Annotated in this window: 42 protein-coding genes and 2 pseudogenes (1 of these 44 running past the window's edge); 29 read left to right on the top strand and 15 right to left on the bottom strand. The window is 68.5% G+C overall.

Annotated features, from left to right (window positions below):
- From ACWFR1_RS21890 to ACWFR1_RS21825, 14 genes are all read left to right on the top strand, one after another.
- On the top strand, positions 1-299 hold the 3' portion of the coding sequence (locus ACWFR1_RS21890; RefSeq protein WP_453553604.1) for a hypothetical protein. Its footprint begins 223 nt before the window's first position; only the last 299 of its 522 coding nucleotides appear in the window; the start codon falls outside the window, past its left edge; the stop codon is at positions 297-299.
- Positions 296-1,048 carry a DUF317 domain-containing protein gene (locus ACWFR1_RS21885; RefSeq protein WP_453553602.1) on the top strand — a complete coding sequence of 251 codons (753 nt, stop codon included), beginning with the start codon at positions 296-298 and terminating at the stop codon, positions 1,046-1,048. The genes ACWFR1_RS21890 and ACWFR1_RS21885 overlap by 4 nt, the downstream gene beginning before the upstream one ends.
- A gap of 45 nt (positions 1,049-1,093) precedes the next feature.
- Positions 1,094-2,887: a type IV secretory system conjugative DNA transfer family protein gene (locus tag ACWFR1_RS21880; RefSeq protein WP_453553600.1), complete on the top strand. Its 1,794-nt coding sequence runs from the start codon at positions 1,094-1,096 to the stop codon at positions 2,885-2,887.
- A gap of 40 nt (positions 2,888-2,927) precedes the next feature.
- The gene (locus tag ACWFR1_RS21875) at positions 2,928-3,434 is read left to right on the top strand and encodes a hypothetical protein (protein WP_453553598.1); all 507 of its coding nucleotides are present in this window, start codon (positions 2,928-2,930) and stop codon (positions 3,432-3,434) included.
- 29 nt (positions 3,435-3,463) lie between these two features.
- Positions 3,464-4,024, top strand: coding sequence for a hypothetical protein (locus ACWFR1_RS21870; RefSeq protein WP_453553678.1), 561 nt, complete (start codon positions 3,464-3,466; stop codon positions 4,022-4,024).
- Between the two features lie 51 nt (positions 4,025-4,075).
- A complete protein-coding gene (locus tag ACWFR1_RS21865) occupies positions 4,076-4,867 on the top strand; it encodes a hypothetical protein (RefSeq protein ID WP_453553596.1) in 792 nt (263 codons plus the stop codon).
- 82 nt (positions 4,868-4,949) lie between these two features.
- Complete coding sequence (locus tag ACWFR1_RS21860) at positions 4,950-5,762, top strand: hypothetical protein (protein WP_453553594.1); 813 nt, start codon at positions 4,950-4,952, stop codon at positions 5,760-5,762.
- Positions 5,763-6,038: 276 nt separating this feature from the next.
- Complete coding sequence (locus tag ACWFR1_RS21855) at positions 6,039-6,380, top strand: SH3 domain-containing protein (protein ID WP_453553592.1); 342 nt, start codon at positions 6,039-6,041, stop codon at positions 6,378-6,380.
- A 305-nt stretch (positions 6,381-6,685) separates the two neighbouring features.
- On the top strand, positions 6,686-7,546 hold the full coding sequence (locus ACWFR1_RS21850) for a hypothetical protein (RefSeq protein WP_453553676.1): 861 nt from the start codon (positions 6,686-6,688) through the stop codon (positions 7,544-7,546).
- A gap of 5 nt (positions 7,547-7,551) precedes the next feature.
- Positions 7,552-8,823, top strand: a complete 1,272-nt coding sequence (locus ACWFR1_RS21845; protein WP_453553674.1) for a DNA cytosine methyltransferase — start codon at positions 7,552-7,554, stop codon at positions 8,821-8,823.
- The gene (locus ACWFR1_RS21840) at positions 8,823-9,980 is read left to right on the top strand and encodes a DnaB-like helicase N-terminal domain-containing protein (RefSeq protein WP_453553591.1); all 1,158 of its coding nucleotides are present in this window, start codon (positions 8,823-8,825) and stop codon (positions 9,978-9,980) included. The genes ACWFR1_RS21845 and ACWFR1_RS21840 overlap by 1 nt, the downstream gene beginning before the upstream one ends.
- 16 nt (positions 9,981-9,996) lie before the next feature.
- Positions 9,997-11,283 carry a DUF317 domain-containing protein gene (locus tag ACWFR1_RS21835; RefSeq protein WP_453553589.1) on the top strand — a complete coding sequence of 429 codons (1,287 nt, stop codon included), beginning with the start codon at positions 9,997-9,999 and terminating at the stop codon, positions 11,281-11,283.
- An 841-nt stretch (positions 11,284-12,124) separates the two neighbouring features.
- Positions 12,125-12,949 (top strand): SDR family oxidoreductase, encoded by an 825-nt coding sequence (locus ACWFR1_RS21830; RefSeq protein ID WP_453553587.1) that lies wholly within the window; start codon positions 12,125-12,127, stop codon positions 12,947-12,949.
- Positions 12,950-13,249: 300 nt separating this feature from the next.
- Entirely contained in the window at positions 13,250-14,272 is a 1,023-nt protein-coding gene (locus ACWFR1_RS21825) for a hypothetical protein (protein WP_453553585.1), read from the top strand.
- A 94-nt stretch (positions 14,273-14,366) separates the two neighbouring features.
- Here the strand turns inward: ACWFR1_RS21825 and ACWFR1_RS21820 are convergent, their stop codons facing one another.
- Complete coding sequence (locus ACWFR1_RS21820; protein ID WP_453553583.1) at positions 14,367-14,591, bottom strand: hypothetical protein; 225 nt, start codon at positions 14,589-14,591, stop codon at positions 14,367-14,369.
- A gap of 226 nt (positions 14,592-14,817) precedes the next feature.
- Here ACWFR1_RS21820 and ACWFR1_RS21815 point away from each other — a divergent pair, with 226 nt between their 5' ends.
- The 4 genes from ACWFR1_RS21815 (at position 14,818) to ACWFR1_RS21800 (ending at position 17,795) form a co-directional block, all read left to right on the top strand.
- Positions 14,818-15,864, top strand: a complete 1,047-nt coding sequence (locus tag ACWFR1_RS21815) for a hypothetical protein (protein WP_453553581.1) — start codon at positions 14,818-14,820, stop codon at positions 15,862-15,864.
- A gap of 257 nt (positions 15,865-16,121) precedes the next feature.
- Positions 16,122-16,739: a hypothetical protein gene (locus ACWFR1_RS21810; RefSeq protein ID WP_453553579.1), complete on the top strand. Its 618-nt coding sequence runs from the start codon at positions 16,122-16,124 to the stop codon at positions 16,737-16,739.
- Entirely contained in the window at positions 16,736-17,164 is a 429-nt protein-coding gene (locus ACWFR1_RS21805) for a hypothetical protein (RefSeq protein WP_453553577.1), read from the top strand. The genes ACWFR1_RS21810 and ACWFR1_RS21805 overlap by 4 nt, the downstream gene beginning before the upstream one ends.
- A gap of 148 nt (positions 17,165-17,312) precedes the next feature.
- On the top strand, positions 17,313-17,795 hold the full coding sequence (locus ACWFR1_RS21800) for a hypothetical protein (RefSeq protein WP_453553575.1): 483 nt from the start codon (positions 17,313-17,315) through the stop codon (positions 17,793-17,795).
- A gap of 646 nt (positions 17,796-18,441) precedes the next feature.
- Here ACWFR1_RS21800 and ACWFR1_RS21795 read toward each other — a convergent pair.
- Positions 18,442-18,981 carry an NUDIX domain-containing protein gene (locus ACWFR1_RS21795; protein WP_453553573.1) on the bottom strand — a complete coding sequence of 180 codons (540 nt, stop codon included), beginning with the start codon at positions 18,979-18,981 and terminating at the stop codon, positions 18,442-18,444.
- Between the two features lie 868 nt (positions 18,982-19,849).
- On the opposite strand from ACWFR1_RS21795, the gene ACWFR1_RS21790 reads away from it, so the two are divergent.
- On the top strand, positions 19,850-20,173 hold the full coding sequence (locus tag ACWFR1_RS21790; protein WP_453553571.1) for a DUF6087 family protein: 324 nt from the start codon (positions 19,850-19,852) through the stop codon (positions 20,171-20,173).
- Positions 20,174-20,247: 74 nt separating this feature from the next.
- On the opposite strand, the gene ACWFR1_RS21785 is transcribed toward ACWFR1_RS21790, so the two are convergent.
- Positions 20,248-20,706 carry an NUDIX hydrolase gene (locus ACWFR1_RS21785; RefSeq protein WP_453553569.1) on the bottom strand — a complete coding sequence of 153 codons (459 nt, stop codon included), beginning with the start codon at positions 20,704-20,706 and terminating at the stop codon, positions 20,248-20,250.
- Between the two features lie 264 nt (positions 20,707-20,970).
- Between ACWFR1_RS21785 and ACWFR1_RS21780 the strand changes: the two genes are divergently transcribed.
- From ACWFR1_RS21780 to ACWFR1_RS21770, 3 genes are read left to right on the top strand one after another with little or no spacing between them, the layout of a single operon-like run.
- Positions 20,971-21,147, top strand: coding sequence for a hypothetical protein (locus ACWFR1_RS21780; protein ID WP_198540367.1), 177 nt, complete (start codon positions 20,971-20,973; stop codon positions 21,145-21,147).
- A gap of 9 nt (positions 21,148-21,156) precedes the next feature.
- On the top strand, positions 21,157-22,368 hold the full coding sequence (locus tag ACWFR1_RS21775; protein ID WP_453553567.1) for a JmjC domain-containing protein: 1,212 nt from the start codon (positions 21,157-21,159) through the stop codon (positions 22,366-22,368).
- A complete protein-coding gene (locus tag ACWFR1_RS21770; RefSeq protein ID WP_453553565.1) occupies positions 22,278-23,087 on the top strand; it encodes an aldo/keto reductase in 810 nt (269 codons plus the stop codon). The genes ACWFR1_RS21775 and ACWFR1_RS21770 overlap by 91 nt, the downstream gene beginning before the upstream one ends.
- Here the strand turns inward: ACWFR1_RS21770 and ACWFR1_RS21765 are convergent.
- The 4 genes from ACWFR1_RS21765 to ACWFR1_RS21750 form a co-directional block, all read right to left on the bottom strand.
- The gene (locus tag ACWFR1_RS21765; RefSeq protein WP_453553563.1) at positions 23,075-23,914 is read right to left on the bottom strand and encodes a hypothetical protein; all 840 of its coding nucleotides are present in this window, start codon (positions 23,912-23,914) and stop codon (positions 23,075-23,077) included. The two genes, ACWFR1_RS21770 and ACWFR1_RS21765, sit on opposite strands and share 13 nt — an antisense overlap.
- 117 nt (positions 23,915-24,031) lie before the next feature.
- On the bottom strand, positions 24,032-25,000 hold the full coding sequence (locus ACWFR1_RS21760) for an FAD-dependent oxidoreductase (protein WP_453553561.1): 969 nt from the start codon (positions 24,998-25,000) through the stop codon (positions 24,032-24,034).
- Between the two features lie 20 nt (positions 25,001-25,020).
- Complete coding sequence (locus tag ACWFR1_RS21755) at positions 25,021-25,425, bottom strand: NUDIX hydrolase (RefSeq protein ID WP_453553559.1); 405 nt, start codon at positions 25,423-25,425, stop codon at positions 25,021-25,023.
- Positions 25,426-25,436: 11 nt separating this feature from the next.
- Entirely contained in the window at positions 25,437-26,849 is a 1,413-nt protein-coding gene (locus tag ACWFR1_RS21750; protein WP_453553557.1) for a damage-control phosphatase ARMT1 family protein, read from the bottom strand.
- A 56-nt stretch (positions 26,850-26,905) separates the two neighbouring features.
- Between ACWFR1_RS21750 and ACWFR1_RS21745 the strand changes: the two genes are divergently transcribed.
- From ACWFR1_RS21745 to ACWFR1_RS21730, 4 genes are all read left to right on the top strand, one after another.
- Positions 26,906-27,373 carry an NUDIX hydrolase gene (locus tag ACWFR1_RS21745; protein WP_453553555.1) on the top strand — a complete coding sequence of 156 codons (468 nt, stop codon included), beginning with the start codon at positions 26,906-26,908 and terminating at the stop codon, positions 27,371-27,373.
- 645 nt (positions 27,374-28,018) lie between these two features.
- Positions 28,019-28,897: a restriction endonuclease-related protein gene (locus tag ACWFR1_RS21740; RefSeq protein ID WP_453553553.1), complete on the top strand. Its 879-nt coding sequence runs from the start codon at positions 28,019-28,021 to the stop codon at positions 28,895-28,897.
- A complete protein-coding gene (locus ACWFR1_RS21735) occupies positions 28,894-32,325 on the top strand; it encodes a hypothetical protein (protein ID WP_453553551.1) in 3,432 nt (1,143 codons plus the stop codon). Before ACWFR1_RS21740 ends, ACWFR1_RS21735 begins: the two co-directional genes overlap by 4 nt.
- Before the next feature lie 76 nt (positions 32,326-32,401).
- Positions 32,402-35,083, top strand: coding sequence for an RNaseH domain-containing protein (locus ACWFR1_RS21730; protein WP_453553549.1), 2,682 nt, complete (start codon positions 32,402-32,404; stop codon positions 35,081-35,083).
- A 25-nt stretch (positions 35,084-35,108) separates the two neighbouring features.
- On the opposite strand, the gene ACWFR1_RS21725 is transcribed toward ACWFR1_RS21730, so the two are convergent.
- The 6 genes from ACWFR1_RS21725 to pglW form a co-directional block, all read right to left on the bottom strand.
- Positions 35,109-37,271, bottom strand: coding sequence for a DEAD/DEAH box helicase (locus ACWFR1_RS21725; protein ID WP_453553547.1), 2,163 nt, complete (start codon positions 37,269-37,271; stop codon positions 35,109-35,111).
- A 54-nt stretch (positions 37,272-37,325) separates the two neighbouring features.
- Positions 37,326-38,678: a BREX system ATP-binding protein BrxD gene (gene brxD / locus ACWFR1_RS21720; protein ID WP_453553545.1), complete on the bottom strand. Its 1,353-nt coding sequence runs from the start codon at positions 38,676-38,678 to the stop codon at positions 37,326-37,328.
- Between the two features lie 121 nt (positions 38,679-38,799).
- The gene (gene pglZ / locus ACWFR1_RS21715) at positions 38,800-41,721 is read right to left on the bottom strand and encodes a BREX-2 system phosphatase PglZ (protein ID WP_453553543.1); all 2,922 of its coding nucleotides are present in this window, start codon (positions 41,719-41,721) and stop codon (positions 38,800-38,802) included.
- A complete protein-coding gene (gene pglY / locus ACWFR1_RS21710) occupies positions 41,721-45,620 on the bottom strand; it encodes a BREX-2 system ATPase PglY (protein ID WP_453553541.1) in 3,900 nt (1,299 codons plus the stop codon). The genes pglZ and pglY overlap by 1 nt, the downstream gene beginning before the upstream one ends.
- A gap of 23 nt (positions 45,621-45,643) precedes the next feature.
- The gene (gene pglX / locus ACWFR1_RS21705; RefSeq protein ID WP_453553539.1) at positions 45,644-49,381 is read right to left on the bottom strand and encodes a BREX-2 system adenine-specific DNA-methyltransferase PglX; all 3,738 of its coding nucleotides are present in this window, start codon (positions 49,379-49,381) and stop codon (positions 45,644-45,646) included.
- A gap of 59 nt (positions 49,382-49,440) precedes the next feature.
- Positions 49,441-54,108 carry a BREX system serine/threonine kinase PglW gene (gene pglW / locus ACWFR1_RS21700; protein ID WP_453553537.1) on the bottom strand — a complete coding sequence of 1,556 codons (4,668 nt, stop codon included), beginning with the start codon at positions 54,106-54,108 and terminating at the stop codon, positions 49,441-49,443.
- Positions 54,109-54,563: 455 nt separating this feature from the next.
- On the opposite strand from pglW, the gene ACWFR1_RS21695 reads away from it, so the two are divergent.
- The gene (locus tag ACWFR1_RS21695; protein ID WP_453553535.1) at positions 54,564-54,983 is read left to right on the top strand and encodes a pyridoxamine 5'-phosphate oxidase family protein; all 420 of its coding nucleotides are present in this window, start codon (positions 54,564-54,566) and stop codon (positions 54,981-54,983) included.
- A gap of 181 nt (positions 54,984-55,164) precedes the next feature.
- Here ACWFR1_RS21695 and ACWFR1_RS21690 read toward each other — a convergent pair whose 3' ends face one another.
- Together ACWFR1_RS21690 and ACWFR1_RS21685 are read right to left on the bottom strand one after the other, a co-directional pair.
- Complete coding sequence (locus tag ACWFR1_RS21690; RefSeq protein ID WP_453553672.1) at positions 55,165-56,043, bottom strand: DUF5655 domain-containing protein; 879 nt, start codon at positions 56,041-56,043, stop codon at positions 55,165-55,167.
- Positions 56,044-56,285: 242 nt separating this feature from the next.
- Positions 56,286-56,840 carry a flavoprotein gene (locus ACWFR1_RS21685; protein WP_453553533.1) on the bottom strand — a complete coding sequence of 185 codons (555 nt, stop codon included), beginning with the start codon at positions 56,838-56,840 and terminating at the stop codon, positions 56,286-56,288.
- A 554-nt stretch (positions 56,841-57,394) separates the two neighbouring features.
- Between ACWFR1_RS21685 and ACWFR1_RS21680 the strand changes: the two are divergent.
- Positions 57,395-57,580: pseudogene (locus ACWFR1_RS21680) on the top strand (CorA family divalent cation transporter); the annotation flags it as partial.
- Positions 57,581-57,604: 24 nt separating this feature from the next.
- Positions 57,605-57,671: pseudogene (locus ACWFR1_RS21675) on the top strand (hypothetical protein); the annotation flags it as partial.

Below are 57,671 nucleotides of genomic sequence, written 5' to 3'. Positions count from 1 at the left end.
GGGCATGGCAACTGAGCGAACTCAGAGGTGCCTTGGAGCAGTTGGAAACGCTCCAGATCGAACGTGCCGAGGTCCGTGAAGCCCGGCGCACCTCACCGCCGGTGTCGCAGGAGGAGTTCGTCGACTCCGTGGCCGAGCGCAACGAGGAGGCGTGGAGCTACCTGGACACCTGGGCCACACAGGGCCGAGCCCTCCTAGACATCCACGCCGTCGCCCTCAAGGCGCCGCCGCGGATCCTGAGCGCCGCGGCGGCCCCGGCAGCAGTAGCGGCCCGCCGTCAGGTGGGGAGGCGCGGATGAGTATCAAGGTCGAGCAGGCGTTCATCTCGCCCCGGTACCTCGCCGGTCCCGGGGACCCGGCCTACGTCACCGCCGCTCTGCACGTCGGCGCCGGCTGGAGTCACGGCCATGACCCGCTCATGCCCCGAGTCGTCCTGACCAGCCCGGACCAGAAGTCGATGCTCCGTCTCGAGCCCGCGCTGAACGAGCCGTGGTGGCACCTCTCCCATCGCGACGGCCGCACCGGGTCCGTCTGGAACGCGTCCTTCGACGGCTCGACGCCCGTCGAGCTGATCGCCGCGGTCACCGACGCTCTCACCGACCCCGACTACAACGCGCGCGAGGTGGTTGCCCCGTACCAGCCGCTATGGCGGGCCGGTTGGGACTCCGTTCACAACGGGGAGTTCCGCTCGCCGGACGGACGAGTGAGGGGCGAACGCTTCAACTTCTCCGGCAGCCACAACTGGCACATCACGGCCAGCCTCGACGAGGACGACCCCGTGTGGAAAGCCCGGTTCGCCAGCGCCACACCCCGCGTCCTCGTGGCCGCGTTCATGCAGGCGCTCGCCGATCCGGAGCCGGTGCGCCGCTCCCACGAGCAGACCATCGGTCTCTCCCGCCACCGGATCACCCTGCACTGGCAGGAGCAGTCGGCCGAGAGCGTGGCCCACGCACTGCCGGAGCGGATCGAGCGTCTCGCCTCCCGCCGCTCCAGCACTCCACCCGCGGCGCCGCCGGCACTACCGCCGGCACCCCGCCGCGCCCGCTGACGATCCCCCGCCCACCGAAGCTCGCACCGTCCAAGGAACCGCCGCTTGTCCCCCGCCCCCTCCTCCAACTCCGACGGCTACGACATAGCCCTGAAGGTACTCCTCGGCGCCCTCGCCATCTGCCTTCCCTTCGCCTCGATCGCCTGGCTGGGCGGCAACCTCACCGCCTGGGCGACCGACACCGGTCCCTGGGCGCCCTACCGGCCCGGTGACGCCCTCCTCCACCCCGAGACACTCTGGCCCAGGGCCGGAGAAACGTCCCTGCTCATCACCGCCCGCATCGTCCCCGCCCTTGTGACGCTGCTCCTCGCCGCCGGCGCCGGAGCCCTGTGGCTCCGGTACAAGAACCGGACCGGCAGCCGGAAGAAGAAGGTCACCGGGATGGCCACAGCCCGCGACATCGAGCCGCTGCTCGCCAAGGCCATCGAGGCCAAGGCCCGCTCCCTGCGCCCGAGCCTGAAGCACGCCAAACACATCGAGCCGCGCGACGCCGGCGTCCTCCTCGGCAACCTCCAGGGCACGAAGCACGAGGTCCGTATGGGTTTCGAGGACGTCGCCGTCGCGATCATGGCCCCGCGGTCCGGCAAGACAACGTCCCTCGCCATCCCCTCCATCCTCGCCGCGCCGGGGCCGGTGCTGCTGACCTCGAACAAGGCCGCCGGCGACGCCTTCACCGCCTGCCTCGATGCACGCGAGCGGGTGGGCCGGGTGTGGTCGATGGACCCACAGCAGATCGCGCACGCCGAGCGGACGATGTGGTGGAACCCGCTCGCCGACGCCAAGTCCCTCGACGGGGCAGGCAGGTTGGCCGGCCACTTCCTCGCCGCAAGCGTGGACGCCAGCCAGCAGGGCGACTTCTGGTCCAAGGCCGGCAGCAACATCCTCGCCCAGCTGTTCCTGGCCGCGGCGCTCGACGAACGGCCCATCACCGACGTGATGCAGTGGCTCGCCTTCCCCGCCGACCGCACCCCGCTCGACATCCTGCGCGACCACAAGTTCACCGCCGTCGCCTCCCAGCTCAAGGGCACCGTCGAAGGCCCGCCCGAGACACGCGACGGCATCTACGAGACCGCCCGCCAATACGCCGCCGCCCTGCTCAACAGCGAGATCGCCGCCTGGGTCACCCCGCAGCACGGCGTCGCGGAGTTCCGCCCGGCCGAGTTCGTCACGTCCACGGACACCTTGTTCCTGCTGTCGAAGGACGGCGGAGGCGGCGCCTCCGCACTGATCGCGGCGTACGCGGACGGCGTGATGCGGGCCGCGACCGCTCAGGCCGAACGAGCCGGTGGCCGGCTCGACCCGCCGATGCTCGCGATCCTCGATGAGGCCGCCAACGTCTGCAAAATCTCGGACTTGCCCGACCTGTACTCCCACCTCGGCAGCCGTGGGATCATCCCGATCACCATCCTGCAGTCCTACCGGCAAGGCCAGAAGGTCTGGGGCGACGCCGGCATGGACGCCATGTGGTCCGCGGCCACCGTCAAGGTCATCGGCTCCGGCATCGACGACCCCGACTTCGCCGACAAACTCTCCCGGATGATCGGCGACCACGACGTCGAGACGACCTCGACGTCCATCTCCGACTCCGGCAAGTCGACCTCGATCAGCATGCGGCAGGAGCGGATCCTGCCCGCCGACGCGATCCGGGCCCTGGCCAAGGGCTCCGCCCTGTGCCTGGCCACCGGAATGCGAGTCGCGATGCTCGACCTGCGCCCCTGGTACACCGAGCCCGGCGCCGACGAGCTCGCCGCCGCCTCCGCCCGCGCCTCGAAGGCGATCACCGCACGCGCCATCGCCAAACAGACTCCGCCGCAGGAGCAGTTCGGCCAGGCCGCGTAGCCACGTACCACGCACTGCTCATCCTCAAGGAGGTCATCGATTGTCCGGACAGCCTCTGCCGTCTCTGGACCTGGATCCGTCTACGCACAGCCTGCTGAACCTGGATCCATCTACGCACAGCCTGCTGAACCTGCTCGCGAAGGCGTGGAACACCACGCCCAACGCCGCCGTCCGCCAGCTCCTCGTCCTGTTCGCCGAGAACGCGCCAACCGCCGCGGAGACGGATACGAGCAGCCAGATCCGAGTGCACGCGATCTACGCTGCCACCCGCATCAACGCGATCTACGACACCAGCGCCCAGTCCGTCACCATCCCCGCAGGAAACCCCGGCGCCGGAAGGTACAAGTCTCCGAGCGGAGCGTCCAGCGCGGTCATCGCAGCCCTGCGTCCCACCGTCAACCCAATCCGCACCGGTTGGGACTTCTGGCGGATCAGCGCCTCCGGGCAGCACCTCCGCACCATCCGGCCCCCGTCTGCCACCGTCCTTGCCCCACGTGCCCTGCCTCAGCCGACGCCGCCGACGGCTCAAGCGGCGCACCGCCGCTGATTTCAGCTTTTCCGGAGACCACTGTGCAGATGATCGACCTCGCCGAGCAGACCCGGCTCCTCGGCCAGACACCCCGCCGGCTGGAAGAGCTACGCGCAGAAATCGAAGCCATTCGGACGGGCGAAATCCGGCGGCCCGTGCGAGAGATCGCGCCGCTCAGCATCCGTGCCCACGGTCTGACGATCCAGTGTCTCCAGCAGCTCGACATCCTCTCCACCAATCAGTACGCCGTCATGAAGGGAGGAGAGGAGAGCCTCGCCCGCCTGGCCGAAGCCACGCTGCGTATCTCGATCGCTTCTTCCTTGTGCGCGTTCGGCATCACCGGGCGCACCGACGCCCTGCTGTACGAGGACAGCGACGAGACGCCGGAGACGAGCCGAGGGCACCTCGCCAAGGCGGTAACGAATCTCGGCACCGCCACCGGCACGTACCGGGTGCTCGCACAGAACCTCTCGCGGCGCCTGGCCTCCACCGCAGCGCGGGCCGAGGACCAGCCCCGCATCGACCGCGCCCTCGCCAACCACGGTGCGACCGCCACGAAGCCGCCCAGCGTGCCCGCGGCGGCATCCAGCCGGCCTCGCTCCCGCTAACCCCTCTCAGACAAGGAGCCCTCCATCTCGCTTGCCGATACCTCCGCCCACGTGCAGCATCTCCGCTCGTTCGCCTCTCAGTTCACCGCCCTGAGCAGCCAGGTGAAAGAGCTCGCCTGGACTCCTGGAAGTGACCTTCTCGCCAAGATCACCCCTCTACTTCAGACCTCCACGCAGCTGACAGTAGACGTGGTCGGCGAACTGACCGCCCTCGACGGCAGCCCCTACGTCGCTGTGCCAGGAAGCCGCCCAGCCCTGGACGCGCTCGCTGGAGCCGTCGGCGCAGCGTCTTCCGCATCCGCCGATCTAGCGGCGGCTGTCGCCTCCAACCCCTTGCACGGCACGGGATTCCCCGGCCCTCCGGAGGACGCGGATGCCGTCCGTGAAGCCCGGCACGCACACGCGCTGCCCCTCATCACGGAACACCTGGCCGCCGCGGTCCAAGGCTTCGATCTCGCCGCGACCTGCTGCGCCTACGTCGCCACCGGCATCACGAATGACCTGGAACGGGCCGCCGCAGCCGAGAAACTGCCGAAGCTGAATGACGGGCAGCACAGGGCACTTGAGGCGCTCGCCCACGGCGAAGGGCGACGCACTGAGAGCGGTCGGATGGGAGCCATCAGAATCCGGACCGCCGATGGGTCACTCATCCACGCTGCCACCTTCGCCTTCTTCGAAAAGCACGACCTCGTGCGGATCGAGACCAAGCACTCGCTCTACCGGGGCCAGACCGTCACGATCACGAGCCGCGCTCGTCGCCTCCTCGCCCGACACAGCCGCGCGGCCCATGGCCCCACAGCCGTTACACGGCCCCAGCCGCAACAGCGCGTAACCCAACGGTAACGGCCACCCCACGCCCCGGCCGCCGCACCGAACTGCCACCACCTCCGCCTGACCGTCCCCGTTTCCTGGAGCAGGAGCCGCTTTGACGTCCCACCACATCGTCCCGAGCGAGGAGGACCTGCACTTCCTCACCCGCTCCCTGCTGGTCTGCTTCAACAAACTCGATGACCTCAAGAGCCAGCGTGGCACGGCCGCCGAGCGCCTCCCCGACACCGTCCGCATCGGCGGCGCGCTGCACCAGACATCGCTGTACGTCGGCAAGCTGCTGGCGCAGACCGCGCTCAGCGACGCAGGAACAACAGTCGACGGTCGAGAGGCTGTCGTCGTGCTCCGCCGCCTCACCACACATACCGCCAACTCAGCGATCTGGGCGGCGGACTGCGTCTCCTCTCTCGTCCACGACGACACAATCTCTGCCGACCGCCAGCTGGAATGGACGCGTGCCCACCTGGCCAAAACGCCCGTGATGGTCCAAGACGTCAGTGCCGCCCTGCTGCGCCACGACGGCTACCTCTACGCCCAGGAACGGGCGACACGGGAGAACCTCGACACCAGCGGCCCTGCCGTCAAGGTCAGCCAAGCGCAGCGCAAGGGCCTCGCCTCGCTCGCCCGCGGCGACGCAGTCGTCCGCGGATCCACAGCCGGCACCCGGGAAGTCGCCACGCCTCTGGCCGCGCACATGAGGGCCACAACCATCGACGCGCTCGCCGACAAGAAGCTGATCACCCTCACCCCGCTCGCCCAGCAAGACCGGTACGGCGTCCGGCTCACCTCCGACGGCGTCCAGGCCCTTCTCTCAGCACGGCCGGCACAACACAGCCACCCTGCTTCGGTCACACCCGCACCCACCACGGCGAAGAGCGCCGTGCGGTCGGCGGGCGCGGCGCGGCGGTGACCGCCTTGTCCGACGAACGAGTTGTCCAGCGTCCCGCCCCGCCGAACTGGAACGCGACCTCGCCGCCCTGCTCACGCTGACCGCTCCGCACCCCTCGGCTTCCGACGTCCCGAGACGAGACGCTCCAGCCCCTCCGCGCCCGCCCGGCACGTCGGCGCCTGGCCGACACCCGCCGCCGCTGAACCAGCCCATCCGCGCCAAAGGGCGGGCACCCGGGGTGCTCGCGCCCCCCTGCGGCAGCACCTCCCGCCCTTCCCAATCCCCTTGGAGATCTCCTTGCGATTCCCCCGTGCCGCCCTGTGCGCGGCCGCCCTGGCAACCCTCGCCGTTCCGGCAACCGCCTCCGCTGCCTCGGCCGCGACCACCGCGCCCGCCGCCCTCCCGCTGGTGCGGGACTGCGACCGGCCCGGACCGTGGACGATCAGCACAAGCGCCGTCAACATCCGCTCCCGCGCCACCACCAGCTCCACCATCGTCGGTGTCCTCTACCGCAGCCACCGGTTCACCGTGCACTACTCCAGCGGCAGTTGGCGCTACATCACGGATCTCACGACCGGCAAGAAGGGCTGGGTCTCGGGCACCTACGTATACCGCGAGGCATACATGTGCCTCGACTGATACCCGCGGCCGTGACGCTGCCCCCGTAACCAGCGTCCCCGGTCACCCCAGCCACCCGCCGGCCCCTCCCACCTGCGCGAGAGGGGTCGGCGCCACCGAGGTCCTGTAAAGCTCCACCGCGCACAGGCCCGCCTCCATCAGCAGCCGCTAAACGCGCCGCGCCGCTGACATCAGTACCGCCTCACCATTTCTCGTCGGCCCGCGCCCATCGTCGACTCCCCCTCTACCGCGCACAAGGAAGTCTCATTTCCCCCGAGCCCCAGTTCCGCATCATTTCCCTCGGCGCCGGCATTCAGTCCAGCACCCTGCTCGCACTGTCAGCCGATGGCACCCTCCCGAAGGTCGACTACGCGATCTTCGCCGATACCGGATGGGAACCCGAAGCTGTCTATACACACCTCGACCGCCTCGACCGCGAGATAGCCAAGCCCGCCGGAATCCCAATTCTCCGGGTCACCTCCGGGAACATCAGAAATGACGCCCTGGACCCGGACCATCGGTTCGCGTCCATGCCGCTCTTCATCCTCAACAAGGACGGCCGACCTGGGATGACTCGGCGTCAATGCACCGGGGAGTACAAGGTAAAGCCGATCAAGAAGAAGGTCCGGGACCTTCTTGGATATCCATATCCGACCCGCGTCCCGAAGGGCGTTTTCACCGAGCAGTGGATCGGCATATCCACCGACGAATTTCACCGCGCCAAGGACGCCGACGTCAAGTACATGCGCAACCTGCACCCACTGATCGGCATGGGCTGGTCGCGCGCCGACTGTATCCACTATCTGACGTCCCTCGGCCTGTCCGACACTCCGAAATCGAGCTGCCTCGGCTGCCCCTTCCATGGAAATGCGCAGTGGCGGAATATTCGCGACCATTCCCCCACCGAGTGGGCAGACGTCGTCGCCTTCGACGCGGCGATCCGGAAGGGGAACGCCCGCGCCAACGCCAGCGGCAACAAGCTGCTGGGCGAGGCGTTCCTGCACCGCTCGCGGGTCCCGCTCGATCAGGCCCCGATCGACCACGTCACCGCGGCCGAGTGGGCCGCCCGCCAGCAGAACCTCTCCGACACAGACGAGCTGGAGCAGGGCATCGTGGATGGCTGCTCCCCGTGGGCGTGCCGGGGTGAAGTGGAGGCGGTGCAGGACGACTTCGGGCTCACTGCGTGAAGGGGCTGGTTCTAGACCTGTTCGCGGGCCCGGGCGGCTGGAGCGTTCCCCTGCACCGCTTCGGGATCCGGGACATCGGCCTGGAGTGGGACGAATGGGCCTGCAAGACACGAGCGGCGGCCGGCCTGCTGACCGTCCGCACGGATGTCGCCATGTATCCGGCCTGGATCTTCGCCGGCCGGACGCGCGGGTTCATCGCCTCCCCGCCCTGCCAGGCGTGGTCCATGGCGGGCAAGCGCCTCGGCCTGGTCGACCAGCCGCTCGTCCACCAGGCGGTCGCCGACCTCGCCGTCGGCCTGGACAGCCGCGAAAAGCTCCTGGCCGCCTGCCGGGACGAGCGGTCTCTCCTCGCGGCCGAGCCGATGCGCTACCTCCACGCCCTGAACTCCGTCGGCGAACCGGACTGGGTGGCGATGGAAGAGGTCCCCGACGTACTCCCTCTCTGGAAGCAGTACGCGGCGATCCTGCGGTCCTGGGGCTTTTCGGTGTGGACCGGCATCCTCAACGCGGCCGACTACGGCGTACCCCAGACGCGCCGCCGGGCGATCCTCCTCGCATCCCGCCTCCGTACGGCCGAGCCTCCAGCGCCGACGCACGCCCGCGTCGCCGAGCCCGAGAGCCTGTTCGGGCCGGGCCGCGCGAGGTGGGTGTCCATGGCCGAGGCGCTCGGCTGGGGCGCGACCGACCGCCCCGTGCCTACGGTCTGCGCCGGCGGCGGGCCCGGAGGCGGGCCCGAGCCGTTTCCGTCCGGTGCCCGCAAGACGCTGACCGACGCCCGCGAGCGCGGCACCTGGGCGGCCCCGCCGGCGGCCGAGGACATCGTCCTCAAGCCGCAGGCCCGCGGGGCGGGCTGGACCGCCCGGCACGGTACGCGCGGCGACAGCCCTGCCTCCGGACCGGCTCCGACGTGCACAAGTAAATCCACGCACTGGACCTGGGCCCTGCGCAGCAACAACCAGGCGAACGCCACCATCCGAGGTGTCGACGAGCCGGCAGGCACCCTGTTCTTCGGGCACCGCGCGAACGAGTGCACCTGGGTCGCCCGCCCAGCCGACGCCGTTCAGGAGCAAGAGTTCCCTCCGCCGACGCCGATCCGGATCACCGCCGCCGAGGCCGGCATCCTACAGACCTTCCCCGCCGACCACCCCTGGCAGGGCACCAAGGGCCAGCAGTTCTCTCAGATCGGCAACGCGGTCCCGCCACGGCTCGCCGCTCATCTCCTTGCCCCGCACCTCGACCGCGCCTTCATCCCCGACGACTTCACCCTGGCCGCCTGATGCCCCATGGTCCCGACCCTTCCGACGAGGGCCTGCCGTACGAGCCTGCCGAACGTGAACCGGTGCACTACGCCGAACAGGCGCTGCTCGGCGCCCTCCTCCTCAAGCCGGAACTCCTCCCCCATGCCGCCGGGCTGGACAACGACGCCTTCTCCAACCCCGCGCATGGAGCCCTCTTCACCGCCATGAGCACCGTGCGGAGGCCGGAGCACCCGAGCCCGCAGGCCGGCCTGGACTGGCTGCGAGCCGTCTTGGGGGAAGCCCGCCAGGAGGCGCCGGCTCTGACAGCCGCCTACCTCCATCTGCTGATCTCCGCCTGTCCTCGCTCCGAACATGCGGGAGCGTACGCAGCGATGGTGCGTAGCGAGCACGCCCGGCGGTCCATCCGACTTCATGCCGACACGCTCGCCATGGCCGCCCAGGACGTCACGGTGCCCGACCGCCCCGCGCACGTCCTCGCCGCGGTCGACGAGCTCGCTCAGCAGCTCGACGCACTCTCCCGGGACTTCCCAGCCCACCCCGGTTCGCTGCCCCGTACCCCCACGCCGCCGACGCCACCGTGTCCCCAGGACGACGAAGCCGAGGACCAGGAGCGGATGCTGCTCGCAAGCGCCGTGTCCGGGCCGGCAGCCGTGAAGAACATGCGCTGGCTCGTCGGCGAGGACTTCACCCTCCCCCTGCACGCCGGGCTGTGGCAGTGCGTGTCGGCGCTCGGTCACCGCGGTGATCCGGTGGACCCGATTACGGTCCTGTGGGAGGCCCAACACCGGGGGATCCTCGCCGCCGGCATCACGCCGCCCGATGTGATCGCCTTGTTGTCGACCGCCGCTCTTCCTCCGGAGCACTGGGGCAACCAGGTCATCGAGCGCGCGCTGCTTGCCCGTGCCTCGCACACCGCCAGCCGGATCACTGCCTACACCGATGACCCGGTGAACACCGTTCACCAGCTGATCACAGGCGGACGCAGGGCCTTGGCCGATCTCACCGCTGTCCGTCGCCGCTGGCAGCAAGCCACCCGCACGGCCGCTTCTCCGCCGACCAGGCCGGACACGTTCACCGCCTCACGTGCCGGCCCTGCGCGTAGCCGCGTCCCCTCGGTGTCGCAGGCGCTATCGCCCACCGCCCCTCGTCTGCGCGCCGCCGGCCGAACCCCGTAACCCGAAGGATCCCCCGATGTACGCCCCCGCTGATGCCCACATCCGCTTCGCCCTCCACCCGGAGCACCAACCCGCCGTCACTGCCACGACGTCCGGGCCGACGAGCGACGCCGCCCGCTCCCATCTGCACGACCTCGGTTTCCGCAGCACCGGCCCGACCACGATGGTCCTGGCCCGCATCGACCGGGAAGAGCCCTACTACACCGCCAAGGCGGCCGAACTGCTCCAGCAGCTCGGCTTCACCACCGAGATCGCCCCAGTCCTCCCGGAGGAGATCGCCACGGAGTGGACCTGGGGGAACTACCCCATGCCCTGGTGCGACCGCGAAGAAATCCGCGAGGTGAGCGCCGAGGCTCAGCGCATCCACGACGACATCGCCGAAGGCCGCCTGATCATCCACCTGCACGCCGTCGACGGCCACACCACCGTCGCCGTCGGCAGCTACACGACAGGCGTGCGCCGGCACGTCCACCTCCACGGTGAGAACCACCTCCGGCAGATCTCCACCTCGTACGCCGGCGAAGCCGAGGCCGTCGCCGAGTTCCACCGCCTCTACTCCGTCGCCGTCCGCCCCGGCCCCGCCCCGCTCACCGACCTCGAACAGACCGTCCGCCACCTCCTCGCGGGCAAGCCCCCGACCACCGCCAAGCACGTCCCCGCGCCTACGGCCGAGCCGCCGGTCGCGGAACCCGGCGAACACGAGGCTTTCCTCGCGGCCCTGTTCGACGAGGAGCGCCAGTGGGAGAAGTACCGCCCCTTCGACGAGACGACCATCGCCTCCCACGAATCCCTCACCGCACGGGCCGAGTTCGACCACGAAGCCCGGCACCACACCGACGTCGCCTGGACGATCGCCGAGTACGACGGCCCGGTCGGCGAACGCCTCTGGCACGCCACCATTACCGCCGGCACCCCCGTCGCCCTGATCCACACGATCCTGCAGCACCTCGACATCCCGCCCCTCGCAGCCGCCGGGGAACCGCACGACGTCCTACGAGACGCCGGATGGCACCCGGCAAGCCACCCCGCCCGCACCACCTGGACGGCCGCAGCCGGCGCCATCACCTTCGAGCACACCCCGCACTCCACGACCGATCGCTGGACCCTGTACGGCGGGGACAACCTCGACCGCGCAGCATGGACGATCCGCCTGTCCGCCGCCGCGGGCGGAGACCTCCTCGCCGAACTCGCCTCCACCGCCACGACCCTCGTCGCAGCCCCCGCACCCGCCCCCGCGCAGCAGCCGGCACCCGCACCTCGGCTTCCGCCAGCCGTATCGCGACCGCGGGCTCCGCGCCGGTGACGGGCCCACCGCGGCTGCTCGGCACGCGAGTGCTCCACGAGGGCAACAAACCGCTGACCTGCCGCGATGCCCCGCCAAGACGGCTGAATCCTGCCGACCCGCTAGCTTTCGACAGGCCGGGAAGTTAGATTACGAGCGAGCGTAAAACTTGACGCACCCCAAATAGGCGGCAAGTTATACGCCCGAATTAGCCCGTGCCAATTAGCAGTGAGCATTACACCAATGTTGGCACGGGAACAGATTAACAATGTTGCCGCAGCGCAGATTAGTAATTGCGTCGCGACAAAAGATTAGGCCGACGCGGACGAGAGATCCGCGCCGGCCCACCCGAACGGCCGTCCGGGGCCGGTGCCTACGGCCCCGGACGGTCTACTTCGCCAGGGTGTTCAGCAGCGTTACACCGCTGACCAGGAGGGACGCCACATGTGCCGCGATGGCACCGATGGCTCCCGCAATCAGAAGCCCCTTAGAGGGACTACCTCCTGACGAACGCTCAGGTTCCTGCCCCGACGAACCGCACATGCAGTTCACCTCCCGTTAGGGGCACGCCGGTTGCGTGCTCCGGGCAGGACGGCTCGGAGTGCCGACCCGCCCCGTACCGAGCACGAGCCGAGGAACCCCCTAAAGAACGGGCGCAGGAGCCCCAACAATAGCCGCTCTTGAACCCGCCGCGCGACCCCCTCTAAGACTTCCGTGGTCTAGGCTGCCGCCTATTCCAATTCCGATATGTATTGCAGTCGGACGCTCCCAGGCAGGGATGCGCTCCCACCACCCGAGCACCAGTCAAGGAACTTCTCCGTCCCGCCCCACGGGCGCACACGGTCCGCTACCTTGTAGCCGCATGACGATGTTGATCATCGGTGGCAGCGGCTTCCTCGGAACCGAACTGCTGCGCCAAGCGAGTTCCGCAGGCCGCGTCACGGCCGCGACATTCAACTCCCGCGCCACCGCGACCGACGGGGTCACGTGGCATCACCTCGACCTGCGCGACGCCCGCCAGATCGATACGCTCATCGACGCCGTGGCACCGAGCGTCGTGATCAACGCCAGCAGCGGCGACGCCGATTGGTCCGTAACCGCCGACAGCTCCTTCCGGCTCACCACGGCAACGGCGAGGCGGGGTATCCGCCTGGTGCACGTCTCCACCGACGCAGTCTTCTCCGGCGCCGACGTGCACTACGACGAGACGGCACTCCCGGATCCAGTCACTCCCTACGGAGCCGCGAAAGCTGCCGCCGAGACCGCCGTACGCCTCCTCCATCCCGCCTCGGTCGTCGCCCGCACCTCTCTGATCATCGGCGACGGTGGGTCCACGCACGAACGCATCGTCCACGAACTCGTGGCCGGGGCACGGGAAGGAGCGCTGTTCTCGGACGACGTCCGCTGCCCCGTCCACGTCACGGACCTGGCAGCCGCTCTCTGGGAACTCGCTGTCTCCGACGCCGTCGGCGTCTTCCACCTGGCCGGCCCCGACGCCGTCAGCCGCTACGCCCTCGGCGCGCTCATCGCCCGACGGGACGGACTCGATCCCGCCCTTCTCCTCGCCGGCCGCCGGGCAGACAGCCACCTGCCTGGGGCCCTCGACGTACGCCTCGACAGCCGCGCCACTCAGCGTCGGCTGAACACCCGGCTCCGCGGAGTACAAGAGTTCTTGTGCGACACGTGAGGCGAGCGGGGAGCCATTCCCAGCCCAATGACCTGCTGCTGGTCGAGCACCGTGGTACGTGCCCGACGTACGCCTCCAATGACTTCGCCGTAGGAGCGCGAGCGTTGCAGAATCGCCTCGGCTACACATCGGCAGACCCGTCAGCGAGGCAGCATCGTGTTCTCTCTCTTCCACCGACGCAAGGGCGGTGCCCCCGAGCTCGGTGCTACGACCCCGGGCGAAAGAGGTCCGTTCGGCGTCTCCCCTCATCCCGAGGACATCGGCCGCACGAAGCCTGATCGGCCAGCGCTGGACCGGTGGATGAAGGATGCCAACGCGTCTCGTCATCCGCTCGGGGATCTGTTGGATGCCGAAGACGCCGAGCTGTGGCTCGGTGTCCTTGACCAGATGCTGGTCGACATCGACGCGATCGCCGGCGAGGACCGCCGTTGGAAGGACAAGCGCGCGGAGTTCGCGAAGCTGACCTCGATGTCCCTCCTGCTAGACATGCGGGCAGAGTTCACCGTCGCGCTCGCCCTTGCCAGGAAAGACATCTCGTACCAGCTCGGGGACACGGCGGTGCGCAACCCCGACTTCCTCGTAAGGGACGTGGACGGCACCATCGTCGCTGGCCTGGAGGTGACGACGGCAGCCCCGCTGGGGATGACGCACCTCGCAGAGCGCGTGGAGCACGAACTCCAGAAAGCGGAGCTCGCAGAGGTGGCCGTCCACCTCACGTTCAGCCACTACCTGACGAGGCTCAAGGCGGATGTCCAGGACGCGGTCATCCGCGCCCTGCTCGACTGTGCCCCCACCGTCGTCGCGGGCGGCATCACGGACCCGGTGGTCGTCGAATGCGACGACGCCCGGGTCAACGCGGGGCAGTTGACCGTCACCGTGCGCGTCGAGACCAGCAAGGATCCGCTGAACTGGGAAGTCGGTAGCGCGGAGCTCGCTGGGCCCATGGCATCGGCCGTTTACGCCGCGCTCAACGCCGGCGTCGAGCCACGGAAGGCCGAACAAGGTCGCTCGCTCACGCCTGTCCCCGTGCTCCTGGCTGTCGACCTATCGCGCTACGGAGCCGCATGGATGCGATCGGGTTGGATCTGGGCCCAAACGCTTGCGGCCTCCGAGTACTTCACGTCCGACTATCCCTTCGCCGGCGTTGCGGTCTTCGGCCAGAGCCTCGTGACTCCCGACGTGGTAGACATCGGCGTGGCGATCAGTGCCCACATCGCCCCAGCAGCCCGCCGGCAGTTGGAAAGCCTCTGCGAGAGGCTCGGTTGGGCACACTACTGCCCCTCCCCACCGGAGAGTGCCCGGCCGGGCTCGGTCGACGGCTGACTGCGTCCGGTGCTCCGTTCCGGCCGGATGGTCAGAAGTACCGTGCCCTGGTGGGCCATCCGGCGGATGCCCCACGCCCCTCAGTGCAGGGGAACTACCGCAGGGCCCGTCGACCGAGCGCCAGGAGCCCGATCCACAGCGCCCCGCTCGCACCGAACAACGACACCCAGGTGTCGGCCGGCACGTCGAAGCCGCCGAGAAGCGCTCCGAGGCTCACCACCCCGGACAGCCCCGTCAACGCTCCGGTCAGGCCCTGGCCAATACGCAGCCAACGGGGTGGCCGGGATGTCGTCGAGGCAGCGGATTCGAAGGTGGGCATGGGAGTCCTCCCGTTCGTACTGAACCTGGGCTGCTCGTCGGCTTCGTTGAGCAGCACGACCAAGCTACGGTCGGGAGGCCGCATCGCGGCAGATACACGAATTGGCTCGAATACCAAGGGGGTGGCGGCAGTGGAAGCCACCGGCTGTGACCGAATCGAGTCGGCGCCAGGTTGCGAGGACGGTCATGTGCACGTCCATGGTGTCGGGCGGCGCAAGGAGTGGTCCGTGACGATTGGGTTCCGGCAGGGCGACGGCCATCTCCCCCATGCTGCCTTCCTCCGCATCTCCCCCTCGGTAGCACGGTCTCGGCTCATCCTTGAGGAGTCCGTTATCAAGGGGGTCGACTGGGGACGTGCCCTCGCCGTCGGCTACGCCCAGTACCTTCTCTGCTCGGACGTCGCCCGAACCGTCGACGGGATCGGGTGCGCGCGTCCGGAAGGCGGCAACGACGGCTTCTCCGGCCTCGTCGCTGACCTCTACCGCGGCAGCATCGCGGCACAACTGCCGCCCAGGCAGGTCCTCATGCGTATTCTCCAGCGCGGGCCGGACAGCGTGAACGACCTCATCAAGGAAGCTCGAGATCGCGGCCTGCTCGAGCCCCATGAGCCACGCCTCGTCTTCCGTCCCCAGCCACCGCCGTCGCCGCTCCAGCACCATCCGCGGACTCTGCCGGCCGACGCGAGACCGACGTGGCAGATGAGTGCGTGCACCGAGGGCGCTGTGCTGTTCGACCTACCCGGAGCGCAGGACTTCGTCTTTCACGTGGGCGTCCGCTTCTGCAGGGCAGACGAGAAAGGCATCCCTCCCCGATACCTCTGCGGTCCGGCGGCCGGCAACGGTCCGGCTGGTGTGTTCCCCCAGGCCCTGGAAGTTCGTCCTGCGACCTGGCACTCCGGGGGCACCACGGTGAACCTGACCGCCAAAGCCATCCTGGCGTTGCCTTTCAACCTGGCTCTGGCACTCGGCCCCGAGCTTCAGATCGGTCATCTGCCGACGGCTATGTCCACGGCCCTCACCGGCAACCATCCACGCCGAAGCCCTCAACATCTCCAGGACGTCGCCAGCGTGCACCGCTTCGCCCTCCACCAGGGTTCCAAGCCCCATGACCTGGTCGCTCAGGTCTGGCGGGTAGAACTCCGGACCGCAGTGGAGTGGGCGCGGAGAGCGCGGAGGGCCGGTTTTCTGGACACCCGCGCCAACGAACTCAAGGCGCTCAATCTCCCGAGGCGGCCCGGGAGGCCCGGCGGCCGGCGCTCGCAGCCCCGATCCTGAAGACCGACACCACCCCTCTCAGTCGGAACGGGCGGGAGGCTTCCGATGGCGACCGGTCAGCTTCGGCAGCCTGGCCTCTGACGCACTGTGCCGTGTCGCGCTGACCCGACGGGCTGACCGGTTCGGCTGCGCGAAGTGATCGCCTCGGGTCAGGATGGACGGCCGGGGCGTTCGTCCGAGCGCACCTAAACACGATGCGAGGGGGATTGGTGGAGAGGTTCGTTCCGCGGTTTCAGGGTCGTCCGTGGACGAGCGGGATGCCGGTGCTGCACGTCTACGTGCTGCCCCGCCCGGGGGTCGATGACGAGCTGCTGTCGCTCGCACGGTCCTGCGTGCCGCTGATGGAGGAGTACCCGATCGACCCTCAGCTCCCAGGCACCAGTCATGACGCGGGGCTGCTGCACCTGACGGTGGAGATGCTGGCGGACGCCCCGGCCACCGACTACGACGAGCCAGCGCTCCAACAGCTCGTCGACGCCCTGAAGGCGGAGCTCACCGACATCGCACCGTTCACGACCGAGGTAGGGCCCCCTCTGGCGAATGTCGCAGGTGCCGTCCTCGACGTGTGGCCGGAGGTGGACGCCGAAGTGGTGCGGGAGGCCACCCGGACGGCGATCCGGAAGGCGCGGGGCGAGGCCGCACTCCAGCACTCGGGCGGTCGGCTTCACATCTCGCTCGGCTACGCCGACGGCACCGGCTCCTCCGACCGGCTCAACTCGCGCCTGCGGAACGAGATCACGCCGAGGCGAGCACCGCTGCTTGTGGACCGCGTACACCTGCTCGCCGTGACCTGGACGGAGGACGAAGGCAGCAGCGGATGGCGCATGTCGTGGGACTCGGTCGCCGAGATCCCCCTGGGCGGTTCTCCCCAATGACGGTCGGATGGACCGTGCTCCTCGCCATCGCTGTCCCAACCGTCAGCCTGATCGCCTGGGGCGTGATCCGGGGGGCAGCACGGTCCGCGCGGGAGCAGGTCCGCCGCGACCTGATCGCCCTCGGCCAGAACCGTGCCGTCGTCGAGACGCTGGCGCTCAAGACCGGCGAGGCAGCCGTCGCCTTCGCAGCGCCCGGCGCCGACGGCCGCGAGCACATGATCGGCTGGCTGTGGTGGCGCGCGGAACTCGCTCCCGACGACACGGTCCGGCACACCATGGGATGGGCACTGACGTACCGACGAGCACGCCGGGCCGCCGGCCTGCCCATGACCATGAAGGCGCGCGACCCCGAGTTCATCATCACCCGGGCGGCCGAGAGTCCGGACGCGCGCCGAAGAGAAGTCGACGGCACGGTGGTCTCGTAGCCGCCTACCCGGAGATGAATTCACGTTCGATGCCGCGGCTAGCCCACTACCCCCACGCAATCGGGAAGGCCGGAACTCGACTCCGCTGCGTGGAATGGATGCGGCAGGCTCGCACCCAAGAGCCAGCACGAAGATGAGGGAGAGAAGCATGAGCACCGTTGTCGATCGGCTCCGCGAGTGGCAGACGGCCGGCGGGCCGGACTTGTGGTCCGGAGCGTGGGACCGAGCAATCGGTGTGGTGGAGGGGCCACTTGCCGGGTACCGCATCATGCTCGACGGGGTCGTCATCGCCGAAGGAGCCGCCGGCCTCGCCACCGCGCTCTACATCCTGTCCGCAGAGCATGGCGTTGACCCGGGCCAGGTCACCGACGAGCAGGTCCAAGCGCTGTACGGCGGCGACATGACGGGAGACGAGCGTCAGGCGGCCTGGGAACAGCGCCTTGAAGCGCTCGGTCACGACCTGGCCGACACCAGCGACCCAGTGGTCAGCATGTGGAAGGTCATCTCTCGTAACCACCGAACCCCCGAAGGCAACTACGACGACACCTTCGACTCCTCCATGACCCGTTGGGGCCCCGGCTACACCAACGGAATGGACAGGCTCCGCTCCCGCTTCGGCGTCCGCCTCTAACTGCGGAGTGCGCACACCTGACTGATTCCGCTCGGCGTACTCGAGGAACCCTGAAGGGGATCAGGTTGGAAGGGGTCAACGCAGCTCTGATGGGGGTGCTTCAGCCGCTCACCGACTCCCCTCGCACCTGCTCCGCAGGTAAGTGCAAGGGCCCCGCGGTGATGTGGTTCGAGACCGCCCAGTCGACGGAGCGCTTCTACTCATGCGACCGACACATCGCGCGTTCGCCCAAAGCGTGGCCATGGCGAGCGCATTCGGCCTCAAGGTCGTGTGACCGACACGGGCGTGGGCGCTGACGTACCGGCGAGCGCGCCGGGCCGCCGGCCTGCTCATGCCGATGAAGGAGCGCGCGACCCCGAGTTCATCATCACGCGGGTGGCCGAGAGCCGGGACACGTCCCGAAGCGAAAGCGACGATGAGGCGGTCTCGTAGCCGACCTACTAGGAGATGGACCAGCTCACGCACAGAGGGCAGAGCACACCAGGGCCGAACCGCTCCCGCTCCCACTGGGGCGGTAGAGGAGCAGGGTCTCCCCGAGGAAGCCAGAACTCTTCCGACTCGCGCGCGTAGCACTTCGCGCAGAACGCGACCCGCTGGACCCTTACTGGTGGGCGGAGCCACCGCACAGCCGCCGACAGATGCCGCATCACTTCTTTCCGCCCTCCAGTTCCAGGGAGACGAGGAACAGCGCAGCCACGCTCGTGGCCTCGGTGATGCGGCCAGCAAGAGCAGCCGCGACGGCCTCGCGCAGCGGCATCGTGATCACCTTCATGCCCACCTCGGTTGCCTCCCTGGCCGGCGCCCCCGTACGCAGCCCCGTGGCGACGAAGAGGTGCACCCGGGCCGCCGTGGCGCCAGGGAGCGGGTCGACGACGCCCAGCCGCCGGAAGCGTGAGGCTGTCAGCCCAGTCTCCTCCGCGAGCTCCCGCGGAGCGGCATCATAGGGGTCTTCCCCATCCGTTCCTCCGCCGGGCAGCTGAAGGAACGGGCGCCCTTGGAGATAGAAGTGGTCCTCGACCAGGGTCACAACGCCCTCGTCGTTCAACGCAACGACCCGAACAGCATCGTTCATCACCACGTGCTCGTAGGTGCCACGGACTCCGTCCGGCCGTACGACGGTGTCCTGGTGGTACCCCAGGAAGGGCCCCTCGTGGATCACCGTCGTCGAGACCCTTGTCCACGTCACACTGAGAGTGTGCCATTCGACCCCATCCGTAGTCGGCGGATCGGTCAACTCGGCAACTGGGGCTCGGTTTCTCGGCGTGTGCGGGCACGGCCACTTCGTAGGCCGCGTCCGCCCCGCACCGCTCGGCGTGCGGGTCACTGATGTCCGCGAAGAACCCGGCGATCTCCTCGTCGAGGCCCAGGCCATGTGCCCCGGCGCGGAACTGCCCGAGCCTCTACTCCGGGCGCCGCCCGCAGTTCGGACACGGGATGTCGAGCCCTGGGCTGTAGACGGCTTCGCAGTCTCGACAGACGGTCAGGTGGACATAGTTGCAGCCGCAGCAGTCGTCAGTGCACAAGGACGGCCCAGGACATACGTACGGCTCCCGCTCGGGCACCGGGCGTGGCAGGCGCTCCCGCATGGGCAGCGTCTCCAGGTACGCGATGTAGTCCGGGCGCTCCCGCGTCGGACACCCCTCAGGGCACGGGCCCGAGAACCAGGGGTCGTGTCCTGGGATCGGATCGGCCACCTCGCACCGGGGAGCCACCCACGGGTCCCAGACAGCGCGGCTGTACGAGCGGCGCAGGGCCTTGGCGGCTTTGGTGTACGACTCCCCAGTACTCACCTGACGGCGGCGTACGGGGCCCTTACGGGCGTGATCGGCGGGCACGGCAACTCCACGAGGCATCCAGAGAGGTCTGAATGCGCTGGCGCCGAGCACCTTGTCACAGCGAGTCAGCGGAGCCGACAACGCGGGCCTGCGCACGGCCCACCCCACGAACCCGCAGGGCGCGCCGAGCCTAGCAGCCCCCGAGCGCCACACCAGGCGCCGCCACCCGAACGAGGGACGGGGTGGCGGCCCAGACCGCCCCTCGGCCACGATGCCCGGATGCACGATGACGAACCGCTGGAGGAGTGGGCGCACAGGCGTGCCGAACGCCAGGCTGCCTCGAAGGGCAAGCAGCGGGCCGTACCGCTCAGCAACGGGCCCCACCGCGGGGCCCACGTCGACCCTGGCGCCCCGAGAGCGATCGAGGAGTGGACCGGCACGGAGTGGAAGGTGGTTGGCACCGTCGAGAACCTGGCCGCCGCCCAGGCCCTGCTGTACCCGCCGCCCCCGCAGGACAAGCCCGCCGAGTGGGACCGGCCCGCGATGGGCAAGGGCCGAGGCCGGCACCGAAAGCCGACCTCGACGGAAGAACGAGATCAGTAGTCCGACTCGTACGATCGCGGCGGTGTAGCAGGTCCACGACCATCAAGCAGCACCAGCGGCCCCGGCACGAGCGATCACCCAGCCGAGCGCTGGTCCCTCGTCTGCATGGCGAGCAAGTCGCCACTGTCGAGGGCCCGGCAGAGTACCGTGGAGATCTCCTCGGGCAACAGGTTCAGGTCGACGATGGCCTTGTTGGTGAGCGGGACTTCTTCGAGGAAGTACTCGCCCCGGTCGGTCCGGGCGAACTCCGGGCCGGTCCGGTTCTCGAAGTCCCACGTGTCGATGCGGGCCAGGTAGAAGAACTCCTTCTCGCCCTTGGCGTTCTCCATCTCGTGGAGCAGGCGGACGATCTCGGCGTCGCCGGCGATCTCCTCTCGGACCTCGCGCAGGAGCGCTTCCTCGCGGATGGCGTCGCTCTCTTCAACGCCTCCCCCGACGATGACCCAGTAGGGGTCGACGCCGGGGCGGATGCGCTTGATCACGAGCGTGGTGCCGCTCGGGGTGACGAGGACGGCGCGAACACGCTGCTTCATGGGGATCCCTCTCCGCGGTGAGTAGTGGGCTGGGGGCCAGTGGAGCTGCCAGCCGCCGTCGGTGTGCAACGACTGTCCGGTGATGAACGATGCGCTCAGTCCGGCGAGGAGGCGATGGCGGCGGCCACGTCTTCGGACCGACCCCGGCGCGGGGCGCACGCCCCGCACATCTGTCCGAATCCCGCTCTACTGCCCTCTGCTGGACGCGGGTTAACTCAGACCTTCGCCCGGAGCTGGGCGGTAGCGACTGAAGGGAGAGCGTAGATGGCAGACAGGGCGTCCACACAGGTGGCGGGGACCAGCCCCGCGCTTCTGATCGCCGTGGAGGAGCTGGCGACCGCGCACGACCGCAGCGAGTCCGAGCGGTCCGACGTCACTAGCTCGCAGAACAGCGCGGGCGACGACGGCGACAACCGCGACCTGAACCTCCCGAAGGAGTAAGGGAAACCCATGGAACACCGGCTCGTCACCCACATCGAGAAAGCTCTCGGCTGGGACGGGCCGGGTTCCGTGGGGACCGCGTTCGCACGCGGCCGTCTCACGGACCCCGACCTGCCCGCACGGCTGTTGACCCCGCACAAACTGCTGGACCTGATCAAACGCCGCCACCTGGCCAATCCGCAGCTGCGCTGCTATGCCGAGGGCGATGAGATACACCCGTCCACGTTCCTGTCCACCAACGTCAACCGGCGAAGGCAGGCCGTGAGCCAAGCCGACATGGCGGCCCTCGGGCGAATCCTCAACGACAGCGGCACCGTCGTCCTGGACCACGTGGACTTCTTCGACCCAACGCTGGAAGTCGCCTGCCGGGCCCTCGGCTGGTGGTCGGGCGAACTGACCTCCGCCAACGCCTACCTCGCGGTCGGCGACACCGACGGATTCCACCTGCACTGGGACGACCACGAAGTCATCGCCGTGCAGCTGTCCGGCGAGAAATCGTGGGAAGTGCGAGGCCCGTCGCGGCCGGCGCCGATGTACCGCGACGCCGAACGCAACCGCACGCCCTCCGAGGAAGTGCTGTGGAAGGGCACCATGCGGGCTGGGGACGTCATGCACATACCGCGGGGCTACTGGCACACCGCCACCCGACTCGGATCCGGCAGCGGCGGCCACTCGCTGCACGTGACGTTCGGATTCACCAAACGGACCGGCGTCACCTGGACCAACTTTCTCTCCGACGCCGCCCGCGCCGATGAGGCGTTCCGCCGCGACCTGGAAGGCACCGAGGCAACCGCGCACGAGGCGCTGGGCGACAAGCTCAGCGCTCTGGCCGCCGACTACAGCCCCGAGCGGTACCTGGACGAGTTGCGGTCCAACACCCCGCCGGCACGCCACATGCCCTATGTGGCCGCCTTCGGCCGACCGGACGGAGTCGCGGCTGTCACCGAGTTCGCTCCCACCATCATTCGCTCCGGTGACACGGTCCAGGTCTGCGGCGGGGGCAAGCGGCTGACCTTCCACGAGCGCGCGGAGCCGGGCCTCCGGGCGCTCCTGTCGGGTCACCCCGTCGACCTCGATGGCGCCGACGAGGACACCATCACCTTGGCCGACCTACTCATCACGGAGGGGCTGTGCGAACCACTGACCGAGATGTCGTCCTCGGGCTATACCGGTCTGGTCACGCCCGTGACGTACTCGAAGCAGCCTCCGACCTCGGCGTAGCGCGCCTCGACACCGCCTCGAACTATCTCCACCACCGCTCACACGAGGCACTGAGAACGGTGGTCGGCGACCTCCTGCCGAAGTTTTCGGTCTCCACCAAGGTCGGATACTTCCCAGCGGGGCACTCCCTCGCCCCCGCCCGGCTGCGCGCCGCGGTCGAGCAGGCCGCGAAGGAGCTGGGACGGGAACCGGACGCGGTGCTCCTCCACAACCCCGAGCACTCCCATCCCGACGCCGAGGCCCTGGCGCAGGCGTGCGCGGTCCTGGCCGACGCCGCAATGACGGGGTTGTGCGGCGGGTGGGGTGTATCGAGCTGGGACCCGCGCCCGCTCGTGGACCTCGACGCACCCCGCCCTGATGTCCTCATGGTCCGGTCAGGGCTGCTGGTGGGTGTCGACGTCCTTGAAGCGGCCGAGGCCCTTGTGGCGCGGTGGCGGCCGTCGCAGGTGTGGGGCATGAGCCCTTTCGGCGGCAGTACGACCGAGGCGGTGTGGGGGAAGTTCGACCCGCGGATCTTCCTGCGGGACTCCCCGCTGGCCACGAGGGTTCAGGCGGCGTTCCGCTCGGCCTACGGCCTGCCCAGGGTCGATGCGCTCGCGGTCGGCACGGACAACGTCGATCACCTTAGGGAGCTGGTCGGCGCCCTGGCGTACGAAGTCGACGACCAGGTGGTCAGGGAGTACCGGCAGCTCCTCCAGGCTCGCCGTCAGCCCGCCTGAAGTTCCTTCACCACTCGCTCCGCTGTCTCCCGGGCGGCCCCCAGCCGGGGGTCGTCCGGGTCGGCGTAGGGGCCGAGGATCTTCGCGGCGATGAACAGCGTCATGAGCTTGCCGTCCCGGCTCTCCAGATCGTCACGGCGCTCGCTGCGGACGCGGTCGGCCAGAGCGGGGACGGCGAGGGAAGCGCCCCACAGATTTGCCGCGTCCAGGCCGCACGGGGCCATGCCCCAGTCCTCCCAGTCGAACACGCAGAACACCGGCGCTGTCATATTTGCCCAGTTGAAATCCGCATGGGCCGGACGCCATTCGGCCACGGCCGTATCGATGCCGGGGAAGACGCTGTGGATCGTTCCCGTGACCAGTTCCTGCGTGAGGGTCTCGGTATCCGGAGTCGCGATCCGGTTGGTGTGCTGCGCGGCGAGGGCATCCAGGGAGGCATTCATCGCGGCCCACCACTCCTCGGTCAGCCGCGGATCTACCGTCACCACGGCGCTGCCCACCGGCGCCCCGGGCAGCAGCTCCGTCTCGTCCGCCCGCCACATCACCGGCTCCGTCTCGTCCCGCCACGCGACGCCGGCGAGCCAGGCCGGCTTCGCGATCCCGAGCAGGGCCTCGGCGGACGCGGTGCCATCCCCGCCCTGAACCCCGATCCGGTCGAGCCCGCGCCGCTCGATACGCACCCACGTACCGCGGTCCGTACCTGCCCCCACAGACCGGCGCTTACGCACCACAGTCTCGTGATCCAGGCGCACCCCAAGCGACCGCTCCACACGGTCCAGTACGGCTTCCACGGGCTCCTTGCGCAGATCCACCGAACGCAGCGTCATACGCCCGAACGTACCAAGTCCCAGCCGCAGCGCGCCGAGTCCGACACAGCCCTGCTCTCTTTGGGCCGACCGGCAATAGGTACCCGGGCTTATAGGAGGGCTTCCTCTACTGGTCGTTCACTGCCTGTCCTCTTCGCCAGCGGTCAGGAGCTTGGCGGCTTCCTGAGCGCATCCCCACGACAGCGTGACGCCGGCCCCTCCGTGCCCGTAGTTGTGCACGACCACGGTGCCGTCCTCCCGTTTCTCCGCCTCCACGCGGACCGTGGCGCGGGTCGGCCGGGCACCGATCCGGTGTTCCAGGACGCGGGCATGGGCGAGGCGGGGTTCGACCTCGGCGCAGCGGGCAAGGATGCCGGCCGCCGCCTTGTCGCCGGAGGCGAGGTCGCCTTCGCCGTCGATGGCGGTGCCGCCCAGGACGACGGTGTCGCCGTGAGGATAGAAGCACAGCAGATCTGGTGAGAGGCCGGTGTCCTCGGAGAAGAACTCGGTCAGCCCCGGGTTGGCGACGACGACGTGCTGCCCGCGGATGGGCCGGAGGTTCGGGTCCGGGACCAGTTCGTGGGCGCCGAGGCCCGTGCAGTTGACGATCGCGGGGGCCGGGCCGACGTCGGCGAGCGAGGCCAGGAGTCGCCGCTCGACCATTCCCCCAGCAGCATCGAGCCGGCGCAGGAGGTAGTCGAGATACGTCGGCATGTCGATCAGCGGCACGGTGAGCCGGTACCCGGCCGTGAACCCGGCCGGAAGCTCCGCCTGCTCACACGGCCGGAAGCCCGGCAGAGTCGTGGCCCAGTGCGGCGGCACCTCGGCCGTGCGGGATGCCTCGATCCCACTGGTGAGCCCGACGCCCGTGGCCGATTCCTCGGCCAGCTCCCGGAAGATCTCCAGGGACCGCTGTCCCCACTGGTCGGCCTTGTCCTTCGGCTCGACCAGGTACGGGCCCCACATCGCCCCGGCCGCCAGCGACGTGACGCCCGGCACCTGCTCCGCAATCACGTGCACTGACTCCCCGGCCTCGGCGAGAACGACGGCGGTGGTGAGCCCTGCCACCCCAGCACCCAGAACGACAACGCGCTTTCGTGTGTTCAAGGGAACTGACCCACGGGCGCTCACGAGAGCAGAGCCCCGTCGAGGTACTTTTGCACTGGTTCAAATAGCCCATACGGAACGTACTGTGGGATTTGACCGTGAGTGGCCCACGCCAGTTCGGCGAGCTCTTCAACGCTCGCGACAAGCGCCGTGCCGCTGAGGGGTCGGCATGCGATGTAGTGGATCTCCCGGCCCGTCACAGGGTGAACCCGTTGTCCCAGCACACTGGTCGGGGTCGTCAGGAGCCCCGTCTCCTCCAGGGTTTCACGCACTGCAGTCTCTTCGGGAGCTTCGCCAGGCTCGACTTTCCCTGCCGGGAATTGCCACGAGAGCGCTCCTTCTGCGACTCGTCGCCGCACGAGCAAGACTCGCTCGTCCTGAACGACGATGGCAGCGGCAACTGCTATCTGGGCCTCGATCGCCACGGAGATTCCCCCTACCGTCGCACCTGAATCAGCGCGTGAGTTCCACTGGTACGCCAGGAAGTCCCGGACCGTTCGAAAGCGTCCAGCGTTCCCTGCTCAAGGCCGACGATGACGTCGGACTTCAGGGTCCGGAGCGCCACGACGGCCCCCGGGAAGTACGCGGTGCGATCAGCGAAGGGCACCGTGGCGTCCCACAGCTGGTCGCCCACCAGTCGACGGTAGTTGAGGTCACCCTTCAGGATGGTGAGCGTGGCGCTCTCGAACTCGCCGCGAAGGTCATCGGGCATCTCCTCGTACGGCAGCGGAGCGCAGAAGAACGGGTGGGTGCGGACCTCCAGGCTTCCCGCCGCCATGGCCTTCCACAGCCGGCCGCCGATTGCGCTGGCTTCGCCGGGCGCCTCGGTGAGGCGACGGAGGCAGTCAACGACGTCGGCCGTCATCGCGTCGGAGACGTAGTAGGGGTAGGGCTTGACGTGAAGCACGACCCGTTCGGCGTGCCGCTGTCCGAGGAGGTGGTCGATGAGGATCAGATCCGGGATGAGCTCTCGTCCCGCGTTGTCCGCCACCACGGCGACGGTGGAGGACGCTCCAGCGGGCAGAAGCTGCCACAGCACGGCGCTGTCGTCGGCGACCAACCCGGAGGCAGCGGCGTCATCGATCGCCGGCTCCCCTGCAGAGACGCGGAAGCCGAGATCCGCGCGATTACCCCAGAGCGAGGCACGGAGCAGGGCCGTGGCCCGTTCCTCGGTCGGCGCGCTCGCCAGCACGTCCAGGGCCAGCAGCTCCTTCTCCGCCGCGTCGCCTCGCAGTTCGGCCTGCTTGAACAGCGCGAACGGATCAACTCCCCGCCATGGGCCGGTGCCGAAGTACCCGACCGCACCGAGGAGCCTGCGGTAGAAGTAGCTCTCCGCCCACAGGAACGGGACGTCGTGCCACGAGCGCCCGAAGTGCTCCTGCCCCCAGTCCGCCCAGCGCTCACGGTCGAGTTCCGCGGGGGCGAGCGGTTCGATGACACCGTTGGTGATCTCGTCCAGCAGGGCGTCGAGTGCCTCGTGCTGTCGCCGGCCGTACGGGAAGGCGTCTCGTACCTGCTGGATGAGGGCAGGGTGACGCTTGGCCAGCACACCCCAAGCGAACGAGCCAGGCTCATTGCTCAGAATGACCGGCGCGCTGGCCGCGGCGGCTGGGCCGGAGCTGCGAACGGCTTCTTCGCCCGAGGCCCAGGGGCTGTTTTCCGTGATGGTGTCCGCTCCCGCTTCTTCAAGTTCGTCACGGACGAGTCCTCCGTGAACGGCATGCCGAAAGGCCCAGCGTAGCCAGCCGCGTTCGGCAGTGCGGCATTGCTGCGGCACTCGGACGACACACCCGACCATCACCTTGCAGCATGCTGGGTCTACCGAGCCGGGGAGGTTGCTGACCGCCACCAGACGGGCCTCCGCCCCGTTCTCTCCAATAGCCACGATCAGAAGGAGCAAACGGCATGACCGACATCATCAAGCGCAACGCCCGCGCCATCCTCCTCGACGGCGACGAGCTGGTCCTGATCAAGCGCACCAAGCCGGGCAGGGATCCGTACTGGGTGTCCGTCGGCGGAGGGGTCGAGGCGGACGACGCGTCCATCGAGGCCGCGTTGCACCGCGAGGTATTCGAGGAGCTCGGCGGCAAGCTGGAGCGCGCAGAGCTCGTCCACTTGATCACCGACCAGCTGGAGGCCGGCATTGGCGTCCAGCACATCTTCGCTGCCCGTCTGGAGTCGCTGGACCTGGCGGCGCGTACAGGTACGGAGTTCACCAAGCCGGAGCGGGGCGGGTACGAGGTGGTCCGGGTGCCGTTCACCGCCGAGGCCGTGCGCGAGCTGAACCTGATGCCGCCGGAGCTGACCGAGTTCATCGCCGCGAACACGGACGCGATCGTCTCCGTCATCGACTCCCCGATCCGCGAGGGATAGCGCGCACATCCTTGGCTTCGTCAGCCTCGGCAGCAGGCCCACATCGGCAAGACAACCCAACTCGTGCGGCTGGCCGATCGGTGTGCGCAGTTTGCCGCAGCTAGGCACGGTCGCCATGAGCGCGACCTCGAGCACCATCACCGGGTGCGCCAGTCATCGGGCGGGGAACAGCAGTCCGTCATCTTCGTACGTCGCGGAAGACCTCGAAGGGCTCATCACAGAGCAAGGGATTGCTCTCTTTGGGGGAAGGAGGAATGGGCGGCACGCTGCACTGCGATAGGAATCAGTGTCGAGTGACTCGTATCGCTCTTCCGCCGAGGATTGAGGGTGACCTTGCCTGGCTCTGACGTGTTGGTCAGTGCGCATGATCTCAGTGCTCCCCAGCGCTTGGCCCTGGAGGCATGCGTGGTTGCGGCGTCGACCCTCTCGACGGCTGAGGGGGAGGCCAGGGCCAAGTTGGGTGTCTTGTTCGAGTGCCACGGCAGGTACCTGCGGGCGCATGGACCCGGCGCGGGTGCACTGCGGTTCGGTGAGTTTCGGCGTGGGCTGTCGGGTCCGCTGGAGGAACTTCTTCCTGGAAGCCGACTTCCCAAGGATCTCCAGGGCCTTCAACTGCTTGATGCAGAGGGTCGGGCCTCTGCAGCCTTGCTGCAGCTGGCGTTCGAGGAGCTCCCTCTCGGATCGGCACCTGGACTCGATGTGGACATACAGCATCTGCGCAGTGTGATGCGTGCCGTGTCGAAATATCGGCCGGGCACGACCCTCAATCGACTGTCACCGGAAATCGTTCAGCACAGTCTCGTCATGGCATTGATGGCTGCTGGGCAGGAGCAGTACGTCTCAGGACGCGAAAGGTTGATCCTGGCCCCGGTGCAGAAGCGCCGGTCGGTAGCCCGTTTGCCCCACGTGCTCCGTCAGTTGTGCGTCTACGCCGATATTCCGGCTGACCGCACCTTCCTCGGCTGGTGTGCGCGCTGCCCGTTCTGCCAGTGGACGATGCACGCGTTCCCAGACCGGAATGGCGGGGCCACCTTCCGATGCGCTTGGCAAGAGCATCGGGATCGCGGTGCGGAATTCGGCATGCGGGTCACGGATGCAGGGCCGCGCCTCGTCTATAGCGGCGAACTGCGCGTGAACCTTCCCCAGCCGCTGCTCGCGGAGGAGTACCTGGCTCTCTCCTACGGACTGTGGTTGTGGATCACTCTGCCGGGCCTTTTCGAGGTCGCGCTGCGCGACAAGCTCATCGATCTGGGGGCAGATGTTGAGCTCTGGCCGTTCGGTGATGCCTACGACCTTCACGTCACCAAAGGCGGACTGACCTGGCGGCTGGACGCCAAGGTCTGGAAGGACACGCATGGCCTTGCTGAGTCGTTGCGCGCGAAGGAGACGTCAGTCCCGCGCATGTTCATCGTGATCCCTGACCACCTCAAGGGATACGTAAAGCTGTTGGAGGGCATCGTGGGGCCACTCGGCTGGAAGGTGTTGACCGAGGACCGTCTGCTTGCCCAGGTAGCGGCGGCATGAGCGGGCTCGTCGCTGCCCTCGCGCTGGCCGAGCACTATTTCCCGACGAAGGACGATGAGTCCTCCGCCTTTGTCGTGGACCTGGGCCAAGCGGCGGGGCTCCTGTCCGGACGTTTTCCCGCTGCCTGGAGGGGCTGGCCGTCCCTGCCGTACGCCGACAAGCAGCGCGTCGGGCGCATGCTGCGCCACCGGGCGCCGGAGCTGGCGAGCTACAGCCGAATGCGCGAGCAGGTGGCGGAGTTGCTGGCCCACGATGACGACAACCTGATCAAGGCCTGTTACCGGACCGGCCAGATGGACGCGTCCGGTCGGCTCCTCACCTTGGTGCCCGTGCACGGCCAGGCTCCGCTGGAGGTCGCCGACCGCGCCTTAGACCAGGCGGAGCGTGCCCAGCGAGGCGCAGCCAAGGTTCGCGTCGCGGGGAACGGCCGATGGCAAGCATCCCTGGGCGGACGTGCCATCCAGGTAGATTTCACCGCTGAAGGCAAGCCTCGTTACGACCCGCCCCAGTTCACGACCCAGGCCGCATGTCTCGACCTCATGGTGGACTTGGACGCCCTGCTGCTGACCGCGAGCCTGATGGACTCCATCCTTCCCGGCCCCGCCTACCGTCACAGGCAGTTGCACGTGCTGCTGACCGTGGCCATGGGGTACCGGGAGGGCGGACACTGCACGGTGAACCTGCGGGCCGGCGCGCTGCTGCATCTGAGTGCGCCTACCGGAGCAGGCAAGAACGTCCTGGCTGAGGTGCTGTCCGTCCACTTGGCCGTGCGCGGACACACAGTGACCTTCGTGGTCGGCGAGAATGACGACGTCTATGTCGAGGCCGCCATCATCGACAAGGCGTTGGCCAAGCTCAGTGGCCAAGGCGATATGCCGCGGCTTCGCTGCACGCCGTTCACGTCACCCCACGGCCGCCATGAGTTCACGCTGAAGAGCGTCAAGGCTGACAACGACGGTGTCCCCCTGAGCCTGCTTGGCTCCAAGGTCTTGGATCGCATCGACCAGGCCGGCTACGGATGCCCAGTCAGCGACATGGTGGAGGTGAAGCCGGGCATCCGCGGCGGCCAGGAGCCCTGCCGCACATGGGTGCGGCCGGGGCTTCCGCCCGACGTGCCCAACCCCCGCCATCTGTGCCGCTACGTCCAGGACTGCGGCAAGTTCGACCAGATCACCGCCGCCGCCACGGCATCGGTGATCGTCACTAACCATGCGTTTCTTCTGTCCGGCCGTATCTCTGTACCCGTCTCCATCGACGGTGTCATCCGCAGCAGCATCAGTGCTCAGGAGCTGTTGCTCCGGATCTCTCACCAAGTCACGATCGACGAGGTCGATCAATTCCAGGCCGCCGGTTTCACTCAGAACACCAAGCAAGCGGTCCTGGCCGATCACAGCAACCGCACCACGGTCCTGCGTGATCTGGAAGCGGACATGGATCACGTCGCACCCGCTGTCTCTCTGGCTTTCCGCCGCCCCGTCACCCGCATGAAGTACCTGGCCGAGCAGTTCCTCGACCTGGTTGCGGAATCCGTGATCCGCCCCGAGCCCCATGAAGCCCGTCTGCTGGCCGCAGGCAAAGACGCCCGCGCTGTCGCTCGCACCCGCCAGTACCGTCAGCACTGGTACCAAGCCAGTCGCTACGACCGCGATCTTCTGGAACTCCTCATCGGCGTCGATCCCGACAGCCAGGCCGACGCCGCTCAGCGCGAAGAGCTCACCGCACTCATGCCCGCGACCGCAGTACGGCCCAAGGACCGCGTCCCGCTCGATCGGCTGCGGCCCGCCCTGCGTCCCGTTCGACGTCTGCTGGAAGACATGCTCAGCCTCGATGAACGGGAAGGCTCCCAGGCCGAGAGCCACGCGTCCGCCATCAAGGAACAGCTCCGGGAGTGCCTGCTGGCGGTCCTCCAGGAGAACTTCCCCTTCGACGAGGAAGCCTACGGTGACGACAAGGAATTCTGGGCCGAGAACCTGCCCGACGACCGTGCCGAACACGAGCGCTGGCTTGAGATCCAGACCGCCGGCGCCCTACACAGCCTGATGATGAAGACGTGGCTGTCCACACTCCAGCGTTGTGTGTTCGAACTCGCACGCAAAGCCGATGAGCTCAGAGAATCCGGGCTGCGCTCGGCACATAAGCTCGCAGATGAGACCGGCCTGTACGACGGCGCTACCGTCATTCCCTACGGCCCACTCGGCCACTTGATCATCGGGTTCCGTATCGACGGCATCGAGGACCCCTCCGGCCGGCCCCGGCTGACCCTGGAAATGCTGCGTGGCGACCCGCACATCCACACCGCCTACCTCGGTGACGTAGTCGCCCTGGCTGCCGCCGGCCACCAGCGGGCAGTCCTGGGCATGTCGGCTACCGGGTTCCTGCCCCGTGCCGCCGCCACGCATCTGATCGTCCCGCCGACCTGGTGGATGTGTGACGACAACGCCGGCCGGATCGACTTCTTCGCCAGCACCCCGCAGCGCAACGGGTCCTCTATTGCCGTGGGCGGAACGCGTCTCTCCGAGCGCGAGGACAACGTTTACGACCTGGCCTTCGCCTGGGCCCCCGAACTGGCCGTCTCGCTTGCCCGACTACGGGCTGACCCCGCCACACGTCATCGTGCCCACGGGCTGGTGGCCACCAACTCCTATGTTCAGGACCGCATCTTCGCCCACGGTCTCCACGAAGGACTGGTGCGCGAAGGCATCAGCATGAGTATCTTCGCCGCCGAGTCCGACGACCCCGGCGTCACAGCCAAACTGCCCCGCATCCCCGAGCAGATCGGCCGCATCACCCGCGACCGCTTCGTCGACCTGGTCGCCCTCGATGGTGACGTAATGGTCGCACCCCTGTCGCGCTGCGCCCGTTGCCTGAACGTACTCGCTGAAGGATCGGACGGCCGCCGAGAATCAGCTATCGGCCTCATCGCCCTGGCTATCCGGCCCGTCATGCCGCTGGATTCCCCGGCGGACATGGCCGCCAACATCGCAGGCCACGTCTACCGGCACCTGCAGCCCGACGACAACCTCGCCCGCGCTCCGCGCCACGCTCGAGCCCTCGCGATTGAACGCATCCAGCTCCTGCTCGGCTCGCCCAAGCGATTCACCGCATTGCACCCGGACCTCAAGTGCGACCTCGTCGCCACCGTGGTCGGAAACATCACCCAGCTGGCCGGCCGTGGTCGCCGTGGACAGACCGACGTCGAGTTCCACTTCCTCGACGGCGCCTTCCATGACACCAGCTGGGGAAGTGACCTGCCCGCCCTCCTCCGCATGCTGTACGAGTCCTATACGGAGGACGAGCTCCTCCGGACCGGTGCCATCCATGGCCGGACGGCCGAAAGCTTCCTCCAGTACGCGGCTGCCAGCTCCGACCTGATCACCCGCCTGAACCAGGGCCGCAGCCTCACCTCCACAGGAGCCGGTCATTTCTAGCGAAACTCCCCCCTTCCGAGGCAAGCGACTGCGCCACCTCGCCTACCGCATCACCTCGGCCGACTGCGGTCGCATCGTGACCTACCTCCTGCCCCCGCGCGCTGCCGACGCCTGGTACGACCTCAGCGCCGCTTACGAGAAGACCGTCGGCAAGAAGGACGTCCAGCCCCCCTACCGGGCCCTCGACAGCGTGCTGCGGGCCGTCCACGGAGACTGGGTGCGATGGCTGCTGCATGACGGCACGATCCGTATCGTCGCGCGCACTCAGATCGATCCAGAGGACCTGCGGGACGTTCTGACCTTCTGGGCCGAAGCCGTCCTGCCCGGGCAAACGGGAGAGCAGCTCGGTCAGCTGCTGGGTGACATCGCCGCCAGCACCGCCCCCGTCCCTGGACCGGCTCCACTTCCAGCTATCCGCGGCGGGCAGACAGAACACTGGTGGGCAGCCGAACTCGCCGCCTGGAACCTCGCCGAACAACTAGCCTCAAGCCCGTGGACCCTTGACGGACAAGAGATCACATGGCGCATGGACACCCTCGGTGTCCTCAATGCGTGGGACCACACCATCCCCGGGCCTCCCAACCGCCACGGGCAGTGTCGTTACCAGATGCCACGCCTTACCGTCTCCCAGGGCACCAGCGGTCACCTGTCCGAGCCCGTCCTGAACATCAGCGCGTCCGCCACCTTGCTGGCCCGCTCCTGGTACAAGGTACGCACGATCACCCATCACCTCCCTGGTCTGCCACTACTGCTCACCGCCCGCACCGACGGACCTCGTACGGCACCCCGCCTCAATGTGCCGATGGTCTCCGTGGCCCGCCGCCTGGCCGGCAAAGCAGACCTTCCTAGGCCACGGGACCTCAGGGGCCTCTCGGTCCTCCCGGACGACCTGGACGCCATCAGCCTCTCGGCGCTCAGCTCCCTACGGGCCATCCAGCCCAAGACCGAGTCCGCTCCGCTGGGCCGCGGCATGGGCATGGAGTTCTACCGGCAAGTCGAGCAACAGGTTGCTGCTGTCAACCCCGACCTGGCTGCACGCCAACCCTGCTTTCTTGCCGTGGCCAAGCTGCCTCTGCCCCATGTCCCCGGTGAACGAGTCCACAAGGGACTCATCCAGCCTGAAGACATTCCCATCACCCTGGACGCAGCACACATCAAACAGCTGAAGATCGTCGCGCTCTGGAGCACCGACAGTGTCTGCGCCCGCATGCGCCAGGCCCTCGTCACACAGTTCGGCCTACCGGCCGACGCCCTCACCGGCCCCAAAACCACCCAACGCTGTGCAGATGACCGAGTTGAAATCGTTCTTCGCCACGACAAGCACAACATCTTGGCCCACGGCACCATGACCTCGACCCAGCGCAGAGAGCTTCTGCACCACCACCCCGAGCTGCAGCCCCGCCCCGGGTGGACGATCTCCGTCTTCGGCGAAACCCAAGGTCCTCAGACCAACGCCCACACCCCGCACGCCCAGCGAGAAGAGCTTGAACAGCAGGACGGCAAGCACCTCTCCCAGCGCGCCCTAGCCACGCACGCGATCGGCACCCAGTACCTGCAGCACATGACCGAGAAGCCACCTGCGCTCGGTGAGCAAATCGGCGAAGAGACCGACGACGAAACCATCCAAGCGGCAAGGCCGAAAGCCAAGCCCTCAGCACAAGCAGAGGCCAAGCGACGCGCCGCCTGGCAGAAGAAGAAGCAGCACACCGCTCTCAACGCAGTCCGCGACCTCCTACGCCGCCACGGCCTCGTAGACACCCGCCTCAGCCACGCCTTCGCGCCCATCGGACTCCACGACGTCTGGCACATCGGCCTCTGGCTGCGACGCCACGTCACCCGCTCAACAGCTGGCCGTCCAGGAAACCAGCAGCCAGCGCCCGTCACCCTCACCTTCACCGCCATGCGTCCGGCGAACGGCACCGCCGGCGGCCCCTGGCAGACCTGGGCATGGTCCCCACGCAGCGACCGCTGGCAGCCGTACGCCCAGGCCACCACCCAACTCCACGCCGACGACCTTGGCATCCCTATGGACGAGGAGCAGATTGCACAAGCCGCCCACAACGCCCTCGCCGCAGTCCGCCGTCAGCTACCGGACCAGCGCCCCTACATCGTCTACGTGGACGGCGATGCCACGGAACGGATCTGGACCGGCCTTCGCGATCTGTCCTTGGCCGGCGAACAGCCCCCGGAACTGAACACCCCGCGATGGCTCCCTGGTGGCACCCTGCCCTCAACGCAACGGCCCATCGGTGTCGTACGCGTTCTGCCCTTCTCCCGGCGCCTTGCCCGCCCTGTAGGTACCGAACGGTGGGCGCTGGACAAGTCCACAGGGCAGTGGGCCAAACAGACCAACCACACCGTACGCGTCCTCTTCCAGCTCCAGGCCCAAGGCCCTGACCATCTACGCATCGCCAGCTTCGCCCTGCCGAACGTCCCGAAAAACTACGCCGAACTGAAGCACCGCCCAGGCCGTGACTGGACTCGCTGGTCAACTGAGGCAGAAGACAGCCTCCGTAAGATCTTTTACGCGCACACCAGCACCCACTTCACCGCCATTGCACTCGACCCCGAGGCAGATCCCGAGTGGATGGGCAAGGCAGCGGCCATCCTCACCAACCAAGCAGCAGCCTGGGACTACCGCCAGTCCCACCCCACACCACTACACCTGGCCCGCAAGATGGACGAGGACCATCCCCACCACCGGCGAACTGTCGCGCAAGAAAGCACCGAGGAAGAGGACGTCGCCGATTCACGTTGAGTCGGCGGACCAGGGCTTTGGGCGTTCATCTGCCCCATTCCACCCGCACGAGCTCGCGGGCGGCGGCGAGGGCCCCGTCGAAGTCAGCGAGGCGTGCGGCGAGCGTGGTGGTGGCGAGTCGCGGCGGGAGGGCGGCGGAGAATTTGAGGCCGCGGACGGCGCGCGGGTCGACGGTGGGCAGGGTGAGAGAGTTGGGGAGGTCGGCGCGGGCGTTGTTCCAGTCGTCGAGCCTGAGGTCTTGGCGGAGACGGACGTGGGTGTCGGTGGGGCGCTGAACGGGGTCGGCGAGGTTACCGAGGGAGGCCGTGAGGGTGGCATTGGCGCGGTAGCCGGCCCAGGTCCACCAGCGGGTGGCGTCGGCGTCGCGGACCAACAGGGTGCCGGCCGGGTGTACCTCGTGGGGTGCACGGTCCATGCGGAGTTCGGCGAGGGTCGCGGTGGCTCGGCGGGTGAGGCGGACGTCGGGGTCAGTGCCGAGAAGGACGTCGCGCATGGCGCGGGTGAGGGCGTAGGAGAGGCCGCGGGCTTCACTGCCCTGCCATTTGGCGATGCCGCCGTCTTCGACGGGCTCGACGAAGGCGCGGCGTCGGGCCCAGTCGATGAAGGTGACCTGCCAGCTGCGGCCGGCCAGGAGCAGGCGGCGTGGGCCTGGGCGTTCTTCGGTGAGGACGGTGGGGTCAGTGGTGCCGATCTCGGTGCGTCCTGCGAGCACGGTGAACTCGGGAGGTGCGGTGAAGGAGGCGGTCAGCTCCATGAAGTGCCGTCTACCGAAGTGTTTCTCGGCCTCAGGTCCGATGAACAGCATGCCGCCGTCGCTGTCGAGGAAGCCGCGTTCGACGAGGTGAGACAGGAGGGGGGCGGCGGAGCGGTCGAAGGGGGCGAGGCCGTTCCACTGTTCGGGCCACAGCCGGTCGCCGATGCGGTGTTCCTGGAGGGTGACGGCGAGGAGTTGCTGTGCGACGAGGTGGCGGGGCGATGGCGGTGGGGTGACAGGTTCGACCCAGCCGCGGGCCCACAGGGTGAGCAGGCCGGCGGCTTGGAGGAGGGTGTCGGGTCGGGTGGCGAGGAACAGGCAGTTGCGGGAGGTTCCGGTGCGGCGCCCTGTGCGGCCGATTCGCTGCAGGAAGGAGGCCACGGTGCCGGGCGCATCAATCTGGATGACGCGGTCGAGATCGCCGACGTCGATGCCGAGTTCGAGGGTGGAGGTGGAGACGATGACGCAGTCTCGTGCTTCGGCGAATGCTCGCTCGGAGCGGGCTCGTTCGTCGGTGGAGAGGGAGGCGTGGGAGAGGAAGACGGTGACGTCGCGGGCTCGTAGTGCCGCGCCGAGTTCTTCCACCTGCTTGCGGGAGTCGCAGAAGACGAGCCGTTTTTCGCCGTGGTGCAGGGAGGAGATCACCTTGGCGGCGTTGCCGAGAGATCCGACGTAGTCGAGTTCGACCTCTCCTGCGGGGCGTGGGAGGTCGCCCGAGTCGGATGTGGCGGTGTCGGTGGTGGCGGGCAAGGTGACGCCGGGGGCGACGACCCGGCCGGGGCGGTCGGCGGGGCTTGCGCCCTGGAGCCATGTGAGCAGGGTGTCGGGGTTTCCGACGGTGGCGGAGAGGCCGATGCGCTGGATGCGGTGGCCGGCCAGGCGTTCCAGACGTTCGAGTACGGCAAGCAGGTGCCAGCCGCGGTCGTCTCCGGCAAACGCGTGCACCTCATCGACGACGACGGCACGCACCCGGCCCAGCATGTGCATGTGGTCGGTCTTGACGCTGATGAGCATCGCTTCGAGGGACTCGGGCGTGGTGAGCAGGAAGTCGGGGGACTCGGTGCGGATGCGGCGGCGTACGGACTCGGGTGTGTCGCCATGCCAGAGGACGGCTCGGCGCCCCAGCCACTGGGCATAGCTGTCGACCCGGTGCACCAGGTTGTTCAGGAGTGCCTTGAGCGGGGCGAGGTAGAGGACGGAGGTGCCGGTCCAGTGCTTCTCCCGCATTGCCGACAGCAGCGGGAAGGTGGCGGCCTCCGTCTTCCCCCCTGCCGTCGGCGCGAGCAGGATCGCGTCCTCGCCGTCCATCAGCGGATGCACGGCGGCCTTCTGCAGGGGGCGCAGATCGGGCCACCCGAGCGTGTTGACAATGTGGTGCAGGACTACCGGGTCGAGGCGTTCCACCGGGTCGGTGCCGCGCGGCTGATCCTGCACGTCTGTGACTCCTGCGCTAATCCGTCAATGTTCGGAACTTCGAGAACTAATTCTTCAGAGATCGAGGTCGAGGTCATCCGCCGAGGCAGCCGGCGCGGACGCGGCAAAGTTCCGTTCGGTGGCCGTGAGGTCGCCGATGCCCACCGTCAACTTGTAGTGCGTACGCGGGTCGAAGTCGGGGAACTGGTCGATCCGATCGAGTACGTCTCCGACCAGCTTCTTCAGGTACAGCCGTGGTGCTACTCCGACCTTTCCGCCGAGAGCCCCGCCCACGGCCCGCGCCAGGTCGGTGAGGTAGGCATCGTCGGCGAACTGCTTGATCCGGTCGGGAGACTGGGAGCCTTCCGCGTAGAGGTCGCGGATGGTGGCGCCGAGGCCGGTCAGTGAGTCCTCAGTGAATCCGGGCAGCCGGATCTGGACGGCCCGGGGGTTGTCGAAGCGGGGGTCGGTGGTGAAGTCGGTGGCGAGGCGCTGGGCGAGTGGCGCGAGTCGCTGTACGCCTTGCTGTCCGTCGTAGAAGGCCGGTGTGCCGGTGATGACGAGGTACAGGCCGGGGAAGCGGCCGGAGTGGACCTCGTCGATGAGCTGCCGCAGCGCGTTGAGTGCCTTGTCGCGGGCGTCGGAGCGGACCCGTTGCAGGGTTTCGACTTCGTCCAGGACGAGGACGAGCCCGGCGTGCCCGGCATCCCGGAGGACGGTGAGCAGGCCCTGCAGGAAGCCGAAGGCGCCGAAGTGGTCGAGGTCGCCGCGGACTCCTGCGCTGCGCCGGGCGGCTGCAGCAACGTGCGGCTGGCCGCCGAGCCAGGCCATGACGGCGGCGGCGGTGGGCTCATCTCCGGCGTCCAGGGAGTGCTTGTATCCGCGCAGGGCGGTGGCGAATGCGGGGGCATGTCGGGACACCTCGGCGAGGCGGGCGGTGAGCAGCCTCTCCACGGCCTGAGGCAGCTCGTTCTCGCTCGCGCCGTCGGCGAGTGCGTCCTCCTCCAGCGCATAGAACCAGGCATCGGCGACGGGCCGCAGGGCACTGGGCGGGAAACTCGCGGTGGTCAGGCGTTCGGTGAGTCGCCGGTAGACGGTCTCCAGCTTGTGCAGCGGGGTCTCGGTCTCCGACACCTGTACCTCGGCGACGGCGAAGGTGCGTCGTTTGGCACGTTCGCCGAGCCAGCGGGTGAAGAAGGTCTTGCCGGAGCCGTACTCGCCGCGTACGGCCTTGAACACCGAGCCGCCAGCGGCGACGGTGTCCAGCTCCTCGTCGACTGCCTGCTCGAAGCGGCCGAGGCCGGTGGCGAGCAGGTCGAGGCCGCTCTCGGGGACGACACCGCGCCGCAGCGCGTCCACCACGGCTCGCCGTCGCACGGCTCCGACCGGGGTGGCGGCCCCGGATGCTGAAGATCCAAACGCGTTCACCCGAACAGTCTCCCATCCGGCCGCCCACCTGGTTGGACACCGATGCGGTCGCCGGGCCGCCGACGGGCGGACCAGGCGGACCAGTAACCCGGCCCGCCCGTCACAGCCGCAGTACGCCGCTTCACAACCCGAACTGCTCCATCAGTTGGGCGCGATGCAGGCGCAGGGTGCGGTTGTCGGGGAGGATCTCCAGGATCTGGGCCCCGTCGTAGTTGAGGAGCTGGGCGAGGGTAGCGGCGAAGCCGGGGGCCCGGGTGGCGGGCTGGCCTGCTCGTTCGGCAAGAGCGGTCATCGGCAGGGTGCCGGCATCGACGAGCGCGGCCAGCGCCTTCGGAAGGACGGTCTTGTCGCGTGGCTTGCGGGCGAGCAGGTCCAGCTGTGCCTTGTACAGCTCGGTGGCCATGAGACGCTCGACCAGGGCGACAGCAGGATCTTCGGACTGCTCGGAGGAGGGTACGGTCTCAGGCTCCGCCGCGGAGTCGCCAGCTTCCTGCGGTGCGGGGGGCGCCACCTCGTCCTCGCCGAACAAGCTGATGGCACCCTCGGGTACAGGCGGGGCTGCCTTCCTGGTCTGCTTGCGGCTTCGCGGGCCTGCGACGGATGCGTCGGGCACGGCACCAGCGTCAGCTTCGTTCTTGGCGCCTGCCTCGACTGCGGCTCCGTCCTCGGCGTCCTCCGCCCACCAGGAGGGTGTCGGGTCGCCCAGCTCCCGCCATCCGGTGGGCGGTTCGGCTCCGAAGGGCAGCAGGGCGAGTAGCGGGATGGTGAACTCGGCGAGGGTCGCCCCGCCGTGGTAGCCCGCCTTGAGCGCGGTGTAGCGGCTGTCGTGGTCGCGCAGCGCGACGATCCGCGATCCGGGCTCCGGCCAGACCACCCGCGGTCCGGAGAGCTCGATCTCAGCCGGTGCAACGGGTCCACTGGGGGTGCGATGGCGGGCCGACCCTATGGTGCCGCCAGCCGCGTCGAGCTTGCTGCCGCGCCGCTCGATCACATGGCCGTGGTCGGAGGTAAGGAGCACGGTCATGCCGTTAGCGCGAGCGGCCCGCAGCAGCGGGTCCAGGCCACCGATCTCCTTGGTCTGCCATGCGCCGTCGCCGAGTTTCTGCTCCTTGGCGAGGCGGTCGTCGACGGTGTTGAGGACGACCGCGACATGGGTGCGTTCGCCGGCGAGGGCTTCGGTGAGGGCGGTGGAGAAGGGTGAGCCGGTGTCGGGGCCGCGCAGGTCGTCCTTGTGGAAGACGGCCGCCGGGGCACCGTTCCAGCAGTGGTGCTGCGGAAAGAGCCGCTTCTCGTCGCTTTGGTCGCCCTTCATCAGAGTGCCCGTGAACAGCGAGGTGCGGGATACGGCCGTGAGAGTGGGCAGCGCGGCGGCCACGGCACGCCGGACGGGCGCTCCGATCGCGTCGGGAAGGGGGTCGAACTCCGCCCACTGTCCTCGCAGTTCTTCGCCGATCTCTGCTGCTATCGCCGCGCTCATCCCGTCGAGAAGGAGGATCAGGACCCGTCGGCCGGGGCAGGCCACGACGGGTGCGACGATGCGGCTCAGGAAGCTCTCCACGGTGATCATCGCGCGGGGAGCGGTGCCGTCCGCGGTCCACACCGCGAGCCGCTCGGAGAAGGCACGGTCCAGATCGCGGCGCTTCTCTCGCGCCTCCGAACCGATCTTGCTGTAGGCGTCGGCGAGTACGGAGTCTGGGTCGCCGCCCGCTTCCAGGTGTTCCAGAGCGCGGTCCGCCCAGCCGAGTTCGCGGATCTGGCGGGCGGTGCCGTCGGCTACCGAGGCGATATCGACTTCAGGCTGGCCGCCGAGCCACTGCCGCAGGCGCGCCGCCATGCGTACCCGCTCGATACGGGCCTTGGTGGCACCGTCGGCAGCCAGGGTGTGGTCGGCCAGTGCGGTGACGGCAGTCGTGACCTTGCCGGAGTCGCCGTTGGCGAGGGCGTGGCCCGCGGCGGTGAAGCGGGCGTCGAGTCCGGCAGGGAGCAGCGGGCTGGCAGCGGCGGCGGCCTGTGCCCCGAACTGGGTGACGAGCTGTGCGGCCCGAGTCAGGACCGGGTCGGCGAGCCGGTGCTCGCCCCGTTCGACGAGGCCCCGGACGTACGCCTCGCCGCTGTGTCCGAAGGAGATCAGGAGTCTGTCGAGGTTGTCTCCCTGGGCGGGCGGCTGTTCGCCGAGCCACCGCTCGGCGCGCCCCCGTACCCGGTACAGGTCGTGGTCGGCCTCCGCGTGCCCCCACAGGGCGGCGCATACGACGGCGTACGCGGCTGCGTCGGCCCCGTGCTCGGCGTCCACCAGTGCGGTGATGATCTTGCCGGTGGGGCCGCCCTGTTCGGGTTCGGCGAGGAAGCGTGCCAGGCCGGCCCGTTCCGGTCCGCGCAGGTCTCTCAGGAGGTCGGGGCCGCCAGGGGTGAGGGTCCACCGGAACAGCGCGACGGGGTCGATGCGGTCTCCGTCGTCGTGTGCGGCCGGCTCGCCGAGCGCATCCGTGTCCTGGAGGCCTAGCCTGAACCGGCGCCTGGCTAGCCGGGTGAGGGCCTCGTCACGGGAGAGCACTCCCTTGCCCAGCGAGGGCCAGCCGCGGGTGGCCGCCGCGTCGAGAAGCGCTTCGGCCGCCCAGGTCTCGCCGCGCAGCCGCCCGTCGAGGCCGCGCGCGTCGAACGCTTCCTGCACGACCTCCCAGTTGTCGACGGAGCGGATCCGTCCGCCGTAGACGCGAGCGAGCAGCCCGGGGTCGAGGTCTGTGTCCTCGCGGTCGGTGAGGACGACCAGGACCTTGACGTCGGGGGGAGTCACTGCGTCGAGGTGGCCCAGGATCTGCTCGTGTACGGCCAATACCGAGGGCCCGACGGCCACCCGCGCCCGCAGCCCGCCCGCCGTCTGCTGCACAGAGGGTCCCTCCCAGACGGGATCGGCCCGCAGCAGTAGGACTCGGACCGTGCCGTCGCCGAGCCGGCTGCGGGCAGCGAGGTACTGGCGGACGGTTCCTGCGGGCAGCCGGGCGGGGCCGGCGGTCGCGGGCGCTGTGGTGAGGGTGCCGGACATCAGTCGACGACCTTCCAGACGACCTCGACGGTGGCATTGGGGTTCTCGGCCGCAAGCGCCGCGAGCTCCGCCTGCAGCTCGGCCCCGGCCCGGGCGGCGGTGGTCCGCCCGCCGCCGGAGCGCGCCACGGACCGCGACGGCGTACGGGGACCCGGCTGCTGCGCCGGCTCCGGCAGCACCTGCGGGTGAGCGGAACCACCGATCAGGTCCACGTCGTCGGAGCTCGGCAGCGGGGTGGCGGGCGGTTGGGGACGCTCGGCCGCGGTCTGTCGGGACCTCAGCAGGGACAGCACCTCCCGACCACCGGCGTTGAGCACCCCCGGCAGGTCGGGGTAGTCACCCGGGTCGCCGGCGGCGGCATCCCGCACCCGCTCCAAGACGGCCGCGCCGCCCACACCGAGGGTGTCGGCCAGGCCCAACTGGTCCCAGCTGGTGTTCTGCAACGCGGAGGCGACCTTCCCCGCGCTCTTCAGGGACATCCCGTACCGGTGCGCGGTGAAGTCGCCGAGGTCGAAGCGGGCGAGCCGGTCCACGACGGACTTGGCCTCGATGCCGGCTTCCGTCACCTCCTTGACCAGCTCCTGGGCCCGCCGGGCGAGGACGAGCCGGGGCGAGTCGTCGTCGAGGCGCAGGAAATCGCGGTGCTTCTCCAGCTCTCCGACGAGCCGTCCAGCGTCCTGAGCAAGCGCGGCGGCGGCCCGCTTGATCTGTCCGGCGAACTGGTTGACGATCCGCCCACGCCGCAGTTGCGGTGCCCGGTCCCCGAGGATGGTCTCGTACCGCTTGCGCGCCTCCTCCCAATCGCTCTCGCTGGGCAGCTGCTGCTCGCGCAGGGCGTAGTCCCGCCTCAGCTCGTGCGGTGCGGGCGCGGGTTCGACGGGGACTCCGCCGCGCACCCACACCCGGTCAGTTGTCTCCGCGTAGGCGGCGGCGAGCAGCCGGCGCAGCAGCTCGGGCAGTCCGCGCGGTTCGGGAAGGTCACTCCAGTCGGAGAGCTTGACCAGGGTCGGTTCGGCGGTGCCGTCCCGGCGGGCCTGGTGAGTGAAGTGGTCGGGCCAGGTGGTGGACTGCCGGTAGTACGCCTCCCGCATGGTGCCGAGGCCGAGGCCGCCCGCGATCCGCGCCATGATCTTGCGGTCCTTGCCGTCGACCTCGACCTGTCCGTCGCGGTCCTCGGCGGCCTTGCGTACGTACTCGAAGACAGTCTTGATCTCGGCGGGCTTCACGGGCTTGCTGATGCCGTCGGGGTCTAGGTCGGGGTGGGCGGGATACTGATGGGCGAGCAGCTTGCCAGCCAGGTCGCGAGCGGCGGCGTCCAGCGGCGCGCCAAGCGGAAGCCGAAGCTCAGGCACATCCTGCTGCGCGACCAGGTGGGTGTCGAAGCCCAGGTCGACAACCCCTTCCTGCTTCTGTGCGAGCCCGTACGCCTGCCGCAGCGCCTGGGTGACGCGCTCGGTGAGGATGTCGCGCTGCGACTGCAGCATGCTCTTGGCGCGCGCCTTGTCGTCGGCGTTGAGGCTGCGTGCGAATTCGGAGTCGAATCGGGCCTCGTCGGCGAGGGCCTTGTCGATGACGACGAGGCGCTCGAAGTCACTGCGGGAGGTGTCGGTCAGGTGTGTGGGCAGCCAGGCCAGGGTGCGCGAGTCGCCGCCCGGCTTCTCCCGCAAGGCACGCAGCCGCTGCAGGTCGTCCATCGGGCCGAACTCGCCCTCGTCGTAGGGGAAATCAACAACGAGCCGCCAGGTGTCGTCTTGGCTGGGCCGCAAGGTCGCCTCAGACAGCGAGTCGACGTCGGCGACGTTGCCGAAGACCACCTCGACCTGCCGTTCGGTGCCCTTCCACACCAGGTCGAGCACGTCGTACGCGTCGAAGCCGCCGGGCCCGTCGCTGACGCCGAGCGCGTCCTTGAGCAGGCTGCGCATCTTGGTGCGCCGGTTGCCCAGGTTGTTGTGGACCTGGGCATTGGCGAGGACGGCGTCCAGGTCAACGCCGGTGAGCTCCAGGCGGACCACCGCACCCGGCCCGGTACCGATGACCTTGATCTCGGGGAAGGTCGCCGCCCACTCCTTCGCCTTCTGCTCGAGCCGGCCCACCTCGGTGCCCGCGATGCGGGTGGTGATGGAACCGTGGTTGAGGGCGTGCAGCCGCGCCAGGGTGAGGTCGGCGAGCGCGGGCACGCTGGGCGCGAGCGCGGAGAGCAGCAGGGTCTGCAGGAGTCGACTGTCGCCGGTGAAGTCGCGGCAGCGGGCGGCGAGCTGCGGGTCGCCGAGGCTCTCGGGACGACGCCGGTACGCCTCGACCTGGTCCTCGGTGACCTGGTTGGTCTTCAGCAGGTACGGGCGGAGCTTGTCCCGGTACAGCTTGTCGGCGGCCTCGAAGTGGACATTGGTCTCCCCGCTGAACGCCTTGTCGCCGCCGCCCGCGATCGCCGGGTACAGGTCGCCGAGCGGCACGAGCTGCCCGAGCCGCCAGTCGTCACGGTGGTCGACGAGCAGCTGACTCATCAGCTTCAGGCCGGTGCGGGAGCGCTGTAGCGCGGCGGAGATGTGCACCAGGGTGTCCATGAACGCCGGCGGGAACGGGTACGTCCGCCGGAACGCGTCCTCGTCCGCGCCGGTGGTGGACTTGTCGTGGCCGAGCAGGGTGTCCCACACGTCAGGGCCGAGCTTCTTGGCCTCGGTGAACGCCGCCTCCACCTCCGCTTCGGCGTCGGGAGTGGCTGGCTTGAGCAGGCGGGCTTGCGCAATCTGCGGGAGGTTGCGGTCTTCCAGGACGACCTTGTCGAAGCGACCGCCGCTGAGCTTGAGACTGTCCTGGACGGCTGCCTCGGCGGCGCCCGACATCTCCTCGCCGACCAGTTCGCGCAGGTCGCGCTGGCGGGCGATGAACGACACCACCGGGATAGCGCGCCGCTCGTCGCCGCCCTCCACGAAGTTAGTGATCTTGTCGGATTCGCGTGAGACGAACCTCTGGTCGTGGATGCGGGAGGCCAGCCACAGGATCAGCTCGTCCATGAAGAGGACGAGTCCGTCGTAGCCGAGGGACTTGGCGTGCGCGGCGATGATGCCGAGCCCCTTGTCCAGGGAGACGAACCCGTCGGCGTCCTCGGAGGCGTTGCGCGAGAACGCCGGGAACAGGGTCTGGGTGAGGTCCTGCACAAGGCGGGCCCGCAACTCCGGCGGTGTGGAGGGGTTCTCCAGGTCGAGACCCTTGGTGTTCTCGTGCTCCTCCGGAGCGTTCACCGCCTGATCAAGCAGCTCGGTGGTCCAGGTGAAAGAGTCGCCCCACTCGTCCATCTGGCCGTCGCCGGCGTCAGCAAGCTGCTCGATCACCCTGTCGTCGCCGTTGCGGCGGCGCTGCTCAGCGAAGTCCTCGAAGAGCCCGTCGGTCCGGTAGACCTGCGGCAGCGGGCAGCCGGGGTGCAGTTTGCGGACGTGCTCCACATACTTGCCGAGCACACGCTGCTCCAGGGACTTGGAACCCAGCATGTGGTAGGGCACCAGCAGGAACCTGCGGTCGTCCGCGTCCAGCCAGGAGTGCCGGGCCCGCACCGGGTCGAGGTCGCCGCGCGTCCGGGCAGCCTGGTTCCCCGACAGCAGCGCGTAGAGCACCGCCATGAAGTGCGACTTACCGGAACCAAACGAGCCGTGCAGATAAGCCGCCTTCGACGAGCGGCTGTCGAGCGCCGACTTGATCAGGTCGAGTGCCTCGTCGAAGTTGCCGAGCAGCCGGTCGGTGACGACGTAGTCCCTCAGCGCCGCCTCGGCCCCCTCAGGGGTGACCGCCTCGTTCAGCTTCAGCACGAAGTCGGAGGTGGACACCGACTCCGGGATGTCGATCAACTCCCGCAGCAGCGGACGGTCCTCGGGACGAGAGTTGTTCCTGCTCATGAACGCCATGGTGATTTGGCTCCTCGCCCTACTCAGTCAGACTCTGCGCCGGTAGCGGCATCGGTGACGTTGTCCGTGACGGACATCTGAACTGCGGCCTTCGCGCCAGTTCGCTTCTTGGGCGCGGCTGCCTTCTTCGCGCCCCCGCGGGTGGCGGCGGCCGGGCGCCAGGCCCGCAGCGCGTCGTCGGGCAGCCCGAGCTCGCCCTGCTTCTGCTGCCGGAACGCCAGGACCTCGGCGGCCGGCGACGCCCCAAACTCCGGGTCATACTCGCCGTACCACTGCTCCAGCCACGGCTGCAGCTCAAGCAGCCCAGTCAGATAGGGCACGAGCTCATCCTCACCCAGCCCGGCCTGCTGGATGTACGAGGCGAGAGCGAGGCCCTGCTCCAAGTGGTCCCAGCCGGCCCACCCGTACAGATCCGGCGACTGCACGTTGACCGTGCCGTACGACACGAACCGCTCCTTGCGAACGTCGAGCTTGCCACGCGCACGCCAGTAGCCCGGCTTCAGAAAGTCCGCCGAGGTGTACTTCGCCGGCACGGGCGTCTCCTTGCGGATCTGCCGCTTGGCGGGCTCGTCGGGCGCGGCATCCTCCTCACGCTGCTTGTCCCACACGTGCTCCCAGTCGGCGCGCTTCTTCAGCCCGCCCGGCTTGTACCGCAGCGCAGACACGAACGGCACGTGCTCCTCGGACAGCAACTCCCGTACGGTCTTTACGAGGTCCTGCCGGGGCGCGTACAACTCAGCAACGGACGCGAAGTCCTCGTCAGAGGAAAGGCTTTCGGCGAGGCGGGCGAGGGTGGTGACAGTGGGGTTGCCGCTGGCGTCAAACCAGTACTCGCGGCCCTCGACGCGGTCAAGCAGCCAGGACTTCAGCGCCTTCTGCCGCATTGCATCCCAACCCTCGGTGGCCCAGCGCCGCTTGTACTCGGGACGCTCCACCATGCCGATGGCACGGTTCGACTCGATGACCTCGATCCGCCGCTGCACGAGCGTCCGGTAGTCGGCGGGCCAGTGCGCCGGGATCTCCGTGATCGACGTGGACCCGTGCCGCGTGAACCACTCACCGCTGGCCTCGCCGGCTGCGACCCGCCGCGCGAGCACGATTTCGAAGGCACGCTCACCAAGGGCAAGTTCGGGCACGACCGAGACGTCAGGCAGGCGCAGATCCTCGGAGTGCAGGTCGTAGAGGGAGTACACCTGCCAGTCCAGCTCCTCCTGAAGGGCGATCATGCGAGCGCGGGTGGAGTTGTAGGTGGCTTGGGCCTCCCGGAGGGCGAGAGCGGTGGGCACTGCCTCGGCTGCGAGGGCGGCGGGGACCGTCACGGAGAGCTGCTGGGCAAGAGCGTCGAGCTCGGCGGCAAGGGTAGTGGGGTACTCGGAGGGAAGCGGGAACTCTTGAAGCTTCGTGCCGGTGAACTCGTAGAAGCGCTCCCACACCTGCGACTTGTAGCCTTCGTTTACACCCTGGCTGCCCTTGTCGTGGCTAACCATCTTGAGCCAGAAGCCAGCCGTGGAGCTATTGAGCAGCCCAAGGAGGCGCACATACTCCTTCTCCGTCGCACCCTCCGGGAGCACCAATACCGGCGCAGTACGGATGAATACGCGTGACAGTCGATTCAGGGAGAAGTGGTTGTGAGTGGAAACAAAGGGGAATGCAATAGTCGCATCCGGGGAGTACCGACGGCGGAAGAACATCGAGTACTCGAACCAGCGAAGACCGCGCTCAAGTTGAGATTTACCGAACGCGACACGATCGATGAGATACCTGCGCATTGGCCAGAGGAATCGACTCACTGCCTCGGGGGCATCAGGCTCCAGGGTCGCCTCTCCATACGGCCACAAGGAGGGCTCCGCCCCATCAATGAGGTAGTCGCGAACAGCTCCGCCTTCGACCAGCTCACGTTCATGCGCCTCGTCGATGCCAGCTCGCCGCAAGGCGCCGGCGCCAACCATATAGGCATCGTCCTCGCGTGTAACGGCACCCGCACCGATTTCTTCAACAACCGACTTGAGCTTGCCCACGGCTGCGATATTGAGCTGCTCAACCAGCTCCTGGCCGCCGGCGGCCAGGATCCAGGGCTGCTTGTCGAAAAGACCTACCCGATCTAGATCATCGACTGACACCCATTTGCTGGAACTTCCTGGCACGTCGATCTGCTCAGCAATCGCCTGCCACACCAGCCCCTCCTCCGGCTTCTCCGGCGCCGAAGGCTCCCCCTGCACGCTCCGCACCGTCCGGATCGTCGCCTGCCGCTTCGATCCTTCTCTCGGCCGTCCCACGAGGATCACCGTCGGAGTCCCGTGCCCCGGAATGTACGCCCCCGACGTGTCGATGACCTCGGTGAGTTCGACCTTGTGGGCGAAATACTCCTCAATGAGCTTGGTTCCGAATTCTCGCTTCATGAAGGAGTTCGCCGTGATCTGGCCGACCATGCCGTAGCCGCTCCCGTCGGCTCCGCCCCGCTTGGCCAGTTCGAAGAACCGCTGGGCGAAGGGCACGGACAGCGCGTACGTCCCTGCGCACGCCTTGTAGAGCTCCCGGTACAGCTCGTTGAGCTTCTTATCCTTGACCGTGATGTACGGCGGGTTGCCCACCACCACGTGGTAGCGCCCTTGCTGCAGGATTCCGGGGTACTCGTGCACGTCCTCCGTCACGTACGAGAACTCCGCCAGCGCGTCACCAGCCACGCCGGCGTCCTCCCCAAGCCCGAGCCCCAGCTGCAGTTCCAGCTGCCGGTCCTTAATAAGGGAGTCGCCGACCGCGAGCTGGATGGGCCACTCGTACTGACGGGCCTCCTCAAACGTCCGCATGCCGCTCGCGGCCATCGCCGCGACCAGGAGCCGGAAGCGAGCCACCGCGACCGCGAACGGGTTGAGATCAACCCCGTGCACAGAGTCGAGGGCTGCCCGTACCCGCTCGTACGGGCCCACCTCGGGCCGTTGCTCGGCCCACATGCGCACCAGGCGTCGGAACCCGCCGAGTACGAAGTGTCCGGACCCGCACGTCGGGTCGATCATCTTCAGTTCTCCGAAGCCGAACTCCCGTACCGCCGGGGTCATCGTCCGGTCGAGGATGAATTCCTCCACGAACTCCGGTGTCTGTAGCAGCGCGTACGTCTTGCGAGCCGCTTCGCTGAGGTCCTGGTACAGGTCACCCAGGAAACGGGTATCCCAGCCCTTGGTGCCGTCCTCATTCAGCAGGTCGGTGAAGTCATGGACGAGGACCGAGCCGCCAGCCCCGCCGTTGCTGTCGGCCTCATTCTCGGCGGCGCGCTGTTCGCGCCAGAAGGCGAGCAGCGCGCCCGCACCGTCGTGTGAGAGGGGGATCTGGTAGAGCGGGTTGTGGTCGCAGTCGAAGAGCAGCTGTCCAGCCTGGCCGGCGCCGAGTTCGGCGAACGCGGTCTCCAGCCAGCCTCGGTACGTCGGGTCGGCGACCTTCTCCAGGTACTCCTCGTACCGCGCCTGGGCGGTTTCCCGTCCGGCCACGTCAGGGGAGGTGATGTATGGCTCGGCAATCAGATGGTTGTCCTCGCTGAAGCGGACGAAGACCGTGCCGAGTACCCAGGCCACCGCAACCTGGGTGACGCGCTCGCCGAGCCAGGCGTTCCAGGTCGCCGCAGTACGGCCCAGCCTCCGTGCCTGCTCGTACTCGCCGCGCAACCGTGTCCCGACCTCGGGGACAGCTTTGACCTGCTGCTCAAGGTCGGTCTCTGCCGCCTTGACCTGCTTCTGCAGGTCAGCGAGGAGGCTCTTGCGGTCGATCACGGAACGGCTCCTGTGGATGGGAGAGAACGGAAGAAGATCAGATCAGAAGGAGAAGCGGGTCAGGCGTCCGGCGCGAGGTGTTTGCGCGCGACCCAGGCGTCCGGCACGACGATCCACTCGTCGAACCCCGCCTGGTACGGCACACTCTGCCCGGCCAGCCGCGGCGCCCGTGCCGGGTCGGACTGGGCAACGAGCAGCCATAGCGGGCTACCGCCCTGCCGCGCTTCCTCCGCGAGCCGCCCGAGCAGGTCCAGAGCGTCATACCGGGCGAGCACCGCAGTGTCGGTGAGGAGCAGCGGACCTTGTCCCTCCGCGAGGCGCTCTCGTAGCCGCGGCTCGACGCGCCCCCACGCCTTGTCAGTGCGGATGCGCAGCTGTTGGTGGGCCCGGCTACCCGGTTCGGCGGCGTCCGCCTTGAGGACGGTCTCCCAGGTCGGTCGGGCCGCCTCGCCGACTACACCGCGCAGTTCGTCCACGAAGAGCCCGGTCAACGACACCGGCCGCGCCCCGTACTGCTCGTCGGCCAGCTGCCGCACCGCGTCCTCGGCGCGCCGCTGGGGCACGGTCAGGACTCGGAAGCCGTCCTGGCGTGCCGAGTGCGTGAGCCGCTGCTCGGCCTTGACGGCGGCAGCGACGGCCGCGTCCGCGTCGTACTGGGTGGGGGCGGAGCGGCGGGCCTCCGAGGCTCCCCAACTCGCCGAGGTCAGACCGGCGGTGGCGTCCCCGGACGGACGGTCCGGGATGAGGCGGAGCACCTTGTCGTAGCGCGTGGCCAGTTTCAGCTCGAAGCCGGCCTGCTTCAGGTCGCGGACCAGTGCACTGCCCGTGGGCAGCTCGCGCGGCGCCAGCGGATCCGTGCCCAGGTCAGGGAAGCGGGTGGCGACCCGCTTGTGCAGGGCGTCCACTGACAGGCCCGGCTGCCGCTCCTCCTCGACGCCCAGCTGCACAGCGACCACACCGGCCTGGGTGATCCTCAACGCGCGCACCAGGTCCAGGTCGCGCGGGTAGATCTCCAGTCGCGGCGTGAGGGCGGCCCGGGTGGAGGCGGCCACCGCGATCTCGGCAGTACGCCGCTCGTCCCAGCCCAGGCTGCCCGGCGGCCGTCGCAACGCGTCCAACTCGGTGAGGACCGTGCTCGCCGTCGGCAGGGACTCCAGCGCCGCGAGCCGGTCGGCCCGCGCGCCCAGGTTTAGCGCGTAGTCCTGCAGAGCGGGCAGCGTCGGGGTGTCCGGACCGTCCACTCCCTCCCGGACGTCCAGAGCGAACAGGCCGAGCACCGGATCGACGCCCTTGGGCATCCGGGCGTGGAAGTAGCGGAAGAGCGGCGGGGACTCGTTGTCGTAACTCTCCCGCTCGACCACGGCCCGCAGCAGCGACAGGGCGAGCGCACGCCGGTCGCGCCGCTCCACGTGCTGGGTGCCGCGCCGGGCGATCAGCGCGTCGGCGAGCTCGATCACCGGGGCCACCCGGCCACGCTCGACAAGCAGCTCCACCACCTCCTCGCGCAACAGCTCAAGGGCGGCGTCCCCGTACCAGCGCTCGCGCGCCTTCTTCACGATCTGCGGGATACGGCCCGCGGTCAGGCCCACCGCGTCGGCGACGTCCCGCTGCCGGACCCATGCCAGTCCCTCGGGCAGCTTGCCGGTCTCGTCAGGCAATCGCAGCAGCAGCCGGACCGCTTCGCGTTCCTTGGCGTTGGAGCGGGCGCTGCCGCTGGATGGCTTCGGGACCAGGCGGGCCGCGAGCGCGTCCAGGCTCAGTGCGCCCAGCAGTTGCGGGGTGGTGACGTTTCCGCCGCCGGCAGCGACCGATTCGGCGACCGCCTGTTCCAGCTCGGTGATCTCCTGGCCGGCTGCCTTGCGGGCCTCCGCGCTCAGTGGGGCGGGGGCCGCCTTGCCGAGTCGGAGGTTCCACTCCTTCTGCCGGCGCTGGATCTCCTCGCGGGTGCGCGATCCCATGCCCGGTGCGGTGAGGAACTTCCTCGCCGAGTATTCCAGTACGTCCCCGACGGAGTTCAGGCCCATGGCGAACAGCTGGGACTGCGCGGAGAGCGTCAGACCTGCCACAGACAGAGGCGTCGTACGGTCAGCCTTGGCCGCCTGCTGGTCACGAACCTGCTCGGCGGAGGCGTCGTCGTCCTCCCGTCCGATCTGCGGTCCGGTTTCCTGCGTGGTTCCTTCGCTCTCCGCTGCACCGTGCCCGGAGCTCGGGGCCGTCGTGCGCTGCGCGTCGAGGAAGAGTGCCTGCCAGGCGCGCTCCATCGGCTTCAGATCCGAGAACCGGTCCTTCACGTCCCGGGCCAGAGCCTTGCGGAAGAAGGCCACGAGGCCGTCACGGACCGCCGGCTCGAAGGCGTCGAACGCGAGCTGCGGGTGGGGCCACTCCTTCGGATCGGTCTGCCGGGCTGTGACGGAGCCGTCGCCCCAGCGGGGCAGCTCGTTCGACGCCATCTCGTGCAGCGTCACCGCCAGCGCGTACCGCTCGGCGTGCCCGTCGTACGAGCCACGCGTGATGATGCCCAGGAACGGGTCAAGGTAGCCCTCGGTGCCCGCATCGATCTCCTTCGCCGGGTATCCGGCGAGCGAGAAGTCGATCAGCACCAGCTGCCGGGTGCCGTTGGGACGGATCCGGATCGCGATGTTGTCCGGCTTCAGGTCCCGGTGCCAGATTCCTTCCGCCTCCAGGTGCTCGACCGCGCCGAACAGGTACTTCCCGTACGCCTCCAGCTGGTCCATGCCAAGGCGGCCGTTGTCCCGCAGCTGACGGGCGACGGTGTCCTCACGCCGCCTCGGCCCCTTCCCGTCACCACGGTCCTGGTCCTTCAGCTCTCGGCTGTCGCCGACGTATTCGAGAGCGAGCACCCGGCGGCCCGCGAGAGTGATCGGCTCCCGCTCGTACAGCGCGATGATGCTGGAATCCCGGTGGATACGGCCCAAGACCTGGGCCTCCCGGTCCAGGACCGCGTGCTTGGCCTCGCTCAGCGCGACCTTCAGCACCGCGACCGGCAGGGTGCCGCTGCGCCGCGGCTCGCCCGCGAGATCCCGCACCAGGAAGGCACGTGAGGTCGAGCCTGTACCGAGTCGACGCACGACCTCCCAGCGCCCGGCCAGCACGTCTCCGGCCACCGCCTCCAGCGGGTCCTTCTCCGGCTCGCCCCGATCCTCGTCCGTCTCGGATCCCGACCCGTCGTCCCCGCCCGTGCCTGCGGCTGTGTCCGTGCCTACGGAGTCCTTTTCGGTGAATGCCTGCTCGACGTACTCCAGCATCTCCAGGAAGTCGTCGACCGTGGACAGACGCCGGCCCGGTTCGTACGCGGTGGACGCTTCCACCAGGTCGTCGATGTCCGGGTTGAGCCCGTCGACCAGGGCGCTCGGGCGCAGGCTCTCACCGGCTTCCAGGCGGGCCATGACCTCGCTCTGGCTTGCGCCTGGTGCCTGCCCGGTGACCAGCAGGTACGTAAGGACACCAAGCCCATACACATCGAGGCGCACCGGGTCGGCCTTCGGAATCCTCAGCTCCGGTGCCAGGTACGGATCAGCCTGTTCCGAGACGTGGAACCCGGACACGTTCGTAGGGGCCAGGGTCAGGGGCCGGCCGCGGCTGGCGCTCTGCCCGGTGGCAATCTGCCAGTCCGCGATCTGCGGCCACGGGCTCAGCCAGCGCTGCTCCTCGCTGAGCTCCCGCCCGCGCGGGCCGCGGTCACGCGGGATGACGTGCACCGCGTGCGCCGACAGCGTGCGGTGATGGACACGGCGGGAGTGCGCGGAGCGCACCGTCTCGGCAAGCTGCCGTACGAGCGCTAGACGGCCTCGCAGGTCCAGCTGCTTCCCGTGCTGCACCAGGAAGTCGTCCAGCCGCAGAGTCTCCGGGTGGTAGTCGAACAGGATCGTCGGCCCGGCCGGGTGCCCCGACGGCAGGTAGCTCTTCAGCTGCACCGCCCCGGGGTGCCGGAACCGGCTGAGCACCAGCGCCTCGCGAGCAGCAGCCTGCTCCACCGAACGTCGCTCGGCGTCGGAGGCACCGCGCTCGCTCAGGAAGACCCGTACCCGCGCCAGATCGTGCAGCTGAGAATGACGGCCCAGATAGTCGGCCCAGGTAGGCCCGGAGTCGAACGCCTTCGCATCCAGGAGGTAGGAGCCCACCTCGTGCTGGCGGCGGATCGGTGCGATGCCGAGCTTCTTCAGGGCGGCGTCGACGCGATGGGACGTCTCGGCCGTTATGCGGCGCCGAGCGTCCGCCGACGGCTCGGCCAGCATGTCCACGAGCTGCTTGACCGTGAACACGCCATTCAGATCGGCGGCCGGAAGGTTCACCCGGAGCTTGTCATCGGTGAAGCAGACCGCCTCGCCCACCCAGATCTTCGGCCGGTCCCCGGGCCGGCCGGAGACGTCGTTGATCAGGCCGGACAGTTCCTTGGCTTTCCGATTCGCCAGGTGCAAGGGGTTGCCGTGTCGCCGCTGAGTCCCGCCGGGCGTGGTCTGCACCCAGTCGTTGCCGCCGCCGTGTACCGAGCCGTGCCAGTCCTTCAGCTCGAGGAGGAACACCCCGGCCGGTGAGGTCACCAGAAGATCGATCTCGCGGACATGTCCGCTGTTCGCGGTGAACGTGAAGTTCGACCAGGCCCGCCACGGCTCCTCGTCCGGCAGACGCCTACGGATCGCTTCCAGACCACGGCGCTCGTGCTCATACTCGGACTCGGTGACCGCCGTCCACCGGCCTTCCAGCATGCGACTCCCCGCCTCTGTCTGTTTGCACACAATTGCGCCTGCCGCGACGCTGCCCCCGCGCCCGGGAGCAATCGGGCTGCTCCCGCAGAAGGAATCTTAGAGGGCAGGACTGACGGCAAGAGGGGGACTGGGGTTCCCCGTAGCCCATCTCCTTCCCATCGTGAACGCCAGATTTCCGCTGCTCACGTCTAGGATCGGCCATCGGGCGCTGGTTTCGGCACGTCGCATCTGACCCTTGCATGCAGGGTGCCAGATACCCTTGGCGTAGAAGTTGTCGAGGAGCAGAAGCCGACTTCTCCATGGTGGTGGAGCCCTCGTCCCAGAGGAGAGACAGACCACGAATCCGGGCATTCAGGTGTCTCACGTACCGTCGATGCACAGGCACCGCGTGCCCGCACACCGAACCGTGGGACGCGATCCGGACAGCCTCGCCGTTCGCATCCCGGAGACAACCATTGAGCAACGACCTCCCACCCACTGATGGGGATGACACCTTCTGGCAGGAACGCCGGACGTGCTTCCTGACCACTCGCCGGCCCGACGGCACGCCCCACCTCATCCCTGTCGGAGTCACCTACGACCCTGAGACTCGGGTCGCCCGCGTGATCAGCGACGGCGCCAGCAAGAAGGTCCGCAACATTCGCGCCGTCAAGGCCGCCGGCAACGAGGCCCGCGTCGCCGTAAGCCAGGCCGAGGGGCTGCGATGGTGCACCCTCGAAGGCACAGCCGTCATCAAGGACGACCCCGAGTCAGTCGCCGAGGCCGAGCGCCGATACGAGAAGCGGTACAAGACTCCACGGATCAATCCGAACCGGGTCGTCATCGAGATCACCATCACCCACGCGATGGGGACCGCCAAACCTTCTGGCTGGTGACCCGACCTTTCATGCCTGGCGACGGCGGGGCGGAAAGGTAGCCGAAAATTTCCGGTTAGCCTAACCGGGGATTCTCAGGATGATGGTTCCTCCACCGCCACGTCCACCCCGTCCGTCGGAAGGCACCCTCGCGACAGAGAACACGCACAAACCGCGCACGGCATCAAAGTCCGTGAGCGCTTCACGCTGCCACGTAGCTGGCGCGGAACAAGTCCTGGGCACGCTCCAGGTCCCGCTCAGTGCGCAGCTGTACCTCCAGGTCGCCCGTTCCGTGGTGACCGAGGCCCGTCACGTCCCTGGTGAAGTCGGGGCCGAGGTCGACCTCGGCCGGATCGAGCGAGAGGTAGACCAGGACCTTCGTCCGTTGGGGCGGGCAGATGCTCGCGAAGTTCCGCAGCCGCTGGTAGGCGCAGTACTTCTTGCGCTGCACCTTGGTGATCCCCTCACCGAGGCCGAGCAGGGCCTCGTCCGCCGCTGCCGCCAGCTCCGCCATACTCTCGCGCCCTGCGTGCACCGGCTGTGCTGCCTCGGTGCGCCGGCCCCGCCTGCCCTGGGCCGGGCGCCCGGCGGCCGTGGCCAGGGTCTCAAGACCGATGAGGTCCCTACCGAAGAAGCGGTAGCGGACCAGGTCGATGCTGCGCCGGTGCTCGCGCACGGCGTGGACGTCGTAGCGGGTGAAGTCGCCGGCCACACAGATCAGTCGGGGTCCGCTCCAGAGCACCTGGGCCGCGGCCGTCCCCCCGAGCCGGTCGCGGACCAGGTGCTCGAACTCGCCCCGGTGGTCCATGAGCCAGCTCAGATAGAACAGCCCCTGGTTCATCACGCCGGGATCCGTGCCGCGCTTGTACTCCACGACGACGGGTGCACCGTTCGCGTCGAGCCCCAGCGAGTCGATCCGGCCGGCGTGGACCGGTCCCGTGCTGTACTCGGACGCCAAGAAGCGAACCCCGAGCAACGCCTCCATGTTCGCCTCGACAAGACGCTGCACATCCGCTTCGGCCGCAGCAAGTCGGGGCCCAAGCTCGTTAACGCCCCCGTGCGCCGTCTTGAACAACCGCAGCTTCCGCCACCTCCCCTCTCCATGGACCCCCTCCAACACTCAGCGCCGCAGGCATATTTCCTCGCCTTGGTTCAGCTACGGAGCGTGTTCGATCGGCGATGGCCGCGCTGGGGCAGGTCGCGCTCTGGGGGCGAGCACAGTACGCGCCCTTACCGAGCACGAGACCAACCTGTTCTGACGGAGCTAGACCTGCGGAACAGGGCCGAACAGCGCGCTGTCCTCGAACGGTGGCTTTGCCGACGTCACCGCTGACGCGTCAAGTGCGGGAAGTGCGGGGCAAGGAGGTTAATGGCCTCCTCCCAGCGGAAGCGGTCAGCACCTCCACCGGACTTCGGGCGATGCGGCGCGTAGCTGCCGAACATCACGCCCATCTGCCTCAGTTCGTCAACGCTGCGGCGATACGCGCGGTGGGCAGCGAGGGCGGTGTTCACGTACGGAAGTACCGCGGTGGGGATGCCCATGCCGGGGGCCTCACAGAGGATGCCGAGTGCGAGGTTGTCCGCGAAGCCGGCCGCCCACTTGTTGACCGTGTTGAACGTGGCCGGTGCGACTGCGATGGCGTCAGCCCGCGGGTAGGACCGTGCATCACCGGGTGAGCGCCAGGCAGAGCGGATCGGGTATCCGGTCTGGTTCTCGATCACCCGGCTGTCGAGGAAGCCGAGGCCCTGCGGGGTGGCGACAACCACAACCTCCCAGCCCCGTTCCTGGGCGGCGGTGATGAGCTTGCCGACATCGCTGGCGATCCCGGCCGCGCACACGACGACATACACGAACGGCTTGCGCTGCGGCTCATTCACGCGGGTACTCCCAGTCGACGGCTGAGGTGGTGGAGCTCTGGCAGCGTACGACGGCGGCCCCGGGCAGCAGCAGCCTTACAGGACTCCTCCGGCCCCACCTTGCCGACCGGGAACTGCCAGGACAGTCTCGCTGCCCGGGCCGTGATCCGCCCCGACGCCTGGACGCCGCCGTAACCTCGCATCCTGCGCAGGGAACCCATTCGCCAGATCCAGTCGCGGGGAGCGCGGCGGTCGGGGTCGTCGGTTGTTTTCCCTGTGAACGAGCAGCCGCACCCAATCGCGATCTACCGCCAAGCGGACAGCGGCCACCCGCTCCGCTGCCACTACGTCGCGTAGCCTGTCATGGCACACGGATCACGGTCCCGATCAGCGGCGATCCTCCTTCAGAGGCAGCCTCCGCTGGGGAGAATCTGGGGAGAATGAAGCCCCGTTGGGGAGTGGCTGGGGAGGATCGGCCGCATCAACAGGCAGCACGGCGAAAGGGCCTGAAAGACGGATCGCCGCAGGTCAGGGCGCCTCTCCAGTCGATTTCCGCAGGTCAACGGCGTGAGGGCGAGGACTTCAAGAAGATCTTGTCCTGGGCGGCCATCCTGTTCGCACCCACGTTGGTGGGAACGATCTACGGAATGAACTTCGACGCGATGCCGGAGCTGAACTGGACCTTCGGCTACCCGTTCGCGATCCTGCTGATGGCGGCGGTGTGCGCGAGCCTGTACTTCATCTTCAAGCGGCGCGACTAAGGGCCTGCCGATCATTAACCTGTCGCTTTGATCTTGCTGTCGGGGCTGCTGCTTTGGGCGGCCACTCGGGCTCGGAGGGCTGTCAGGGCGG

It is taken from the genome of Streptomyces sp. NPDC055103, from assembly GCF_053607625.1.
This window is presented reverse-complemented; position numbering and strand designations above follow the sequence as displayed.

What these genes read in the sequence shown, in the direction of transcription:
- ACWFR1_RS21885 (WP_453553602.1), top strand. Translation starts at nt 296, where the DNA reads ATGAGTATCAAGGTCGAGCAGGCGTTCATCTCGCCCCGGTACCTCGCC.
- ACWFR1_RS21870 (WP_453553678.1), top strand. Translation starts at nt 3,464, where the DNA reads ATGATCGACCTCGCCGAGCAGACCCGGCTCCTCGGCCAGACACCCCGC.
- ACWFR1_RS21840 (WP_453553591.1), top strand. Translation starts at nt 8,823, where the DNA reads ATGCCCCATGGTCCCGACCCTTCCGACGAGGGCCTGCCGTACGAGCCT.
- ACWFR1_RS21835 (WP_453553589.1), top strand. Translation starts at nt 9,997, where the DNA reads ATGTACGCCCCCGCTGATGCCCACATCCGCTTCGCCCTCCACCCGGAG.
- ACWFR1_RS21830 (WP_453553587.1), top strand. Translation starts at nt 12,125, where the DNA reads ATGACGATGTTGATCATCGGTGGCAGCGGCTTCCTCGGAACCGAACTG.
- ACWFR1_RS21825 (WP_453553585.1), top strand. Translation starts at nt 13,250, where the DNA reads ATGAAGGATGCCAACGCGTCTCGTCATCCGCTCGGGGATCTGTTGGAT.
- ACWFR1_RS21820 (WP_453553583.1), bottom strand. Translation starts at nt 14,591, where the DNA reads ATGCCCACCTTCGAATCCGCTGCCTCGACGACATCCCGGCCACCCCGT.
- ACWFR1_RS21810 (WP_453553579.1), top strand. Translation starts at nt 16,122, where the DNA reads ATGCCGGTGCTGCACGTCTACGTGCTGCCCCGCCCGGGGGTCGATGAC.
- ACWFR1_RS21805 (WP_453553577.1), top strand. Translation starts at nt 16,736, where the DNA reads ATGACGGTCGGATGGACCGTGCTCCTCGCCATCGCTGTCCCAACCGTC.
- ACWFR1_RS21800 (WP_453553575.1), top strand. Translation starts at nt 17,313, where the DNA reads ATGAGCACCGTTGTCGATCGGCTCCGCGAGTGGCAGACGGCCGGCGGG.
- ACWFR1_RS21790 (WP_453553571.1), top strand. Translation starts at nt 19,850, where the DNA reads ATGCACGATGACGAACCGCTGGAGGAGTGGGCGCACAGGCGTGCCGAA.
- ACWFR1_RS21785 (WP_453553569.1), bottom strand. Translation starts at nt 20,706, where the DNA reads ATGAAGCAGCGTGTTCGCGCCGTCCTCGTCACCCCGAGCGGCACCACG.
- ACWFR1_RS21780 (WP_198540367.1), top strand. Translation starts at nt 20,971, where the DNA reads ATGGCAGACAGGGCGTCCACACAGGTGGCGGGGACCAGCCCCGCGCTT.
- ACWFR1_RS21775 (WP_453553567.1), top strand. Translation starts at nt 21,157, where the DNA reads ATGGAACACCGGCTCGTCACCCACATCGAGAAAGCTCTCGGCTGGGAC.
- ACWFR1_RS21765 (WP_453553563.1), bottom strand. Translation starts at nt 23,914, where the DNA reads ATGACGCTGCGTTCGGTGGATCTGCGCAAGGAGCCCGTGGAAGCCGTA.
- ACWFR1_RS21745 (WP_453553555.1), top strand. Translation starts at nt 26,906, where the DNA reads ATGACCGACATCATCAAGCGCAACGCCCGCGCCATCCTCCTCGACGGC.
- ACWFR1_RS21735 (WP_453553551.1), top strand. Translation starts at nt 28,894, where the DNA reads ATGAGCGGGCTCGTCGCTGCCCTCGCGCTGGCCGAGCACTATTTCCCG.
- pglZ (WP_453553543.1), bottom strand. Translation starts at nt 41,721, where the DNA reads ATGTCCGGCACCCTCACCACAGCGCCCGCGACCGCCGGCCCCGCCCGG.
- pglY (WP_453553541.1), bottom strand. Translation starts at nt 45,620, where the DNA reads ATGGCGTTCATGAGCAGGAACAACTCTCGTCCCGAGGACCGTCCGCTG.
- pglW (WP_453553537.1), bottom strand. Translation starts at nt 54,108, where the DNA reads ATGCTGGAAGGCCGGTGGACGGCGGTCACCGAGTCCGAGTATGAGCAC.